Here is a 57,671-nt window from a genome sequence, read left to right as displayed (position 1 = left end):
ATGCTCCAGAAGCCGATGCTGGAAAAAGGACTTTCCATGCTGCTGGGTATCCTCGGCCGGGGCATGAAAAAAGCGAAAATCAACAAGGTTGTACATGTGAACAACTGGCTGCTATCGACCAATCTGTATCCCGCCATGACTGGCGAACAGGCCGTTTGTATTCTTGAAGCCGTCAAGCAGCGATATCCCCGGCATACGGTGATCTTTCGTTCGCTGAGTGCCCGGCTGCATTCGGACATTATAAGAGAGCTTCAGGGCGCAGGCTGCCGTTCCATACCTAGCAGGCAAATTTATCTGTATGAGGCGAGTGACCCCAACTTTGGCAATGCCAAGTCGCGGTGGCTGCTCAAGCGAGATAAAGCGCTGCTGGACAAGCATGGTTATGAGCTGATACCCGGCGCTGAAATGACAGATGCAGACATTCCACGGATTGTGGAGCTGTACCGCATGTTATATCTGGACAAGTATTCCTACGACAATCCTCAGTTCAGCGAACGTTTCATTGCTGCAGCAAAAGCGAGCGGATCGTTAAGGATCTACGGCTTGCGCAAGCAGGGGCGAATCGATGCCGTTATGGGTTATTTTTGCCGGAACGGCATGATGACCACGCCATTGTTCGGATATGATACAGATATTCCACAATCCGTTGGCTTGTACCGCATGCTGTCGGCCTGTCTCATTGAACAAGCTCGTGACAACGGTGTTCTGCTGCATGAAAGTGCGGGTGCAGCCCAGTTCAAGCGCAATCGCGGCGCGGAAGCGGATTTCGAATATTCCGCCGTGTATGACCGCCATCTACCGCTGCACAGACGGTGGTGCTGGGCACTGCTGGATCATCTGCTGAATCGTATAGGTGTGCCGTTGATGCGGCGCATGAAGCTGTAAGCAAGCTGTGTTGCTCCAGTCATGTGAGTACGCTCATATGTATATCTTATTCCAGATGCTCGGCAAGCTGTACCTCGAACCCGTCCGGGTCTGCTATGTAAATAAAACGCAGGCGGGAGTTGGGCTGCACAGGTCCGCGCAGCAGAGGGATATGCATTTTCGCCAGGCGCTCCATTGCGATATCAAGGTCCGCGACTTCATATCCTATAGATATGCCGGCTTCAGGTTGAAGCACCTGCTCACTTCCTTCAATTAGCTCTAGCAGGGTTTCGCCGGTTAGACCCAGGCCAAGCATGGCGATCTGCCGCCCGCGGCTTTCGAATCGGCGCTGCACGAGCATGCCGAGCAGATGGTGATAGAAATGAATCGATGCGTCCAGATTACGTACGCGCAGTGTAACCCAGTTGAGTTTGGTCAACATAATGGATCTCTCCTTTTTGGCATGGTTGGTGTCGGTTCATGTTTATTATACGCGAAGAAACTAGAGTAGGCTAAAATATTGAAAAAATTTACAAAAATATATATGTAAGCGTTATTTCATAGAGTATAATGTAAAAAACGAGAGGAGGCATTTAATGAATACGTTTAAAAAATGGAGTTCAACCGTGCTGGCATCAACGCTGATCATGACTATGCTGCCTGTCCAGCAGCCTGTATTTGCACAAGAACAGCAGACGGAGCAGGCATTCAACCCGGGGGCTGCGACAACGGTCAAACAGAATGCTAGTCCGTTTAACGCCGACTTTGAGGATGGCACACTTCAAGGCTGGGTTCCTCGCATCGGCAGCGAGAAGCTGACGGTCACACAGCAGGCAGCACACCAAGGTACATACAGCATGCTGGTTACGAATCGGGAACGTTCCTATTATGGGCCGAGTTTGCCGATGAAAGGTCTGTTGAAACCCAATACAACGTATAACATATCGGTGTATGTCAGACTTACGGAGAAGCCTGCCGCAGATCAAACGATTCAACTCACAGCCTACAAGAAAAACGGGGCAGAGAGCTGGAATATGCTGGACAAAGTGACCATTCCTAAAGACGAGTGGCAGCAGTGGCATAATATTACCGCAACGTTTCAATACAGTGACAATCCGCAGGAATTGAATCTGTTTATTGAAACGCCATATGTTTCCGAAGACGCGGTTGATACCTTATCCTTTTATGTGGATGATGTGAAGATTGAGGAAGCGGGAGAGCTGGCTATTGAGACTGATATTGCTTCTTTGCAGGACTTGTACCAGAACGAGTTCCCCATCGGGGCCGCTGTGTATCGCTGGCAGCTCGAAGGGGCATACGGTCAATTGTTATCCAAACATTTTAACAGCTTGACGGCAACGTATGAGATGAAGCCTAAATTCGTATCCCCTTCGAAGGGAGTGTATGATTTCCAGGCTTCAGATGAATATGTGCAATTTGCAGAACAGCATAATATGGGCCTGCGTGGACATGCCTTGCTGTGGCATATTGATGCAGCGGAGTGGATGTTCAAGGATGATCAGGGTAATCCCGCAAGCAGAGACCTGCTTCTCAGCCGCATTCAGAACTATGTTGATACGGTCATGAAACGATATAAAGGCAAAATCTATGCCTGGGATGTTGTGAATGAAGCGATTGCGGACAGCAACGGGGATGCCAACGGGTTGCGCAAAAGCCCTTTCTATGAGCTGATCGGCCCGGATTATGTTGAGAAAACGTTTGAATTTGCCCGAGCCGCCGACCCGGATGCGAAATTATATTATAACGAGTATTTTACAGAGGTTCCTGAGAAAAGAGAGCATATGTACCAATTGGTGAAAAGGTTAAAGGATAAAGGATTGATTGACGGTGTAGGTCTGCAATCTCACTATAACCTGGAATCTCCTCCAATTGCCGAAATTGAGAAAACGATTAATCTGTTCGCCGGGCTCGGACTGGATATCCAGATTACCGAGCTGGATGTAGACAGCGGTATTCCTTTTGGAGAGAAGCTGCCTCAGGACGTGGCCGTGAAGCAAGCCTATCGGTATAAGGAATTGTTCGACTTGTATCAAAAGCATAGTGATGTGATATCCTCCGTGACCTTATGGGGACTGCAGGATGAGAAATCATATAACAATCAAGCCTTCCTGTTTGACTCGGCTTTGCAATCCAAACCAGCCTATTGGGGACTGGCGGATGCATCAAGCCTGCCTGTTTTGACGAATCGGGCCGCTACACTGTCCGGAACACCAAATATCAAAGCACCCAAGCAGGATGCGGTCTGGAACAAGGCCGTTGCTACAGCCTTAAAAGGCAATTCGGGTGCAGGAGCTGCGGCGTTCCGAACGCTGTGGGATAACAACAATTTGTATGTTTTAATTGATGTGCAGGACACAACGAAAAATCCGCAGGACAAGGTAGAGCTATTTGTTGATCTCAATAATGGTAAAACTCCTGTGTATGAAGCGGATGATCGTCATATTACGATAACTCGTGCAGGTACAGCGACAGGAGCACAGCCGAATACGTATCATGTGCGAAAGGTTGCGAACGGATATCAGGTGGAGGTATCCATTCCGTGGGCTAATGCACCAGCGGTACCATCCCGTGAAATAGGGCTGGATGTACGGGTGACGGATGCCGGAACAGGTGGAACGAATGCACAGCAGATGCTGTACTGGAATGATCGTACCTTATCTCAGCATTCGGATACGAGCAAATACGGCGTCATTCAGCTGGCCAATATGCCTAAATCTGCTCAAGCTCTGCAAGGAACCGTCACGATTGATGGTGAGAAGGATGCCAAGTGGAATAAAGTTGCTCCATTCCAGGTGATGCCTCTCAATCCAGGCGGGGGAGCCTTTGCGGAAGCTCGTGCAATGTGGTCCGGTCAAGACCTGTATCTGTTCATTGATGTAACCGACCCGAACATTATCACAAACGCCACCGATCCGTGGGATCAGGATTCGGTTGAGATTTTCCTGGATGAGAATCATCAGCGTACTCCTTTTTACCAGTACGATGATGCGCAGTTCCGAATCAGTGCGGATAATGTGGCTACTTTTGCAGGCAGTGCTTCTCCAGGGCGTCTCCAAAGTGCTGTGAAGAAAACGGCGAAGGGATATCAGGTGGAGGCGAAGATAAGGCTGCAATCTCTTACGCCTAAGGCAGGGGAAGTTATAGGCTTCGAGCTTCAGGTTAACGATAATCAAGGGAATAATAACAAAAGTACAGCAAAATGGAATGACTTGACTAATGACAGCTGGAAGAATACTTCTCAGTATGGCATTGTGACATTCTCCAAGTAAATATAAGCGTAACAGGATACAAGATCAGGATACGATCTGAAGCGTAACATAAGTGAATTGAACCTCAAGTATACGCCAAAAAAGCTGCGAGATGATCTCGGCAGCTTTTTTGGGCTTTAACTTAACTAGGCAGCTTGTTCTATTGGATCAGATCCACAGCGCCTTGGGGCACAAAAGCATCGACACCGTTGTACACAATAACACCTTCAAGCGCTGTCTTCTTGCCGTTTACAAGTGCCACGTTTTTGTAGATTTGCAATTCAAGCTTGGTGCTGCCTTTCGTAACAATAATTTTGGGATGTTTAACATCCGTCAAATCGAGCTTGTACGCTGCACCTTTCGCTGTGAATGCCTGCTTGGCTGGTACAAACAGCTGCTTGCTTACACTGTCCAGATCGAGATCAAGTACACGGGCCATGTATTTCGCTACATCTGTGTTATCAATAACCCCAAACGGGCGATCATGGTTAGGTGCATAAGTATACAGCACTACGTCTCCGCCTGTGTGTCCCCCGGTTGTCCAGCCGATGCCTGCACGTTTGCTGATCATCGGGCCGACAACATAGTTGAGGCTGCCCGGTTCAGCGGCTTTGATCGCAGCAATTTCTTCTGAAGTCAGGTCTGAAATGCCGTAGTACTGCTTCATCACCGCTTTGATGTTGGTGCGTTTGGCATCCAGTTTGGTTTCCACGCCCTCACCTGTCAGCTTTGCTTTTTTCAGAGGTCCGATAAACGTAGACAGCGGCTCCTTATCATACGTGCCTGTAGTCGCAGCATTGCCGATTGTAAGGCCGCCGTTCTGATGGTCAGATACGGCAACTACGGCCGTTTGTCCGTCAGCCTTGGCAAAATCCAGGGCAACCTTGACGGCATCATCAAAAGCAAGCACGTCACTGATAATGCCAATCGGGTCATTGGCATGCGCGGCCCAGTCCACTTTGCTGCCTTCAACCATCAGAAAGAAGCCTTTTTCATTTTTGGAGAGCACATCAATGGCTTTGGAGGTCATCTGCGCAAGACTTGGCTGTTTGGCAGGATCACGGTCCATATTGTAGGACAGCCCTGCTGGAGCAAACATGCCCCACAGCTTGTTTGAAGTTGAGGCCTTCATCGCCGCAGGTGTAGTTACATAATCGTAGCCGAGCGCCTTGATAGAGGCGACAAGGTTATCACCGTCTTTGCGTCCTGCTGGCTCCAGATATTTGCTGCCGCCGCCCAATACAACGTCCATGCCATTGAACACCTGCTGCTTGCTGAGTGCATCATAGTTTTTACGATCCGGATAATGCGCGGAGAAGTCCGCTGGGGTAGCGTGCATAATTTCAGATGTAGCTACAATTCCAGTTGATTTGCCTGCGAGTCTGGAAGCCTCCAGCACGGAAGCAACCGGTTTCTTCTTATCACCGGCAGCAATGGCTTTTTGTCCGGGCATAGTCGCTTTATCAGGTAATACACCAACATAACCCGTATGAGATTTGTGACCTGTCGCAAAGGCAGTTCCCGCAGGGGCAGAGTCCGCAATCGGCGCATCTGCGGAATGTGTACGCACCATACCGCTTGCCATGGAATCGATGGTCAGGGATGAGCCCTTATACCAACGAGCCAGGGCGGTAGCGTCATTTGCCATACCGTCAGGAATCAGAATGATCACATTTTTAATTGGTGAACCCGAAGACGTTGACGTATTGTCTTCCACAGCCCAGGCTGCACTACTGCCTCCCAGCGTAGCTGTAACAATGGTGGTCACCGCGAGCATCATTTTGGCTGCACGGGTACTGAAGCGATTTAACATGAACATCCTCCTAAATAGACATGTATAGTGTAGTATCCAGAACCCAGTGTATACAACAATTGCTAAATGAGAGTTAGCATCGGGTTAATTAAATGTAAAAATTACGATTAAATACAAGGATTAACATATAAGACTTGACATATATTCCTTGGCATACAGACAAACTGGACAAAATGATGAGCACTCTTGTATGTTAAGGATTAAATCAGACTTGCGGGAATAAAGTCCAATGATTGTTTTGAGGTGATAAAGGATGAATGAATGGTCAGAAGCCATTCGATGGTGGAACACACATCAGGTGAAGCTTATGGATATTCGCCATATTGTGCTCCCGCCAGGACAAGAGCTACAGCCCTATGTTTTCCCTGCCCGAGCTTTTGTGATTATTCATAAAGGGGAGGTCGACATTCAGTTAGGCACGCAGAGGTTCACCTCGGTGCAGCCCCTTATTTTACATGGTGACAAAGGCATGACGCTCTTTATTCGTTGTTTGCGGCAGCAACCAGTGGAATATGATCTGATCTTATATAAACCTCAACCGGTTCCTATTGTTAGTTCCAATGTGAGTAAAGATGCCAGCGATGATGCGAGTCGGATGGAAACGGACGTCTCTCAACCACCTGCTTCATATTACTTTGCGGTCACTTACCCAATGACGCTTCTTGCTATTTTAGATAAAATGGCAGATTCCTGGAACAGCAGCAGGGAACTGGACCGATTACAGGTCATGGGGCTGTTCTATCAGTTGGTGCATGAGCAATTCAGGCAATGGGAGATGGCGCGCCAGCATCAGGGTGAATCACTTGAACTGGCGGAGCAGATTGAGGCCTACATCCAAGAGCACTATACCCATTCGATCGCGATGGAGAATATGGCTGCTCATTTTCATTACAGCACGCATTATCTGGCACGAGTATTCAAACGAAAGTATGGCTGCAGTCCGATGGATTATATTGTTCAAACACGGATCAAACGAGCTCAAGCCCTGCTGGCCGAGACGGACGCTCAGATTCGTGAGGTAGCCGAGAGCGTAGGTTACAAGGATCTGTATTACTTCAGCCGCATATTTAAACGAACGACGGGAGAGACTCCGGCACAATATAAAATGCACAGTCATCGGCTCAAAGGTTCAAATCGTACGAACAAGAGGTCGGAATCGTTCATTGCTGACGGAAACGTGCGTCGTTATATTGATAATAACGATAATCATTATCAATACGACAGATGGAGTGTGAACGATTTGAATTTTGGTTTTAAGCCTTCAATGGCTGTCAGTTTATTGTTTAGTTTGTCTTTGCTGCTTGCAGCTTGCGGGGCGGGTGCCGATTCCCCGTCTGCATCGGGTACAGAGCCAGCTCAGAAACCGGTTCGCATGTATACAGATGCTTCTAATCGTCAGGTTGAGATTCCGGCGCAGCCTTCCAAACCTGTAGTCATTACATATGGTGGATATCTGTTGCCGCTGGGTATGAAACCGGCTGGAGTCAATACGGAGACGCTGGAGCTGTATCCAGAAGAAATGGCCGGTGTACCGGATATTGGGTCAGGCAATGGCAATGTTGAGATGATATCAAGCCTGGAGCCGGATCTGATCATCGTGCCCGACTACACCAGCAAGGAAATCGTAGGGACCTACGAGAAGATTGCCCCGACGATAACGGTTGCCTGGGGCGGAGACCCGGATGTAGTGAATACGCTCAGAACAATGGGCGATATTATGGATCGCAAGCAAGAAGCAGAACAGTGGATTACAACGTTTGAAGATAAATTGAAGAGCATTCGCAGTGAATTAAACATCAATATTAAGCCGGGAACAACAGCGATGTCATTTGTTATCTATAATAAAGAGGTTTTGCTCGGCGGTGAAGGCGGTACGCTTGGCAAGCTGATTTACGAGGATTTCGGCTTTTCGATGCCTGAGCAGTACAAACAATACTCGGATGGCGGAACGGTGCTCTCTCTGGAAAAGCTGGCTGACAAACCAGCCGATTATTTCTTTACCCAGATGGAAGACGATGAGATGGATCAGATGATGGAGCTGTTTGAGGAGCCTGTATATCAGAGCATACCTGCGATTAAAAATCATCGAATTATCAACGTCTCTCGCAACTATTGGAACTACGGTCCATATCTGGCCGATAAGGGTCTGGACAGCTTGATCGATCAAGTTAAAAAGCTGCAGGAGTAACATTGACGCACCGGAATTTCAGTGCGAAAAGATATTGCTAACGCTTTCATTGTGTGTTAATATCACGATAATGACAGGATTGTAACCGATTTCAGGGCAAGACCTGTTCCAGTTCAAAACCTCATCATGCTCAGGGTTGTTACGAAATTGCAGGCAAAACCTGAATTGAGGGCGGAAGACCATGTTTCAACGCGGTCTGATTGCCTTTGATTCAGGTTTTTTTATATTCTAAATCGCCTGAGATCATGCCCGGAAGTGCAGCGGCTCGTACATTTTTAACCGGAAGGAGGGTCATATTTTCGTAGGCTGTTATAGAGAAATAGAAAACTCCAAACATTGGCATACTGTGCGAAGAGTATAACGGTGCCAATGCAGTTCTTTGAATCATACACGATTAGACAGCGAGGAGAATGAACCAATGAAAAAAATGAAGCGTTCTATTGCAATAGCAGCGATTCTAAGCTTGTGTGTGTCGGGTTTTCCGGCATATGCAGCAGGTAATACAAGTCCAGCGATATCCCCGGCGATGGAGAAGCTGATTCAAGCAAAGCTTATCCAAGGTAACGGCCAGGGGGTAAATGCAGCCTATTTGAATAAAAAAGCGACTCGTATTCAGGCTGCTGTGCTTTACTTGCGTTTGTCGGGATTGGAAAAAGAAGCACTCGCTTATCAGGGCACAGCAACATATGAAGATGCTGCGCAAGCAGGTAAAGTGCTTGAACCGGTCGTTGGTTACCTGAAGCAGCATCCTTACCTGGCTGGACTGGAAGCGGATACAGAACATTTTGATCCTAACGCTCCGCTGACGGCAGAAGAATATGCGGTGCTGCTGCTCAAGGTTCTTGGTTATGAAACAGATGCAGATTACAAATCGGGAGAAGCTTCTGCGTTTGCAGCAAGCCAGGGTATCCAATCTCTTCAAGGTAAAGAAAAATCGCCACTAACCAATCGCCTGATGGCAGAAGCGACTGCACAGGCACTGCAGGCCCAGCTCAAAAACGGAACAGGAACGCTGGAGCAGTTCTGGTCGAAGCATGCACAGAATGCAGCATTCAAACCTCAGACCTTGCAGCAAACCAAATACGGTGCCATTGATGGTAAAACGTATGAGCAATTCGGTACACTTGGCTGGCTGGGCGTTCCATACGCTGCACCTCCTGTAGGCGAGCTGCGCTGGAAGGCACCACAGGAGCCGAAGGCTTGGACGGGTACGAGAGAAGCGAAGGAATTTGCGGCTAACAGCTTGCAAATTTCCGGTAAAAGTACAGCAGGCAGTGAAGATTCTCTATATTTGAATATCTGGCGTCCAAACACAAGCAGCACAAAACTGCCAGTTATGGTTTTCCTGCACGGCGGTGGAAACATGACAGGATCAGGCAAGGATTTTCAGGGGGAACAGCTTGCCCGGAATACCAACAGCATTATCATCTCGGTGAACTATCGTCTAGGAGCCCTTGGCTTCTTCCAGAATGCTGCGCTGAAAACAGGCAATGCGCTTGACGATTCCGGCAACTATGGCCTGCTGGATGCCTTCCGTGCATTAGCGTGGGTTCAGGATAACATTGAAGGTTTTGGTGGAGACAAAGGAAATGTTACCCTTGCCGGACAATCAGCCGGAGCGCGTGATGTGTTGGCCACACTGATCTCTCCGCTGAGTAAAGGGTTGTATCAGAAAGCCATTGCTTTCAGTGGCGGCTTGACCACTGCTTCACCTGAAGAAGGAGAGCAGAAGTCCGAGGATGCCATTGTGAAAATTCTCGTGCAGGATGGCAAAGCATCTAATGCTGACGAAGCCAAAGCATGGATCGCCAAGCAGACACCGGCACAGCTCGAAACATATCTGCGCGCACTTCCTGCGGACAAACTGGTGAATGCATTTGGCGCAACCGCCATCCGCATGCAGCCATTCCCGCATCTGTTCCGGGATGGTACAGTGATTCCAAAAGAAGGCTTTGATGCGATCAACAATGGCAACTATGCTAAAGTTCCTGTGCTGCTGGGCAGCCTGGAAACGGAATTCTCGGGATTTGCTTTCGGTGACCCGAACTTTGCACCATCCATCAATGATGGAACGCTGTTTACGGATCAGACAAAAGCAGCGCAGTATGCAGCAGCACTCAAATATGGCAGCGAAGCATATGCAGGCTTTAATGCGGAGCGTGTAGCGGAGAAACTGACCAGCGCAGCAGGTCAGCCGCCAGTGTATGCATATCGTTTTGCATGGGGCACACAGCAGGGAGTCATCTCGGAACGTCTGCTGACACTGCTTGGTGCTCCGCATGGTGCAGACATGGACTTCTATACTGGGCATGCGGATGGAATCGCAGCCTATTTCCCGCAAGGTTACTTCAGTGATGAGAACAAGCCTGGACGTGAGCAGTTGTCTGCTGCGATGGCAGATTACCTGAAGCAGTTCTTATATACTGGCAATCCGGGTACGGGCGGTAAGGCGACACTTGCGGCATGGACACCGTGGACGAAGGATGCGAAGGCACCGATCATGCGTCTGGATGCCAATAACACCACAGCCGAGATTGGTATGTCCTCTCAATATAATCAGGGCAAGGAAGCTGTGATGGCGAAGATGAAAAAGGAACTGCCTGAAGATACCTATGAACTGTTGACCGAGAAAGTGTTTGCAGGTCGTTTCTTCTGGGAGTAGGTCTAATTGAACAGATAAATATACAAGAACAAGTTGAGCCGTCCAGAGTGCATCATTTCTGGGCGGTTTCTGATATAAAGGGTTGTAAGGATTAGATAAACTAAGCTAAGATTAGATGAGAACTATTCTCAACAATTTTCAAATCTAAATTCTTTTGAGGATTATGACCTATACAGGTGAGGTGAACACCCATGCGCACTGACGATGCATTAGCAGCAGTATATCAGCATTACTTAACAATGGAGCCATACAGTCAACAGGATGAACATACATATCAGCTTTCAGACAAAGTGGGCAGTGGTAATATCAAAAGGGTAACGACCTACAGCGGAATTGAGATTTTATTCTCACAGGTTGAATACCATCAACCGTTTCCTACGTATTTTGCCTCGGAGACTCCGATCGTGGAATTACAATTTGCTTTGACAGGAGAGCGACATGTAGATATATCCGGTAAGGATTATTCATTATCCATAGGACAAGGTGCACTTATTTTCATACATGATTTTGAAGCGTGGTTTCATCCTCCTGCCAAAGAGCTCTACACATCCTTTTCCCTAGGTATCCCAGTCCCTTTATTTAATTATGCTGCGGCGCAGCTCAGCAATAAGAATTCCATTCAATTCAAACAGGTATTAGGAGATCAGGTGTTCAAACCCATCATTTTTCAACTGGACAGCAGAATACAATGCATGATCAACAATCTGATTGCGGCGCTGAACAACAACGATCGATCATGCTTGCTAATGGAAGCTGCGGCCCTGGAAATATTAAACCGGTTTATGATTCAATTGTTTGATCTCGCGCCGATTCCTGCAGGTTTTTCCAGAGAAGACATACGAAAACTGTATCTTGCTCGCGAGATTATGGAGGCTTCTATGGTGGACCCTCCGTCATTACTGTGCTTATCCAAACAGGTCGGTCTTAATGATTTTAAGTTGAAAAAGGGGTTCAAGGCACTTTTCGGAAGCACTGTATTCGAATATTTGCGTCAAGTTAGGCTCAATCATGCCATGAAATTGCTGCTTAATCAGGGGAATAACGTTACCGAGGCAGCTGTCACGGTTGGTTATAACAATATCAGCGCATTTTCACAGCAATTTCATCGTAAATTCGGGGTCAAGCCATCAGATGTCAAAAAAATATATTAATAATCCGTCTTGCGATAAACTGTTCCGTATGGAGGCAGTCTGAGTTCACCCACACCATGTATACTTCAGGTGCAGTGGATACTGTACTGAATATACAGAGGAGTGTACAAGCATGAACAGGATCAAAGGAAGTATTTTTTTTAGTGTATTTGCCGCCATGCTGGGTTTGATGCTTATTGCTCCCATTATGCCGCCGCTTATTCGTGAGCTCGGGATGAGAGAAAGTCATTCTGGACTTATTATTTCGCTGGGCTCGATTGCTATGGCTTTGATGGCTCCAGTGTGGGGCAGAACCAGTGATATGAAAGGCAGGAAGCCCGTTATACTCATTGGTTTTATCGGTATGTCCATAAGCTGTACATTATTTGCAGTGACATTGTATGGTGGATTAAATGAATGGATTACAGGTGGAGTTTTGCTTACCTTGCTGATTGTGATGCGCAGTCTGATCGGTATGTTCATCCCGGCCGTGCTTTCCTCTGCGCAGGCATATATGGGGGATGTTACAGAGGGTAAAGAGCGGAGCAGCGGAATGGCAATCATTAGTGCAGCGAATGGGCTTGGGCTTGTATTTGGTCCTGCGATTGCAGGTGCTTTCACTATGATTGGGCTGCTGTGGCCGCTATATTTTGGCATCGTTATGGCGTTGGCTGCATTTATCATCGCCCTGTGGTTTATGCCAGCAGCTAAACCTGTCATTCAGGAGAAACCAACAAAGGTAAATCCCTTCCAACGGGGATTAGCGTTGTACCTTGCTGCCGGTTTGGTCACGATGGTTGGCATCATGACGTTACAAGTCATTGGGGGATTTTATTTTCAGGATCAACTCGCTTTAACCCCAGCAGCTACGGCCAGAATGGTATCGTTTGGACTTATGTTTTCAGGGGCAGCAATGCTGATTATGCAGCTTATCCAGATGAAGTGGCTGAAATGGCAACCACGCTCCATGATTTTGATGGGGTCGCTGTTTCTGCTTGCAAGCATGCTTTTGTTTCTGTTCTACAACCGACTATTCGTCTATTATTTCTCATTTTTCCTGTTTGGTATAGGTTCTGGCCTGATGATGCCGGGGTTTATGGCAGGTGCTTCATTGGCAGTCAGTAAGGAGCAGCAGGGTGGAGCCGCGGGATTGGTCGCAGCAGTTCAGGGAATATCTGCAGTCATTACCCCTATACTAACCACCATGCTGTATCAGGTGGATAAACATATTCCGTTTATACTTGTAGCCTTACTGGTGGCTATCATGAGCGCCATGCTATGGGGGAGTAGGAATAATCAATCCTGTGAAGCAGAAAAATCTGTTTCGTCATAGTCAGAGAAATTCAGAAATCGGATAGATGCTAACATCCTTCCATGATAGGGAAGAGAATATGAAAGCAGGCAGAAACATCGGTCATCGATGGTCTGCCTGCTCTTCGTTTATACATAATCTAACAACGCTTGACTTTCCCCTGCACGGGAGAGTATATACTCACACTAAGCTTTATGGATTGGAGATGATATCTTGTTCAAAATCAGTATGTTTGCAAAGCTCAGCAAGCTCTCTCTGAAAACGCTGCGCTATTATGACCAGATCGGTATCCTCAAACCGCGTAAGGTTGATCATGACACGGGATACCGATACTATGCAGCAGATCAATTGCTTGAATTGAATCGCATTCTGATTTACAAGGAACTGGGATTTACGCTGCCGCAGATCGCGCAGCTGCTTCAGGAAGACATATCACATGAGCAGATTCAGGGCATGTTGAGGCTGAAAAGAAGTGAGATTCAGCACATGATTGACTTGGAGCAAGCGAGGCTTGCTCGTATTGAGGAGCGCCTCCAGCTTATGGAGCAGGACCGGCAATGGGAGACAGGCCAGGAGATTCGAATCAAGGCCGAGGCCGCTCAGACGTTCTTGTTCTATAATGCAAGCGGTGGAGAAGAGTGCATTCCAGAGCTGCTGTGCCACCTGGAATCATTGCTGACCAAAGACATACGTCAATGGATTCAAGGCCCACAGGTTGTTTTATGGCGAGATGTGCATGGAAAAGAGGACGAGTTCGAGTATGAAATAGGCTACTACTTAACAGGTGAACCTGCTGTTATTCCCGAGCCGTTTCAGCTGAGAAGTCTGCCGCCTGAACCGATGATGGCTTCCATGGCGTTTCATTCGCATTCGAATTTTGATGTGGCGGCTTGTGTACATTTGGCGCGATGGATCGAGAAAAACAATTATCAGATCAAGGAGAACGAATCGGGTAGAGAATTATACTTGCCTTTATCCCCTCAAGAAGATGCACAGTATATTGAAATTCAGATCCCTATTCTATGCACGTAACGAGAGGACATGAACGGAAAACATATAGCAGATGGAGTGAGAACGTTTGAACAATAAAGGCACGATTTATATTCTGGCACTGGCTGTGTTTCTGATCGGCACGATTGAATACATTATTACGGGAATCATTGAGATGATGGCTGCAGAGCTCAGCGTATCCACGGCGGAAGCGGGCATGCTCGTCACGGTATTTGCTCTTGCAGCAGCTATCGCTGCACCGATACTGATTGCTGCAACCATTAATGTCGACCGCAGGAAACTGCTGCTGCTGACTTTTGGGATTTTTATTATGAGCAATGGCATCATGATATTTGATCTCTCCTATGAAGCGATGCTCTGGATACGGATCATTCAGGGAGCAAGCGGAGGCATGACAACCGTTGTGGCCATGGCTGCAGCGACAAGGCTTGTTCAGCAGGAGAAGAGGGGCAATGCGATCGGAATTATTCTGATGGGGCTAAGCAGCTCGCTTGTGCTTGGTGTGCCCATCGGCACATTTTTCAGTGAGATCTTTGGCTGGAGAATGCTGTTTGTTGTGATCGGTATCCTGAGTATTGTTCCGTTGCTTATTATTTATCGGAAGGTTCCATCCATTCGGGAGCAAGAGAAGGTTACGATTGGCATGCAGCTCTCAATGCTGAAAAATAAAGCAGTTTTGATTGCGTTGATGATGACCCTGTTATATGTGGGTGGATACGCAACCTTGTTCACGTATATTACGCCTTTTCTGCAAACGAGTTCTTCCCTTTCCATGACCGAAATTAGCTTGATCTTGTTTCTGGCAGGCATATGCAGCTTTATCGGTTCCAAACTGGGTGGACAATTGGCCGATGCCAAAGGTTCGAAATATACCATTATCCTCGGGCTGGTGCTGCAAGGAGTAACTCTTCTTTTATTTGCGGTGGCGGGCACACATCTGATCTTGCTGATTCTTGTTTTGATGATATTTATGTTGGCGACGTGGAGTATCTCTCCTGCCCAGCAATTATATCTGGTTACGCTGGCACCTCGCAGCCCGGATATTGCACTGAGTGTGAATACGTCATTTATTCAATTTGGCTTTGCGTTGGGTTCGGGTCTAGGCGGACTTGTGATTAGCCGTGCTTCTGTTCTGACATTGAACTGGGCAGGTTTTGCCTCGGTAGGTGTAGCTTTCTTATTAGCCATATTACAGTTTAGGGGAGCAAGCAAAAGGCAAGTAGAGGCATCTGGACAGGAGATTCATGTGCAGTGAGATACGGTAAAGTATCTGGAATTGGTCAGATAAAGTCAGAAGGTCAAATATGGTCAAATTAAATGAAAAAACGATCTATTTTTATCTAATTAACCAAGACGGCGAATCATCGCTTTATATCGCTGTTCATCGACTTTGAACCTTTGCAGTGTCATGAATACAATAATAGATGTAAGCAACAATTAAACCCAACCACATTAAAGGAGATGATGTTCATGTTTGATCTGATTCCATTTCGCAGAAGAAATGATGACCCGTTCGGACAGATGCTGAAATCCTTCCATGACATGGTTGACACCTCATTCTTCTCTTCATTTGGAACGGGTATGCAGCCTTTCCGTACCGACATTCGAGAGGAAGATAGCAGATATCTCGTTGAAGCCGAGCTTCCGGGCATGGCCAAGGAAGACATCGACATTCAGGTACAGGGCAATGAGCTCATCATTCGCGCCAAACGCAACGAAATGGTCGAGCAGAAGGATGACGAGGGCCGAATGATTCGGCAGGAGCGTCGTGCCGGGGAGTTTGTGCGCCGCTTCTATGTCGATCATATTGACGAGGATAATATCAAGGCGCGGCTGGAAAATGGTGTGCTGAAGCTGGACATTCCGAAACGTCCGGGCGATGAGCAGTCACGCAGACGCATTCAGATTGATTGATGAAGATGAAGCTCTACAGCATGCTGTAAAGCGAGGATATGCGGATTCAGAGAGCGGTGCACGATGCGTGAATCAAAAGCTCAGGATTTTCTAAGATAGAGGGTGCAAATCCGAAGATTTAACTGGAAAGCATAGATAAGAGCAAAAATTTGTAAAAGGGCTTGGCATTCTAACAAGAATGTTAAGCCCTTTGTCTTTGTCATGCATTTTTAAACGTCAGGAACCCTTCCTTAACAGGAAATTTAACACCAGTGTCGCGGTATGCGATTACTTTTCTGCTGCTGCCTGCATAAGATCATAGATTTTACGTGTGGTATTGACATTTCTGATGGTCATATAGGAATACATTTTGGACCCCACCAGCTTATTCATGCCACTTCTGGAGGCTTCATCTCGGCTGACCGAATACAGGAGTGCTCCAGGCTTATAAATGAGCGTTCCGATCCCCGGCTTAAGCGGCAGCTTCTCCAAAATATCGACATTGTCAATTTCATCCCACAAAAAGAGCACATCACTTTTGGCCTGATCATCGTTTGTCCAATCGGAAGGCAGCACCTGCATGACAGATGCCATCTCATCCAGGTTTCGTAGCAGTACTTTAATCTGCAATCCGAATTCCGCCGCAATGGCCTGTTCCAGAAGTTCGGATATTTCCATGTGAGCATCGGTTCGTTCCTGATCATCGGCAAAGATGATATTGCCGGAATTAATGTAAGTCACGACCTTCTGCATCCCGGCCTGTTCAAACGTTTCCTTGAGCTGCTTCATCCCGATTTTGTTATTGCCACCTACATTTATGCCTCGCAGCAAAGCGACGTAAATCATGGATATATCCTCCTAACCATACCTATCTGATTAACGTATACTCGTCATAAAGATAGATATTCTATAAGGTGTTTTGTGTTTTCATCTCCGAGCAACGCCTCTAATTTTGGCTGCACCTCAGAAAGGTATTCCGGTTTCGTCTCAAAGGTTTCTTCGTCCTTTACTTCTCCTGCATATGTACGTGCACTTTCGATCAGGACGGCAAGAGCGTTAAAAAAGTCTGCCAGAGAATGAGCGACAATTTTTGCTTCTCCACCCTCAAATGCAGCATATACAGGAGAATCTGGTACCTCTGTGTCAACGATAACGGGATCATCGTTCACATTGGCGATGACAACATGATTGGGCGGCCAGGAAGCCGATTCTTCGTAAGGTTCCTGCAAACCGGTCCAGCGAAACCCCAGCTGTTGACGATGCAGGTGCTCAGGGGCCACGAAAAAGAGCAGAGCCGCATCGCCAATTTCCACAGCTGCACTCTTCATTTTCAGTGTTCCCTCCGCTTTAGCATCTACCATCTCGTAGTGACTATAGAAGTACTGGAGTTCCGGAGAAAGAAAAATCTGCTTGTCCACTTCCGGCTGAACCGGCAGTGCCCGGGGCCGAAGATCGTGATTTTGAAAAAGTCCGTAGGCTTCATTATATAAATCTTGCTGTTCCACAAAACGGGTTAAAGCCGCATTCAGAGATTGCATCATGTTGTCCTCCTGATATCAGTAATCATCTTATTTTATTCTATATTAAAACAGCAGTTCATCCATTGAAATACAGATATTTGTATAAACTGAAATAAAGGTTATTACCTGGGGGCCAGATAGCCATAGGCTTTGGCCGGTGAGTTGTCTCGCAGGCGATAATCTGCCTTCGAGCTGTTCACAAACGCCGGATCTGCATAGCGTGAGTGTGCCTCATTGCCTGATCCTTGTTGGTACGCTGTCCAATCAGGATAGATTTTATTTTTCCATACCCAAAGGGCGTCTTCTGCCTCACCTTCAGCATAATAAATATTGTGGTCAAACACATTGTTCTCGTTGCTCGTATATTCGTTGTAGATCAGCACGCCGGATAAGCCAGCTGCAACGATGTTGTGCGTGAAGAGGTTGTTTCTGGTTTGAGACTGGATCAGAAGCTGGCCGTTGCCTGCATTTAACGTATCATTGTTAGCGATTGTATTGTACATGATTGTGCTGTTCATCGTTGCTCCCCGATTGTTGTCATAACCGCCCATGGCGATACCTGTCAGTCGGTTGGCATAAATCAGGTTGTCACGAACGGTAATGTTACGGGTGGAACGTCCGGCGTGCTCGGAGGCAATCTCGATGCCGATATCGTTACGATATACCTTGTTCTGGTCAATGATATGGTCTTTGCCGCCATCAACATAGATGCCGCCAGCAGCATTGCTGTTATTCGGAAGGGGAAGACCGTAAGATGGATTTCGGCTGGATGTGATGTTATAGATGGTATTGCCGCGCACGATGCCGTTTCTGGCCTGATCATACGTATCATCCTCTGAGATGCCCTCGAATCCGATCAGATCAATACCGATGTTGTCATTATCATGAATTCTGTTGTTCAGAATAGCGAATGTATCCACATTGCCATTGACCGCCAGAGATTCGCTGGAGCCTAACACGAGGTCATACAGCTCATTATCTTTAACAATAATGTTGCGCAAGGCCTGTGGATGCTCCGTGCCATAGATCGCAATGCCGTGGGCATCTCTGCCCTGAAGGTTAGCCCCTTTGGGTGTGGCCCGGCTGGCGATCCCGTGTATTTTGTTGCCGAGAAGCTGTACGTTCTCCCCTGCTCCATGGACGTAAATGCCAACAGGGACCTGTCCTCTAAGGGTGGTGGAGAAGTTGCGAATCTCTATATTTTGAATCGTCACATGGCTTACATGATCCAGTTCAATCATGCCTTCCACACCGCGAACCGGAAGACCTTTGCCATCGAGAACGGCTTTCTCCCCTGGATAGCTGGTGAGCAGGGTAGGCCTGCCCGCGGAAAGACCGCTACGGGTTATTTTGACTTTCTGAGCGTATACTCCCTGACGCAGATAGATGGTGCTGCCCGGGGCTGCATGATCTGCCGCGTACTGAATGGTTTTCCATGGAGAGCGGATTGTGCCGGGATTGTTATCGTCTCCCTGTGGTGAAATATAGTAGATCATCTGGTGATTGGATGCTCTCTCTGCCGTCATTGTATCTGAAGTCATTGGCTGTGTAACGGAGAGGGGATGGCCCTGATCCGAACAGCTGGTAGTCACTATTGTCAGGAGTAGAGCGGAGAAGAGCAGGACTGAACGAAACAAAGGGACACCTCCTTCAATAATGGTCTGGAAGCTAATTATACCAGATGCGAGAGGCTGTAATTTGCTAGCCCCCAGATTTGAATGGCAGAATAAGCCATGTTATGCTTTAGAAAAATTATGGACACGGGAGAGGTGTTTGCAAAAAATGAACAGGTTACCTGCTAACGAATGGATTGACCGCGAGAATCATGCCTGGCAGGAGCTCAAGGAGCTTCTCGATCAGGGAGGAAATACATATACCTACGTCCCTGCACAGCCCGAGCTGGGAGAGGATGCGCTGTGCAGGCTGCAAGTGAGCACACGTTCCTATCTGGGAGCGGTGGCATATGAGACGCAGGGCATTATGGTAGATCATGGCTGGATTACGCTGCTGGGTGCAGGCGATGAACATGGACATGGCAGCTTGACCCGCTGGAATGGCTTGAGTGATGAGCCTGAGATACAACCGCTCACGGGTATGATGGTTGTTGCTTACGATGTGGCTGGTGGCTTCTTTGCGCTGGACACCGGCAAGTATGGCGGCACGGGCCAGATTTATTATTTTGCTCCTGATGCGCTTGAATGGGAAGCGACAGACCTGTCCTATTCGGAGTTTATGACCTGGCTGGCCGAGGGAGATTTGCAGCTGTTTTACGAAACGTTTCGCTGGAAAGGCTGGCAGGAGGATACGGCGCAGGTGGGAGCTGGCCAGGTGTTTGCCTATTATCCCCCGCTGTGGACGAAGGAAGGCGGCGGAGAGAGCAGCAGCAAAGCGCCGATACCTATCGCTGAAGCCTGGAAAACTGTACTGGAAGCCAAGTGACATGAAGACGGAGTCCGTGGAGCAGGAAGATCGTGCGAACACAAGGTAATGATCTATTCTGGTGGCCCGAAGGAGGATTGGATTGACATGAATGATGCAGATGCAACGGTGACTCGCATTCAGCAACATTACGGTATTATTTTTCCACAGGATTATCTGGAATTTATACGTCTTCATGATGGTGCTTCTTTTGATCTGATGCAGGGTACGGAGGTGCAGGATTGGGATATTCGATTTCATGCGCTGGATAGTCAGTTTATTGCCAATAATGCTGAGCTGGTGGATGAAGTTAATCCTGATCCGCAGCGGATTATTCCGATCGCGTGGAGTGTAAGCAGCGGCAACAATTATTTGCTGGATTTTCGTCAGAACGAAGAGAGGCCCGCTGTGCTCTTGATGGAGCATGAGATGGCCATGGTGCGAGAGGACGCCGAAAGTGAAGCGGAGACGAGTGAAGAAGCACAGCAGTTGATGGAGGAAAATGTACAGCTTATTGCTGCGCATTTCGGGGCCTTTGCTGCGCTTCTCCAGCCCAGGTCCTCGCTGGAATAACGCTTGAATTAACATAGACCCAAGGCTCGCAAACAGATGCGAGCCTTTGGCAGTATATTCCATGAGTATTAACGTGCAGATGATGCGGAATGAACCTCTCGCCGGGCATGGGAAGCAGCTTTGCTGTGCCATAAGGTGAGTGCAAGCGAAACGGCACATATGAATAAAAGGCAGCCGTATACCACATGGTAGGCTTGTTCTACCGAGACGCCGGGTATGCCATGCAGTAGTATTCCACACACAGCAACCGATACCGAACCGCCGAAAAATTGAATCAGCTGTAGCAGTCCCATGCCTGACCCGATCTGATGCTTGGGCAGTATACGTGAGGCTTCGTTGTTCAGGGAGGCCATAGATGCTGACAGTGCTGGAGAGAAGAATACATAACCGCCGGTGATGATCAAGGCCGACTGGTCAAGTCCAAGCATGAACAACAGGAGCACTGCAGCGAGCATGCTTTGTCCTATCAGCATAAAACGCATATTGCCATAACGGTCAATCCAGCGACCGACATAACGAGTGCAGAAGGCGGATATGAGCGCGCCTGGAGCGATCAGCAAGCCAATTGAAAGGGCAGAACGATGATACAGATCAGCAAGCACTAACGGCATGAGAAACAGGTTGCCGAGATTAACGACCAGCACACAGAAGCCAATGAGAATAAGGCGGGTGAAGCCTGGTGTTCGAAAGACATGCGGATTCACAAAAGGAAGACTTGCCTTGCGAATATACAGCATATGTGCCCCCAGAGAAACGACGCCTACCACCAGCCATATCCATGAGCGCTGTGTAATCGCCACCAGCAGGGTGGTTGCATTGATTATGGTGAGCATGGCACCAGTCAGGTCGAAAGGATTTTCACGGTTGACGGTTTCTCGTGGCAGAAAATAAAGCAATACTGGCAGGGCAAGCAGCACCAGTATAGTAATGGCAAACAGCCCGTTCCAGCCCCAATACTCGCTAATCAGTCCGCCTACAATGGGGCCAAGTCCAAAAGCCATTGCACTGCCTGATGAGATAAGCGCCAGTGCGGCACCGCGTCGCTCAATCGGGATGTACCTGCTTGCAATGACCAGTCCGAGACCGGCCATCACACCTGCACCCGCTGATTGCAAAATACGTGTCGTGAGCAGCAAGGCAAAGTTGTGTGCGAACAAACCCAGCAAGGATGAGCAGCCGAGGATCAGTAAACCTATCGTCACCAGCCTGCGAATTGGAAAACGGTCGGACAGACGGCTGTAGATCACGGTAGACAGAGCATATCCGATGGAATAACTGGAGATGACCCAGGACCCCAGGTCGGATGTGATCCTCAGATCTCGAATAATAACCGGCAGCGACACATTAAACATAGTGGTGTTCATCACCACGATAAACAAGCAGCAGGTCCAGAGCGGCATTACAATTTTATCTTTCACGTAACCATTCCTGTCTGTATATAGGGTAATCATGATTAAAATGAATTTCAGTTGTGTTCGGGCATATGAACTCGCCACAAAGCAATAGTTTATTTTACACTTCAATTGCTTATATGGCAATAATGTCATATTTTTTTTAACGGAAATATGAAATACACAGGAAATGCACCCATATGGAAAAGTAATGAACGTTAAGCGAAGATTGGTTAACCGATCACGACATCCAATGTATTTTAATGCAGGGGGATAATGTACAATGGACAATAAATTTCGGGTTACTGTGGCTGTTTTTCTGCTTCTGATCACGGTTCTACTGACGGTGAATTACATGGAAATGAGGGAGAGCAACCGATTACAGAGAATGATCATTCAGCACCTGTACAATCATAATTAAATGTTCGAAGTACCCTCTGGAAACTAAATCCATGTACCGAAAATGAAACTGTGTGCGCTATCACACTTGAGCCTGCCTATGTCTGGTACGCTGATTGTATAACGAAGAGCGTTTAAACCAGTATGGAGGGATATTTATGTTTTGTTATCAATGTGAGCAGACGCCGAGCGGTGGATGTAAAGTGATCGGGGTATGTGGTAAAAATGAAACGATTGCCAGCTTGCAGGATACGATGATCTTTGCGCTGAAAGGCATTGCAGCGTATGCCACACATGCACGCCAACTGGGTTATTCCGATCCCGAGGTGGATCGAATCACACATGAGGCCTTGTATATGACGCTCACAAACTCCAATTTTAATCAGCAGGAGCATCTGGAGATGGCGATGAAGGTGGGCAATGCTGCCATTCGAATTATGGATGTACTGGACCGGGCGCATACGGAACGATTTGGTATTCCGCAGCCGATCACTGTCAGTCAGAACCGGATTGAAGGGCAGTGTATCGTGGTGACCGGTCATAATTTGTATGCGCTAGAGGAACTGCTGCGTCAGACTGAAGGCAAAGGCATCAACATCTACACTCACTCGGAAATGCTGCCAGCGCACGGTTACCCCGCGTTGAAGAAATACGCTCATCTCAAAGGAAACATCGGTAAAGCCTGGTACGATCAACGCAGACTGTTTGAGGAATTTCCGGGTGCCATTCTGGCAACAACCAACTGTGTAATGCCGATCAAAGGTACCTATGCGGACCGCTTTTTCTCTTATGAAGTCGCTGGCCTTGAAGGTGTAACCAAGATTCCGGGTGAGGATTTCTCTCCTCTGATTGAGCGGGCATTGGCCTTGCCAGCGGCGAATGTGCAATCCGAGCAGGTGTTAACGACAGGATACCATCACGAGACGGTGATCGGACTTGCGCCAGAGATTATTCAAGCGGTCAAAGACGGACACATTCGCCGTTTCTTTGTCATTGCAGGCTGTGACGCACCGGGCAAGGGGGGCAATTATTATCGGGAGCTCGCGACATCGCTGCCAAACGATACCGTAATCCTCACCACGTCCTGCGGCAAATTCCGTTTTAATGATGTGGATTACGGAACGGTGGGCAATACTGGAATTCCACGGTACATTGATCTGGGGCAATGTAACAACTCGGGTTCCACGGTGAAAATTGCAATGGCCCTGGCTGATGCATTTGGCTGCACCGTGAATGAGCTGCCTGTAAGCATTGTGTTGTCCTGGTTTGAGCAAAAGGCGGTTGCCATCCTGCTTGGCCTGTTCAGTCTTGGCATTCAGGATATCCGAATCGGGCCCAAGCCGCCCGAGTTTATCTCACAAGGTGTTCTGGATGTGCTCGTCGATCTGTTCGGATTGAAGCTGATTACGACAGCAGAAGAAGATATGAACGCTATGCTGGCTTTATCTTGAATTTGAATAGAAGCCAGGAACGAGAGCCTGCACCAGATGCAGGTTCTTTGCCTTTTTCAGAGGTGATTTTTGCGCGAAAATAAAGAAGAATCAGGATAATTAGTGTTTTAATCCTATTGAAGTTTTTTCATGGATATGTCTATATAAACTAGGATGCATCATAAAACACGGTTTTACCGTAACGCAAGGAGAAGGAGCAGATACATATGGAGAATAACAACGAAGAAAAGAAAGAAAAGAAGGAAGACCAGCAAAAGAGAGAACAGAAGCAAGCGCAAGAACAGCAGCAAGTAAAAGATCAGAAAGCAGGAAGGAAGTTTGAAGAAGGGAACGAGAAGAACGAAATGAACCAAGAGAAAGAGGGGCAAGCGGAATTCCAGAACAATACACCTAAAGCGAATAGGGCTTCACGATTGCTGCATTTTGTTGCAGATGTGTTCAGGCCTTTAATGCCTGTTCTTCTGGGGGCTGCGGTGCTCAAATGTATCCTTGGTTTAATTGTAGTTATCGACTCCTTTGGCGAGCAGGAAAGCTCTTTTATGAACAGTCAGACCTGGATGATCTGGAAATCCATCGGTGACAGTGCTTTTTATCTGCTGCCTGTTCTGGTTGCGATAAGCACGGCACATCGTTTGCGCAGTAACCTGTATGTAGCAGGTGCTATCGGCGGACTGATGCTGTACCCGCAGATGGTGCAATTAATGGCGAGCGGTGAAGAGGTGCATTTTATGAAGGTGCCGCTTGTGTCACAGGCTCCTTTCTACTCGGCATCACTATGGGTTATTGCTGCAATTGCGATTGTCTCCTGGGTAGAAAGACATGTTGAACGCCTTAGCCCTGAATGGCTGAAAGGTGTTTTTGCTCCGGCACTGGCTCTCGGTTTGATAGTGCCCGTTGTACTCATCGTGCTTGGTCCGCTTGGGGAGTGGAGTGGTGAACAGTTATCGGAGGGAATCAACTCACTGCTCAGCGACTCATCTGTGCTTTTGTTAACGCTGCTGGGAGCACTAATACCTCTTCTAATGCTCATGGGTATGCACTACTGGTTAATTCCGATTGCAATCAATGAATTGATGATGACGGGTTCCACCACTTTGCTTCCGGTCATGCTTGTTGCCTTCGTTGCTCAGGCGGGAGCTGCACTCGCAGCAGGTTTGCGCAGCGGGCAGACACAGTCCAGAAAAATGTCTTTTTGGGCAAGCGGAGCGGCATTGTTCGGCGTTACGGAGCCCGCAATGTATGCCGTAAATATGAGAAGCTGGGCAACATTTGGTGGAGCTATGCTTGGCGGTGCTTTCGGCGGATTGTATTTCGGCCTGTTGTCTGTCAAATCGTTGGCGATAGGTGGCACGGGCAGTCTGCTGGATCTTCCGTTCTACGTGGAAGAGGGAACGCTGAATATGCTGCATACTTGTATAGGGATATTTATCGCTTATGCAATATCCGCAGTATTTGCTTATATGTTGCTGAGAAGAAAGGTGCAGTAACAGGAAATGAAGCCCTGACTGTTCCGAACACGATATCGAGGCTGTTCCACGAGGTCATACGATGATGACCTCGTAAGGAACAGCCTTTATTTTTGGTCAATTTTGATAATGAAGAATGGACACACAATGGAGAGCAGACGACAGTTCACATGGCATTTTTATCGGTGATCCTGCTTTGCCTGAAATTTATATCCAAGACCGCGTACAGTCACAATATAACGATGAGAGTCAAGCGGATTTTCAATTTTACGTCTCAGATGATGCATATGCACCATGACTGTACGCACATCACTCCAGTTGTCGAGCCCCCATATTTGTTCAAACAGGTAATCCGTGCTGAAAACATGTCCGGGGCGCCCTGCCATCAGAAGCAGAAGCTGCAGCTCTTTGGCAGGCAAGGATAGCTCGTTCCCTCCGACGTAAACCTCATAACGATCAAAGTGGATATCAAGCCATCCATCTCGCCATACCTTTCCGTTCGAATCGCCAGGATGGGAAGGGATTATTCGTGAAGACTTCATTCTCTTTTTGACCCGAGCCACCATAATATCTGGATCAAACGGCTTGGTAATATAGTCATCTGCGATTTCCAAGCCTTGAATAATATCTTCGGCCTCCTGCCGACTACTCAGGAAAATAACAGGCAGGTCTGTTTTTTCCCTGAGAAGATAAATCCATTCTGTTCCCAGCCCATCAGGAAGTACGATATCACACAGCACGAGATCAGGAGCATGCTCTTCGAACCGCTTGGCTGCATCCTTTAACGTATGCGCTACAGAAGTGCTGTAATGCTGATGATGTAAGTAAATCTGTACCAGTTCCGCAATATCTGTATCATCCTCCACGATGAGAATATGACGTATGTCTTCACGGCTTGTCATGGGGTGACAACCTTCCTTTCCACGCAGGTAATTGGCAGCAGAATTCACTGCCCGAGCCGGGCTTGCTGTTTACACCTATATCTCCCTGATGATGGTGCATAATTTCCTTGCAGATGGCGAGCCCTAGCCCTGATCCTTTATGTTCATCCTGAACCGAGGGGGGACTGGCTTGCTCGAAACGTTCGAAGATTCGCTCCTGCCACTCGGGCAGGATGCCTATTCCTGTATCCTTGACACAAACGCATGCGATCCAGCCCGTCTCCGTCGCAGGCGCTTCTGTTAAACGCAGCTGCACTTGAATGATGCCCGCAGGCGAAGTAAAACGAAGTGCATTGGAAATCAGGTTGGATAACACCTGCTCCAGTCGAACCGGGTCCAAATGCACGATCCAGCCCTCGCTCCCGTGGGATAGCATGTCTGATCCTTCAGGCAAATCCATCACGTACTGAATGCCGTGTGCCTGAACATCCGTTTCATATTTAAGGAACAGCTCTTGCATAAAAGGAATGATATAGACGTTCTGCATCCTGAATTGTACCTGATGCGTCTCCAGCTTGGTCAGGTCAATCAGATCATGGATCATCCGTTCAAGCATAACTGAACGGGTGTAGATCCGATTCACATATTTGGGAGCATCGGTTGTAATAATTCCATCTCTGAGTGCCTTGGCAAAGCCCTTGATCGAAGTAATGGGTGTACTCAACTCGTGAGAAATGTTGGACAGCAGCCGGGTACGAAACAGCTCGGAGTCAGACATTTTTTGATTGGCTTCCTGAAGCTCTGCATTTGTTCGTTGCAGTGACCGTGTTCGTTCCGCGACAATCTGCTCCAGATGCAGATTCGATTCCCGAAGCTGTAATGATAGCTGCTCTGATCGATGTAATGCCCGCGAGAAACGAGATGAGAGATTGTACGCCTGGGTTAACAGGAACACTAGCAGTCCTACAGACAACATATCCTCCGTGGGCAGATGGACCGTGTAGAACAGCATATCATTCAGGGCAAAAGCCATAAAAAACAGGAAGCCAATCATGCTGGTCATGGCCCCTTTTCTACGCTTTATCGCAGATCGGATATAGATGTACAGCGTGTACAGCAGAGCCGGGAACAAAACTCCCCATGTAAAAGGCGTTAACAGATATGTATACACATGTGCAGGCGTCACTAGAAAGAGCAGCATGCATCCTGGCAGAATAACTCCAGATAAGACAGAGACTTGGCGCATGGCTTCCGCCGGGTATTCCCGGTTAATAAACAAGATTAGTAATAGAGCCGTCATGGTAACAGATATGTATTCTGCTTTGACCGCCCATTCCCAAGGCAGCCCGGGCAGCAGGTAAAGTGCAGTAGATTCACCAAGCACTACAGTGCGCACACCAACCGCCATACAGAGCAGACTGTACAGCAGGGCAGAGGTTTCTTTTCTGCGATTCCAGAAGACAAATGCGTAATACAGTGCCATAACGCTGAAAATGCCAACAATACTGGATTGTGCAGAGACATGCAGAATACGGGTCCAGGAGATGTTATCGGCTGTACCCAGCTCTATGTGCTGCCATATGCCTGCATTGCGCTGAGAGAAGTTGGATACTTGAATAATCATTTCGTTCCAGTCCGTACGTGGTTGAAAATAAACAACTTCAGGATAACTTTTCGGGGTTTCGGATATGCGATCCGTTCCTACACTGCCATTCCCGCCAACGAGCTGACCATTGATCCAGATGCGGTAAGCGGAGGCAATGCTTTTGAGATACAGCGCGAGAGGGTGAGCCCTCTCGCTCAATTCCTGCGGGAGCAGGATGCGCAGCCGGTATGTTGCATAGCCTTCACTGGGCAGAAACTCACCGCTGCTGTCCGAATAGTTTGTCCATGGTGCAGGCAGCTGTACGAAACTGGAGACAGGTGCATGAGCGGCTTGAAAATCTATGGGCTCCAGGAGCTGACGCCAGTAAAATTCCCATTCTCCATCCAGCGGGATGTTTTCCGCTTGATCTGTGTACAGATTGGACCAATCCAGCATGCCCTGTGTGGCGGCAGGAGGAGGCTTGGGAACCTGGGCTGAAATACCATCATTTTTGCTCCATTGTCTCAGTAGGACTATGGCAGCAAACAGTAGCAGCAGCAGGCCAGCCAGCATAAAGGGATGTTTGTGGATAGGACCATATGCCGATTTGCTTTGTTTCATCAGGGGTGACCTCCGGCCGAGGGGAAATTTGTATATTTATTATAGATGCATTGTCTGGCTTGTCGAAAGAAAAATTTCCTGAATCTCGATGAACTTAAACAAAACTTAAACTTCTCTAAGTACAATAGTCCACATAATACATAGGCATTAAGACCCGGCAACCAGGAAGGGAATTGGTTTATGAAGTATTACTTTTCGGATTGCATAACATTTATGTACCAGCATCGATATATGGATTTTCTGCTGGCTCATTATAGTGAGTTGAATTTACCTTATTCTTTCTCGACAACGCTAAGCTACATCTCCAGTCCGCTATTTATGACCGGTAGTGCAATCTTGTGTTTTGATGAAGAAGATGAGGCAGCAGGTGCATTTGGATTTATTCATGGTACGGGAGAGCAGAATTATGAGGATCAGCATGTGGTACAACTGCAGGTCGCTTTTATTGTGAATAAACATCGCGGCAGCCGAATTTTTATAGAGGGGCTGCGGTTTCTGGTACAGCATCTGGATGATCATGTGCATGAGGTTGTGCCTGTACAGGAGATTCGATTTTGGGCTCCTCATGGAGGGAGCATGCATCGGCTATTCTCCAAATTTGCAGAACAAGTATCCAGTAAAACACTTGGAGCAGGCACGTTAAATGCTTATGCTGTAAAGCTTGCCGAACTTCGGGCGTATCTGGCTTCGTTTGAGCGTGAAGTTTGTGTGTAGAAGGGTAAGGAAAGGATGACGTCATCTTGATTTTGCAGCTAAAGGGCCATCATTCCTTAAAAGATGAGGATTATGCCCGGTTTGCCCGTTTTTATCTGGCGAACAGTGATGAATTCGATGAGCAGTATATGCTTCATGACGCCTTAATTCATTTAATTGATACGATTCAGCAAACTCATCTGCTCTTGTTTGATGATGATCAGGGTCAGCTCAGCGCGTTCATCCAGTATCGTTACATCGAGAACGTGCACACCGCTTTTATTGATTCAGCCGTACTGGTTAAAAAGTATCGAAGCAGCAGAGTGTTTTTTGCAGGCCTTCGAGATGTCGTCTTATGGATCTGTGAGGAGAACAGGCATGTTCAGACCATACAGTTTCACGCAGCCGCAAACAACCGTTATATCAATCGATTATACAGCAAATTTGCTGTGTGGACTGATGTTCAGGTACGTAATGGTAGATCGGAGCATGTATATACGGCTGAATTAGAGCCTTTACTTGTTTATCTAAAGATTCAAACGACGTCCCGATCTGACTGAATGACTAATTAACCTGAAAGGAGGTGAAAACCACTTGATTCCAATACCGAGTTCTTACAACAGACCTGAAAAAGGTGGACGCATTCTCAAGTTTGAAAATGTATTGAAGCTGAATGAACAGCTCCGTGCAAGCACAACCCCTGCAAAATAATCCCCGTTTCGCAATCCTTCCATATTCCTGCTGAGGAACAAGAAAGAACCGAAGAAGCAAGCTGATCACAGATGTGATAGGCAGGCTTCTTTTTCTATGTGATAGGCAGATTTCTTTTTCTATATATGAATAAGAACCAAAAATATGAAAAAATGGTGAACGATGCTGGACAGATCCCTTTTAAAGGTAATTTCTTTATATAATTAGAGGAAAGAAGAAGGGAGTTGCCTGATGAAAAAGCCATTATGGATGATTGCCAGTGCTGTCGTTTTGATTCTGCTTGGTACGTATCTGATTGCAAATACAACAGGCAGAGATAAGGCTGAGCAGGCCGAAGGGACGGATGTTCGAAAGCTGGTGGAGGATATCAGTACAGGCCGGGATAAACCGCAGTCTGCTTCGATTAGTGCTACAACGTTGACCGTGACAGATACAGGGAATAAGGAAACGACTTACACCCTGCCGGAAAATGAATTTTTTCTCTCCATTGCTCCATACGTGCAGCAGACCCATCCCTGTGAAATTCATAGTTTAACGGGCTGTCAGGGCGAGATGGTGAATGAGGAGTTCACGGTGACGATTCATGATTCTGAAGGGAACACATTCATGAAAGATGAAGTGTTAAAGTCTGGAGCGAACGGATTTATGGATTTATGGGTGCCGAGGGACCGAACCTATCTGATCCGTATCGTTCAGGATGGCAAGGTGGCCGAGAAGCAACTGTCTACATACCCAAATGACCAAACCTGCATTACTACAATGCAACTAATGTGAGGTATCTGGTTATTTTAAGCTGGTACTTTCAAATAAGACAGGCTCAATGGATACGGGGAGAGGATGGACTGCAAGCCATGCCTTTCCTTTTTTTGCTGAGGTGAAGCAGTGGAAAGATATCGGCAGAAGCATTGACAAAACAGAACTCATTAGTGATAATGATAATTGTTATCATATAAATACATACAAACAGGGGAGACAAGAGATATGAGAAAAGGGTTACACGCACTATTGATTATGATGGCATTTGTTTTGGTGCTGGCAGGTTGCGGTAAGGCAGCTACCACATCAGAACCGAGTAAAAACGCTGTTTCCGGCGGTGCGCCTGCTGAAGAGACTGCCGGTCCGATTACGGTGCAGCATAATCGTGGAGAGTTTACACTGGACAAGCCCGCTAAGCGTGTTGTCACGCTGGAATGGACGTATACAGAGGATGTTGTTGCCCTGGGAGTTCAGCCTGTCGGTAATGCTGATAATGCAAACTATAAAGTGTATGTAACAAATGAAGCTGCTCTGGATGACAACGTAACAGATATCGGAACACGCAGTGAACCGAATATGGAGGCTATTGCCGCACTCAAGCCGGATCTGATTATTGCTAATGCGGACAACAATACGAATGTATATGATCAGCTGAATGCGATTGCTCCAACGCTGGAATTCGATCCATACAATGGTGAAGGTTATAACTATGATAAGATGACGACTATTTTTAATACCATTGCAGCCGTACTGGGCAAAGAAGATAAAGCGAAGGAAGTTTTGAGCGGTCTGGATCAGCACTATGCGGAGGCCAAAGAAAAGCTGGCTGCAGCTGGTAAAGAAAATTTCCATTATGCTTTGACACAGGCATTCACATATCAAAACGCGGCTTCCTTGCGTATGTTCTCGGATAACTCGGTCGTAGCAGGTACCCTGAACAAGATCGGCATGGTCAATGATTGGCAGCCGGACAAGCTTGAAAATTACGGTTTCTCTACTGTAGGCATCGAATCCTTATCCGCTGTACAGGACAGTAATTTTATCTATATTACACAACCGGATGATGACGTGTTTGGAACGGCAATGAAAAATAATTCGGTATGGAACGGTTTAAACTTTGTGAAGGAAAAACGTACGTACCAGCTGGGCAGTACAACATGGACCTTTGGCGGACCGATTTCGTCCAAAGTGCTGGTTGACGGTGTAGTTGAGGCGATTACCAAATGAGCTCGCTTCAAGGAGCCAAGCCAGCCGTGAACTGGCGTATGTTAAGCATCTATGGGGGCGGCCTGACCGCCCTTATCGTGCTTTTTTTTGTAAGCTTATGTTATGGTGAGGCCGCCATTTCTTTACATGATGTCTGGGGTGCGCTTACGAACAGACAAGGGACGCTTGAGCATAACATGGTTTGGGATTTGCGTATGCCGCGTACCGTTATTGGCATCCTTGCCGGTGGAGCACTTGCTGTGGCGGGAGCATTGCTCCAAACGATTACGCGAAACCCGCTGGCTGCTTCGGACACGCTTGGTATCAATGCCGGTGCTTACTTTGTCGTTGTGCTGGGGGCTATTCTTTTTCCGGGAGTACTCAGCCAGTCGCCATTTCTTTTTGCTGCCATGGGTGGCCTGCTTGCTGCGTTCGCCGCTTATTTTATGGGTGGTGGACGGACATCCACTCCGGTAAGGCTGGCATTGTCCGGTATGATTGTGTCGATGATCCTTGGTTCATTTACGAGCGCATTACATATTTTTTTCTCCATGGAGACACAGGGATTATTTCTGTGGGGTTCAGGGACGCTTGTTCAAAATGACTGGACGGGTGTAAAATATGCCTGGCCGTGGGTTATTGGAGTAACGCTGATCGCGCTGCTGTTGTCCAAGCAATGGGATATGCTGGAGCTGGATGAATCTACTGCTTCTTCCCTGGGCCAGCGAGTTGGACTTGCCCGGGCGGGTGGACTCATCATTGCAGTTATTCTGGCTGCTGTGATTGTCAGTGTCATTGGCCCCATCGGCTTTGTCGGTCTGGTAGCTCCACATTTGGTCCGTCTGAGTGGTGTGCGCTCCAATCGATTGTTGATCCCTGGTGTATTCATCTGGGGGGCAGCGTTGCTGGTTGGAGCGGATGTGCTTGCCAAAATGGTACACAACTCCAGCATGGAGCTGCCAACAGGCGCTGTTATGGCAATCATTGGTGCGCCTTGGCTGATTTGGCTGGTGCTTACCCGCATGAAAGCCGGGAATGGCGGCGGCATGACAACATCTATGAGCACGGGCGGGCGTGTGCGCCGCTTCGCCTTCATGCCTCTGGCTATTCTTTTCACAGCGATTACGATTCTGCTGCTGTTGCTTAGTACCATGTTTGGTGGAATGCGTATTCCTCTGGCTGAGCTGCTGCCAAGCCTGTTCCAGTCAGATGGCATGTTCTCTGCACTTGTGCAGCTTCGCATCCCGCGTACGCTGGTGGCTGCCGGGGCAGGCGCTGCTCTCGCCATCAGCGGTGTACTGATTCAGATGGCAGTGCGTAATCCGCTGGCTGATGCTTCCATTGTGGGGGTATCTTCGGGAGCAGGGCTGGGAGCAATGATGGTGTTCATACTCTGGCCTGGTCTGCCGATGTATATGCTGCCTGCTGCAGCTATCGCGGGTGCAGCCATTGCGGCTGCAGTTGTATTCTCACTCTCATGGAAAAAAGGCTTGAATCCGTCCGCTGTTGTACTGCTGGGGATTGCCATGTCAGCTATAGCCGGCGCGGGCATTCAGATTCTGATTGTACGCGGAGCCGTCTACGGCAGCAGTGGTTACATCTGGCTCACAGGCAGTACGTATGCCCGTACATGGGAACAGGTCAAGGTTATTGGCATATTCCTGCTGGTTCTGATTCCGATCGCCTGGTGGCTTGCCCGCAGATTCGAACTGCTGGTGTTTGATGACAACAGCGCTTCCGGGCTTGGCATGAACGTACGGCGTACTCGCCTGCTCGCAATGGCAACAGGTGTTTTGCTTGCGGCTGGCGCCGTCGCTTGTGTAGGTACGGTCGGATTTATCGGTCTGATTGCACCACATATGGTTCGGCTGTTAACAGGCCACAAGCTGAGACAGTCCATGTTCCTGTCGGCACTGGCCGGGGCAGTTCTGCTGGTGCTCGCCGATACGATTGGCAGAACGGTAATGGCTCCAACCGAAATACCGTCAGGTATTCTGATTGCAATCATTGGCACACCGTACTTCCTGTACCTGATGTACCGTTCGAACTGGCGCAAAGCGATAAAATAAAAAAAGCACCAAACCCTTCGTAAATAGTACCCTATGTAAAGGATATTTCTAAAGAGTACTATACTACTTTAAGAAGATGATCTCTGTACTGTACAGGGGTCATCCTTTTTAGGTTCCGCTGGCATCTATAGTGATTGTAGTAGGTCATATAGGATTTAATTTCTCGTTTAACTGCGTCTAGTATGACACAGCTTTTTAATGAGGTTTCGTCTTCAAAATGACCAAAGAACGACTCCTCCAATATATTTTCCTAACAGTTCCCACGTCTGGACATGGATTGTCCAAGGCCCATGCATATTACTTTTTTCTGAAAACAGGATGGGTGTAGCGGGTTCCTTGATCTGAATGAAGGCGCCTTTCCTCTTCTTGAATCTGCGATTTTCTGAAAGTGAAGTAATGTATTTGTTGTCAGATCCATGGTCATTCGCTCCGACACATAGTAGGCTACAATTTCATATGTATGTCGACCCAGACGGCAGACATAGCATTGTCTACTTCATAATTTTCAAGCTGGGCTTCTCTAAGCTGTCCATGAATGTTACAACAAAGTAATACGATAATTTATGAATCAGATCATATTCAGGTTTGTAATGAGGGCGATACTCTTCAATTTAACCAAACTCCCTTGTAACGTGTATGAAAGAAAGCCTACATGACACCAACAATCCACTTCAGGTACCCTTGTCGCTTCACATATTACTTCTGGCTGGTAATCACTTACTCTGTATTTAACCGGCTACTCTCTTGGGTGTGGAAGTCCATGGAACTGGTGCAAGTCAGGACCTTTGCCATGTCGTAGAAACTCCGTTCTCTTCTTAATCTCATTTCACGACCAGTTTTGCCGCAAAATGGAAGTGAACTATTCCTAACCCGATCTTATCGCTAAGTCATAGTTTCCTGTTGACTAGTTGGCCGTCTAAATTACTTAGGAAACTTTATCTTTTCTTAGCGACTCCTCCTTTCAGACCCATTCAACTCTCTTTGATCATTGGCTCCGACCTCTAAAGACATATAATCTCTCAGGTTAACGTTGTTGGAAAGGTGTGCTAGCCTTAACTAAAACTAAAAGATATGGAGATGCTGTCAGAGGCGGAGAGATATGAAATCATAGAAGAGTTTAATGCAACGAAACAGCCGCTTCATGAGCGGGATACGGTAGTGAGTCGCTTTGAAGATCAGGCCTGGATGTCTGGGGAACAGGTTGCAGTACTTGCTTCAAATGCCGAATCTAATACGGGGCTGCTGACTTATGCGGAGCTACTTACACGGGCTGATCATATGTCCATCTGGCTACGCGCAAATGGCATTCGTAAAGGGGATATTGTCGGACTGATGGTCGAGCGTTCGACGGATATGCTAGTGGGGTTACTGGGGATATTGAAGGCCGGTGCTGTCTATCTTCCAATTGATCCAACATACCCTAAAAAACGAATCGAGTACATGCTACTCGACAGTGGTTGCAGCTACGTTGTCACGAAAGAGAGCTTCAGCATGAGTATTGATCATGCTGCGAACATCCTGCTTCTAGAGCAGTTAGAGAGTTTTACGCCACATGTGGGCGAGTACGATGAACAGGTGCCACTTGGGCCGGATGATGCCTGCTATCTACTGTACACTTCGGGAACAAGCGGTAAGCCGAAGGGAGTACAGATCGGACACGGCTCACTACTCAATAGGCTGCAATGGATGCAACGGGCGTATCCGATTGGTCCGGGTGATGTGTTGCTACAGAAGACACCGTTTACCTTCGACGTCTCGCTCTGGGAACTACTGTGGGGCATAATGTATGGAGCACGTGTAATCATGCTGGAGCCCGGACGTGAACGGGAGCCAAAGGCAATCATTGAGGCAGTTGAGCGTCATGAGGTAACGGTTGTTCATTATGTGCCGTCGATGTTGGGAGCTTTTCTAAGCTATGTTGATGTCCACAATGCTGCGGCTCGCCTGCGCTCACTTCGGTACGTGTTTGCTAGCGGGGAGCCGCTAAAACCGAGTCATGTCGAAAGCTTCTATTCTCTGCTGAATATTCAAGCAACAAAACTAATCAATTTGTACGGCCCGACCGAGGCCACAATTGATGTGACAGCATATGAATGTCCCGAGCATATAACTTCTGTGTCAGTGCCAATTGGTAAACCGATTGATAACACTACCCTATGGGTGCTAAGTGATGGCAAGCTCCAGCCTGTCGGCGTGAAGGGAGAACTGTATATTGGGGGAGTAGCCTTGGCTAAGGGCTATGTTGGTAGCAAGGAACTGACGGAAGAGAGGTTCATCCCCCATCCTTACAACCCGCAAGAACGCTTATACCGTACAGGTGATTTGGGACGCTGGCTGCCTAATGGGGATATAGAGTATCTGGGACGGATCGATGAACAAGTGAAGGTTCGGGGGTATCGCATTGAGCCCGCCGAGATAGAGGCTTGCTTGTGCGAGATTGAATTTGTAAGAGAAGCAGTCGTGCTGGCGAAAGAAGAGCGGCTAATCGGCTTCATCGTATCTGATATGGAGCCAGATGTAATGATGGTGAGGATGTTGCTCTCCTTCTCGTTGCCCGATTACATGATACCGGATCAGATCCTATTTATCGAGTCGATCCCACTCAACGCTAACGGGAAGACTGATAAAAGCAAGCTCATTCAGCTTAGCCTACCGGTAGAAGACAGAGCGAGCTATGAGGCACCTGAGAGCGAGCTGGAGAAAACGCTCGTCCTCATCTGGCAACAGGTTCTGGGTGTATCGCCGATTGGAGTCACAGACAACTTTTTCGAGTTAGGTGGAACTTCTATTCAGGCTGTCCTCTTGGAGGTTGAGATGGAGCAACATGACCTTGACCCAGAGGATTTGATCGTATTTCGCTTTCATACTATTCGTGAGATGGCACATTATTTGAGCCACAGAGAAATCGCTCACGGATAAACACATTGTGGAGGGCGGCCATGGTTTGCTAGTGCCGTCTTCCACCTTTATCTTGCATTGTAGGGGGCAAAGTCGCTTGAAAAAAAGTCACAAACCGGGAGTGTCAGCTACACTAACCAGATTACTACGCTCATCTAGATCCTACTGGCCTTGGTATCTGGGCATCGTACTACTGTCTGTTGTGTTATCACTAATGACGCCTGCCTATGCTGAGTTGATGCGTCGGATTGTGAATACGATTATTGATCAGCAGTTGTCCGCGATGACCGTAGCCTGCTTGCTATTGGGTGTTCTGGCGCTGGCGGAAGCTGGAGGCAACTTTTTAAACGGATATGTTAATACCAAACTGCAAAATCGCTCTACCTTGCATTATCAAGCCAGGCTACTGAATCAAACAATGAAGATCCGGCAGAAGGAGCTTAACAACTATCATAGTGGCGACCTACTCTCCCGTATCCATGATGCTGCGCCTGAGGCACAGGCGGCTATCAATAACAAGACGATGGACCTATTTCGCAACTGTATGCAGCTTGTCTTTTTGCTGGCTTATCTATCTATCGTTCATGTCGGCCTAGCGATGGGTAGTCTGATCATTACTCTCGTTATTCCACTTTTCGCCAATCCGCTGGCCCGAAAAATGCGCGACACGTATACGAAGCGGCAGGAAGCGAGGGCACAGCAGGACAGCTTTCTAATGGACAGTATACAAGGAATTGAAGTGATCAAGAGCTTCTCCGTACAGGAGAAAATGACTGCACTACTACGAAAAAAGTGGGACCACTACCTTATATATCATTTAAAAGCACTGGCACTGGAAGCTGTATTTTACCGGGTGAATATATTTGTATATATACTCGGTTTGATGTACATTCTCGGATACGGTGGCTACTTGATTGTGCAAGGTAGGCTGGATGTTGGAGCACTTGCGGCGTTTTTGGTAGTGTTCGAACGTCTGTCCGGCCCGATCTCCAATCTGTCCTCACTCTGGCCTCAACTACAGGTGGCAATTTCCAGCGCATCAAGAACCTTTGAGGTAATGGATCTGCCCAGCGAAAAGGAGGCGGAGGCTACAGGGATGAATCCAGGATCAAACCTGAAGAGTGATATCCGGTTCGAGAACGTTTCGTTCCGTTATGCAGAAGGAGCTGAGGCTGCACTAAATGACGTCAGTTTCACGATTGCTCGGGGCCAAGTAACCGCGATTGTCGGGGAAAGCGGATCAGGCAAATCCACACTCACCAGTCTTTTACTGGGTGTTCATCTGCCTGATAAAGGACAAATTTGGGTAGGTGATCATAATCTGGATGAGATAGACTTGAGAAACTGGCGCGGATCACTTTCCTATGTCTCCCAAGAACCATATCTTTTCACAGGGACGATTGGGGAAAATATCCGATTAGGGATGCCTGATGCGAGTCATGAGGAAGTCAAGCAAGCGGCAAAGGCGGTCAACCTTCATGATTGGATAAGCAAATTGTCAGGTGGCTACGAGACAGTTATTGGAGAGCGTGGAGCCACCTTGTCTGGAGGCGAGCGGCAGCGCATTTCCATCGCGCGGGCGCTCATCAAGGACCCGTCCCTTTTAATACTGGATGAGCCGACCTCTGCTCTTGACAGTGAAAATGAACGCATGATTCAGGAATCAATCCAGCAGGCTGCCCAAGGGAAGACGGTAGTTATTGTTGCCCACCGCTTGTCTACAATTAAGGGGGCGGATCGTATTCTCTGCATGCATCAAGGTCAAGTCGTAAGTGAAGGGACTCATGATGAACTGATGCAAAGCAGCACCTATTATCGCGAGCTCTACGAAAGAGGCAACCTTGAGCGGAAGGGGAGAGCAGTTTGAGTACAGAAAGGCAAACGGAGCCAAAGGCGGTCTCGTCGTTTTTTACAATTATGAAATATGCCAAGCCGTATAAAATCGCTTTTATCTTTTCCGTGTTGTTGCTCTCGGCAGATATTGTTTACGATGTAGGCTATGCGTGGGTACAACAACTGTTCATTGATGCCGCTGGGCGACGAGATCTGGATAAGTTGTTGTTTCTGACGGGAGCAAGTTTTGCTGCGGGCATTGGAATTATCTTGTTCTTCATGCTTCAATTTTACCTGCGTAACTCTGTTCAATCGTGGATGCAACGGGATTTCTCGACGGATGTATTCCGGCAGATCGTATCACTTCCATATTCATCCTTAATCCGGTTTCATTCGGGCGATTTGGTCTCCCGCACGACCCGAGATGTCCAGCAGTCCAATGGGATGGTCGCTAACATTGTGTACGAGCTTACTTACAATGTTGCGCTGTTTGCGGTTGCTTTTGCTTATCTAGCTACGATGAACTGGAAGCTGGCGCTATTAGTTGTTTTATCCGCCCCGATCGTCTTTGCGATTGGTAGATGGTTTGATCGTAAGCTACGGACATATGGAAACCGACTTCAGCAAAAGGACGCCGAGATTCGGGGGTTTCTTCAAGAAATGTTGCAAGGGCTTCATATTGTGCGTATTTTTCAGATGGAGTCGTCCTTGCTGGCCAAGTATGAAGAGAAGCGGCAAGAACAGAATCGTCTGCATGTTTCTAATATGTTACAACGAACTTCAATGAACCAAACCGTGTACCTTACCAACCAACTTGTGATGATCTTATGTGTTTATTTCACAGCTTATACAGCGATTCAGGGATCGCTGACAGCCGGTCAGGTACTAGCGTTTCTCGTACTAATCAGCCGTGTACAAAATCCGTTGCTTAGTGTCATTAACACTTGGGGAAACCTGCAACAGGGACTCGGCGCTGCGGAGCGTATTTTTTCTCTGTTCAAACCTTCGGAGGAACGCAGGCAAAAGGGACAGGGGCAACCTGAGCAGAAGGACAGCCAAGAGACAGAGGAATCAATCAACATACTGCAGCAGGAAACAGTTAGTTCAGATGAAGTGGAGAAGGAAAGCGGGAAGCCTCTCGTTGTATTGAAGGAAGCCACAGTATCGTTAGAACTAAATGAGGAGGAGAAAAACGTTCTACTCGACGGAGTGAATCTGACAGTGAATAGAGGAGAGTTCATTGCCATTGTAGGTCCGAGCGGAGCCGGTAAGTCAACAATGCTTAGGTTATGTAGCGGCTTGATTTCTCCTACGACTGGTGGGGCGATGATACTTGATACCCAATTGAATGCTCATCCAGATGTAACGGAAAAGCTTCAAAAGCTGAGTTATGTTCCGCAAACGCCCTATCTTTTTACCGGGACATTGAAAGAAAATATTCAGCTGGGACTGGAAGAGGCGAGTGAGGAAGATATCATCTGGGCGGCCAAAGCTGCGGGTGCTCATTCCTTTATCACGAAACTGGATGGAGGTTATGATGCACTGGTAGGGGAGCGGGGAGAAACGCTATCCGGCGGGCAACGACAACGGATTACACTAGCACGTGCACTAATCAGACGTCCAAAGTTACTACTATTAGACGAGGCAACTTCTGCACTCGATACACTCACAGAGGCACAAGTATTGAAATCTATTCTGCAGGCTATGCCTGACATTACGGTGATCGCGGTCACGCATAGAGCATCTGCAGTCCAATACGCGAGCAGAGTCATCGCGATGAAGAAGGGGCAAATTGTAGAAGACGGCACACATGCGGAACTACTGCAACTTGAGGGAATCTATAACGCCTTATTTGCCCATACAGAGGAGGATTACACTGGCAAGCAACTTGCAAGATAACAATATTAATGGAGATCGGGCATCATTCCGAGACAGCCTAACTTAACAAAAGGAACCAACAGGTGAGAGGCATAGCAAGCCGATCCTAAACGTACAGGAAATGTAGCTAATCGAGTAATGACCTTATTCAATTCGTTAGACAATGAAGTTATTCGTGGGATTGTCACATCAATTGAAAAAGTCGCATATTAGTATTATTCCCTTTTAGTAGACAAGAGAAAAAAAGACGTCTGTTAAGATGGACTTAACTTAATCTTGCCTACTGGAGGGGATTTTCTCATGGCTAAAATAGGAATAATTTTAAATAGGATATTCTGGGCAAGGATTTTTTTCAAATATTACCCATTTAAGACTTAGCTTCCAGTTTCGCGTTCTTCTCTGGCCAAAGTTAACTCTCGCTTCAGGGGTTTGCTAAAATGCTGACTTTGTGTATCTTGTAAGCCTGAAACTCCTTGCTTGTTGTAACTTGATTTCCAACGTTTAGCTGCGGCTTTGACCCGGGTCATGGCCAGAGTATGAACTTTGAATCCAAACGTCTCAAAAATTCCCTTCGGCATTTTCCCCTGGTTATTCGATGTACTAAAGAGTTGTTTATACTAATCCGTATACGCGATCCTTTGGTATGTACGGACTACACATATTTCTAGCCAGTTGCTCCACTTCATATGCTGTAAAAGTTTTTTTTACTCATTCATCTTTCTCCGTCCTTGTTTAGTTCATAGTAGATGTATAACAAAAATACCCCATAGAGAGACTTTTTCAAAGTGTCTACTCTATAGGGTACAGCTTATCAGTTGAACTTAATCAGCCATCAGGATACCACTGTCTCTTACAGCGTCAAGGGCTTGCTGCAGCTGCTCGATATCCTGAACGAGAGCCAGTCTGACATAGCCTTCACCTGACGGGCCAAAGGCACTGCCTGGCGTAACAATGACACCTGCTTTGGTAACAAGATCCGTCGCGAATTGCTCCGAAGTATCGTAATGCGCAGGAATGCGGGTCCAGATAAACATGGTGGCTTCCGGTTTGTGAATAAGCCAGCCCAATTTAGCAAAGCCCTCACACAGCATATCACGCCGTTCCTCATAGATGGCTCTTACCCGTCCTACATCCGTTTGGTCACCTGTAATAGCAGCAATAGCCGCCCGCTGAATTGGAATAAACATACCGTAATCCATATTGGATTTCAGCTTTTTCAGCATCGAGACAACGTTAGCGTTGCCTAGACAAAAACCGATTCGTGCGCCAGCCAGTCCATAGGTTTTGGACAAGGAATTGAACTCGATCCCCACATCCATGGCACCCGGGTAAGCCAGGAAGCTGCCACATGTTTTGCCGTCAAATACAAGCTCGCTGTAAGCATTGTCGTGCAGCACGATAATGCTGTATTTCTTGGCAAAGGCAATCAACTCTTCATAAAAGGAGTCTGGGGCCATCGCTGTAGTCGGGTTGTTCGGATACGATACCAGCATGAATTTGGCTCGCTCTGCGACAGCCTCGGGGATTTCATGCAGCTGAATAACGTAGTTGTGTTCTTCTTTTTGTGGCATGTAGTAGAGCTCTGCCCCCGCCAGAAGAGGACCATCTGCGAACACCGGATAACACGGATCAGGAACGAGTACAAGATCACCTTCATCCACGATCGAGAGGGAGATATGTGCAAGCCCCTCCTGGGAGCCGAGCAGTGAGCAAATTTCTGTCTGCGGGTCCAGTTCAACGTAATACCGCTCTTTATACCAGTCACTTGCGGCCTGCAGCAGCTCACTTTGGTCGTTGACTGCGTAAATATAATTAGCCGGATCGGCCGCTGCCTCACAGAGTTCGTTCATAATATGCGGTGCCGGTGGAATGTTGGGTGTCCCGACGCTAAGATCAATGACGGGCTGTCCCTGTTCCAGCCGGCGACGCTTGATGTCCAGCAGCTTGGTGAAGATGCCTTCACTAAAGTGATTCATTCTTTTTGCAAATTTCATGTTGATTCCATCAGCCTCCAATGCTCTTCGTACGCATATTTATTAATAATAAATGCATAACGCACAAAAGAGAAGAGAAGAGCAGAGAGCTAATCAGCTTATTTGACCTTGAAGTGACTTAATTCGTCCTGAAGCTTGGCAGACAGCTGATTCAACTCATTGGACAGATCAGCCACCTGTTGAATGCTATCGAGCTGTTCCTGTGTACTTGCACTGACCTCCTCGGTTGAAGCAGAGTTCTCTTCGGTGGTCGAGGAGATCACCTCCAGAGCCTGGAATATTTCGTCCTTGTGCTGATGCACACTGGCTGTACTGTTTGTAATCTGTTGCATGCGGAGCTGCAGCTCCTTCAGATCCTTGTTGATGGTGTAGAACACCTGCTTGGTATTCTCCACGGACCTTGCGTTCTCTTCAGCAATGTTCAGACCACGCATGGTATGTTCAACAGATAGAGAGGTTTTCTCCTCGATCACATTGACCTTTTTGTTAATTTCCTCTGTAGCCAGTGCAGTCTGTTCAGCCAGCTTGCGAACCTCTTCTGCCACAACAGCGAATCCTCTGCCATGCTCTCCGGCACGTGCAGCCTCAATGGAGGCATTAAGGGCGAGCAGATTGGTTTGTGAGGCAATTTGTTTCACCGTATCGACAAAGCTGGATATTTCGTTCCGGCTCTGATCAATCTCCTGAATAATGGAGGATACAGCCTGAGTTGAGGTATGGTTCTCATCGGACCATCTGGATAATTGCTCTACGACGGCAAGGCCATGACCGCTCTGATCGGCAGAGGTCTGTACCATAGCTCCCATAGCCTGTGCATCTGCAGCAATTTCATCAATCTGGTTCGACAATGAGCCTGTTTTGCGTAAAATATTTTCGGTTTCAATGGATTGATAGTTGGTTGCATTGGCAATCTCGTTAATCGCGGTGGATGTATCATTCATCGTCACTGCAGTTCTTGAAGATATGGATTGCAGGTCATTGGAGGATTGATTGAGAACTTGTGCTGAATTGCCCACGATCTGCAGCATACTCTGAATTTTATGCACCATGGAGTTCAGTCCCTCGGCGATCTGTCCAATCTCGTTTTTGGACTTGATATCCAATTTGACCGTGAGATCTCCTTGCTCGATCTGTTTGATCTTGCCCAGCAGCTGCGGAATCGTGCGCAACTGACCGCGAAGGGTAATATTACTAATAATTACAAGCAACAAGGTGGCTACAATGAATCCCGCCAGAGTCAAGGTGGTGAACTTGCTGAGTTCCTCCAAAACCTCTTTCTCGGAGATGGTCAAGCCTACAGACCATCCGGTGTCTTTGCTGGTTGCATAACCGATGTAGCGGTTTTCCCCATTGTCATTTATCAAGGTTATGCCGGATTCTCCAGCAATCATTTTCTTACCTACTTCAGCCATATCGCCTTGACTCTTCAGGATATTTTCTTTTAGCACCTTGCTCTCATCCGGATGGTACAGAATTTCTCCGCTCTTGGAGAGCAAAATGGAATAACCTGTGCTGCCCAAAGAATAACTTTTCATAATGTTCGGAATATCTTTAAATGCAATATCGGCTGCTGCAAAACCGATCATATTGTTGTTCTCATCCTTGATTGGATAGAAAATGCCCATAAGCACACTGCCCGCGGCAACATCTATATACGGGTCAGAATAGTAGAGTCCATCGGCTTCTTTCAGCGGCTGAAAGTATGGACGTGCCTGAATATCAAAGTCAGGTGCAGATACAACGCCGTCATTTTGAATCCAGAAGCCTTTTCCATTGAGCCCGGCAACCCATGCATCGGCAAACGAAGGCTCAGCCTCCACGATAGCGGCAAGTGTTTCCTTTGTTTCCTCAGCATAAGTGGACGTGGATGCTTCAGCCGCTGAATTGGTTGTTTCTATGTATTGCCTGAATAATTTGTTCGTTGACATTTGTTTGACGAGTGCGCCTTTTTCTTTAAACAGTGCATCAAATTCACTGACAATGGCTTGTGTTTTGGTCTGGAGCATGGATTCTTGCTGCTGAACCATGATGTGTTTTGTACTCGTGAACACAAATGTTCCAAGTACAGCGAATACAACGACAATGATCACCAACAATACAATGGACAACGTATTGGCCATACTGGCTTTGCGTGCCCCGGCTTTTCCCCGTTTTTTTAAAATGTTTAACATGTTCCATCTCCCCAGATGTTTAATTAAGAAGCTCTAAACTCCTGAGTTATATGTCGGCATATAATATAGATTTGTGTATATTTTTGTCGAATGAAAAATATTTTAATTCAATTTTGATGTGATTTGGAGGATCGTTCCTTTAATGGAATTCGTTTATAATGGAATGAAGTGATGGAGTATGATTTCGATATCGGTGGAGACAGGAGGAAGAAAGATGAAGATGACCCAGATTTGGCATGCTTCAATGCAAGGAATGCCCTGGAATGAAGAGAAGATGAATCAGGCCGTTCAGCATTTGCGGCGCAGGGCGACGGTTCATTTTCGCGTCGGTGTGGATACGGTTGAGGATCTGGTCCAATTGGATGCGAAGGTTTTCTCAGCCAGACCCGATCTCATTCTTCACATCTCTAATGCAGATGTCAAAGCAAAGTACGAATCAAGTTTCCTCGGACGCTTGGCGCAGCTGAAACATGTGTCTGCTCTACAGCTGCATGTTTCCCAGAAGCAGGATTTTACTATTTTAGGTGCAATGAGTCAGATGCTTTTTCTAATCATAAACTCCCCTGCCAAGGCCACAGATTTGAGTTTTATTGAACATTTTACACAGTTAACGTATCTTGAGCTGCATGGAAAATTTGTAAGCCAGACCTCCATTGAGAAATGTAAGTCTCTGGAGACGCTCATCCTGAACTGCCCGGTCGATTGTCTTGACACATTAGCAGTGCTGCCGACGCTTCAATATTTGTCTCTTGATAACTGTGAGTTGAGAAGCGAACTGGATATACTGGCACCGTCATCCATCCGTATACTCAAGCTCAGCTCCGTGCGGAAGCTGACAAGTATCCATGGGCTGAAACGTATGCATGGACTGGAATTCCTGCATTTATCATTGTCCAAGCTGGAGCAATTATGTGATTTCTCGCAAATGCCCCGGCTCAGCCAGCTCGAGCTGAATTATATGAAATCGCTTCGGGATCTGGAGTATTTGTGGACGGCCACAGCTCTTGAAGTGCTGGAACTGAAGGAGATCAATACTGCACTCAAAGCAGAATCATTCGCCCGGCTGTCAGAGCTAGAGCGGCTGCGCCAGATCGATTTTCGCTTCATCGATTTTAATAAAGGGCGCATTGCTGCTATGCGTGAACAGCTCATACAGCAAGGAAAGTCGCATATTCTGTATGAGCATATTCCGGAACAAGATCGAGTACAGTCCATGGCGATCGAGCATATATCCCGATACTTGACATAGAGAATAATGTGAAGGGAATAGCCATCAGATTTAGATTGAAGGCGCAGCATTGATTCCGCTTTCTGCCCTATGTGTTCAGATCGGTAAGCGCAGGCACGTTAATCTCCTTGACACAGGCTGCGTTGGACAGGCTGACAACACACTGTACGATGGACACGATGTCTTGAAGAGGGATGCGTGTCCCGCCGTACTCGGACAATGCACGTTCTGCACCTGCTTCGTACGGAATCTCTGCCGCCAGCTCGCCCGGGTTAATGCATGTTACCGCAATGCGGTCCTTCCTGGTATGTTCGCGTAAAGCTTCTGTGATACCCCGTAATGCAAACTTGGAGGCGACAAAAGAAACCTGCGTGCTGCCCGCATTGCTTAGACCGGCGGTTGAGCCAATAACAATGATTTTGCCTGCCGCTGACAGCCGCAGTTGAGGCAGCAGTGCCTGAATACATACAATGGTGGACGTTACGTTGACATGAATCAGCTGTTGAATATCGGCAGGTTCATCCTCATCGAAGGTATAATGCTCCTCGAAACCTTCCTTTTCCCAGATGCCCACGTTATAAATAAGAACATCCAGCGTTTCGCCGCGCAGCTGCTCTGCAATGTGCTGGGCGGCCTGGAGCTCGGAGAGATCCGCCTGAATCCATATCCGCTGTACACCATCGTCCAGCTTCAGGCTTTCCGGCCTGCTGCGAGATACAACCCATACTTTATCACCAGCCTGTGGCAATCCTCTGACAAATGCATCACCCAGTCCTTTACTGGCCCCAAACACAATATAATTTTTCATTTTTGAAATCCCCCTTATGTTACCATTTGTATCAACACCATATTATTAATATGGTATCACCATAAATTTTACTATAAAGGCGTAGTATGGAACATGAAGGTTGAATGAGGTATGTTTCATGTTTCAGATAACAGTACAATCTCTTCTCCCCGCTGCTGTCTGAACGCGATATTTTCTCTTCCCCAGGCACACATCACATCGACAATTGTATTGGCTGTCACCCCGTATTCAGTAAGACTATATTCTACTTTCGGAGGCATCTGCTGGTAGACATGCCTTTCGACAAGGCCATCACGTTCCAGTTCACGCAATTGCTGAATGAGCACTTTTTGCGATATTCCAGGGATGCTGCGTTCCAGTTCACCTGTTCTTTTGACACCTGACATCAGGATACAGATGATCAGGGCCTTCCATTTGCCGCCGATGATTTCAAGTGTTGCTTCAATTCCCAAATGATACTGCTTCATGGATACCACCTCGTACAATTTCGTTTATAACTATATATTGTCTCACGGATGCAAAACAGAAGTCCATACACACTTTGAGGTAAGCATCTTACTTCATTGTGTGTATTTTCTTTTGGTCTGACACAGCGGATAATGGTTCGTATTCAAGCATGCTATTATTTTTCTGGAGAAAGGAATGGATCAAACGTATGAAAACTTTAGTTATTCTGGCACACCCGAATATAGCTGCTTCCAGGGTGAATCAACGCTGGAAAGAGGAGCTGGAGCAGCATGCAGAGGAGGTGCACATTCACGAGTTATATCGGACCTATCCTGACTGGAGCATCGATGTTGTTCGCGAGCAAAAACTGCTGGAAGCACACGAGCATATCATTTTACAATTTCCGTTCTATTGGTACAGCTACCCGCCGCTGCTTAAAAAATGGCTGGATGATGTTTTCACGCATGGCTGGGCATACGGATCGAAGGGAGACTGTTTGCACGGAAAGCGGATGGGGCTTGCAATATCTATTGGGGACAAAGAGGGGAATTATGCAAAAACAATGCCGGTTGGCTTCAGTGTGGAGGAACTGGTTGCACCATTCAAGGCGAGCATGAATCATGTCGGCGTTATGGCCTTGCCGAATTATGCTGTCTTTGGTGCCTCATTTCAGGCAACCGATGAAGAAATTGACCAAAGTGCGAAAGAATATATTCGTTATATCAGGCAGTTCAGAAAATGAAAACCAAAACCAAAATGACCTGGCTCCACGGAAAGTGAAGTCCAGGTCATCAGATGTGATTACGTACTGCGTAATTTCAACTTAAAGGCTACTCTATACGGAAAAAGTCGAAGTCCGCATACCCTCCAGTAGATTTGGTCGCATAGTTAAACAAAGCGAACCGATAGCCCATAAAGTGTGGCAGCGTGTACGACATTTGCAGTGTGTTGCCAATGGTGGTCCAGTTGGTTCCATTCAGACTGTAGGCAAAATAGGCTTTATCTGTTTGATTCGTAAAATCACATATGACTCGCAAATAGACCTTGTTTTGATTCAAAGGTACACTTGCGACTTCAGTCATCGTGCCCGAGCTGGCATTAACCATGACGATGGATTTGTTGTTGCCGTTCATCTTAACACCGACAAAACCGTATTTGGCCTGGAACGCAGCGAGTCCCGCATAATCTCCATCCTTCATGCCCGCTGTTTCCAGCGCGGTAATGCCCGTGCTTTTGGGTCCAATGGTACGTTGTGTCAGCGTATTGCGTGCTTCCAAAATGTTTTTGCTGAGCTTGCCTGTGGTTATACGCAGGAAGCCTGGTCGCTGGCTCAAGGACCATTTGCTGGCATCAGGGTTGTGATTCCACTGCCAAAATTTTGAGAGACCCGATGAGCCAGAAGCGGCATTGAATTCATCCGAGCCGTAAATTTTGGTCGTTGGCTGGCCATCCACTGGCAAGTTCATGGTCATCGGGACTTTGCCATTAACTCCGAATACAGGCCAGTTGTCCGACCAGGTGACTGGAACCAGATAAGGAATGCGTCCGATGGCTCCGCTATCACGGAACAGCATACCGTACCAAGCTCCTGATGCAGTATCTACGATGCCGCCTTGAGCAATGCCGGAATCTCTCAACACAACTTTTCCAGTGTAAGGGCCTGTCAACGTATTTGCACGATAAGCAAGCTGGATGCGTCCATCACCTGCAGGCCAGGCAATCAGAAATACATAATACATGCCATTAATCTTCTGAATATGTGCCCCTTCTGCTTTTACAATCATATTGGAGCCGGCGATATTGCTAGCATTCGGAATCAGTACCTGATTCAGACCTCCAGATTTAACGGCTTTGGCATCCTGTGTTAGTTCCACAATGCTAATGTTGTCACTGCCGTGCACGAGAAAGGTCCGGTTTCCATCGAAAAGCAGGGACGGATCATGATAATAGCTGTTTAAGGTATATGGCGTCCACGGTCCGGTCTCAATATTATTGGTCTGGTAGATATAGGTCCTTCCCGTGGAAAGGGAGCCGAAGGCTACGTAGTAGGTGCCGTTGTTGTAGCGAAGGCTGCTCGCCCAGGAGCCGCGTCCATATTCATTTTGACCATTATTCAAATTCTGCACATCGCCGTTGCCAAGCGTGTCATACACGTAGTTTACAATGCTCCAGTTGACCAGATCGTACGATTTCATGACAGGTACGCCTGGATTCATATGCATGGTGGTGCTGGTCATATAAAAGGCGTTGCCTACACGAATGACATCGCTGTCAGGCACGTCTGCATATAGCACCGGATTGTTAAAGGTCGCCGCAGAGGCGGGCTGATGAGTTAGAGGCAATGCTGTCAACAGCAAGGGAATGGTGAGCAGAAGCGCTCCGATTTTTTTCCACATAACGATGCCTCCCTGAATGTCATGATCTCAAATTATAGAGAGTATTCCAGATAATCAATGTAAGCATCCCAGGTTCCATTATCTGTGGTTACAACGAGCTTTACTTCCTGATTCCCCGTAGCATGTGTGATGTTGGAAAGGGTCTGCACCGTTGGTTGTGTTCCAGTAAAATAAAATGAACCTGCCGTTACACCGCCGATCACCAGATCGACACGGGCTGTACTGTTATTGTTGGAAGCGCCTCTGAGAGAGAATTGATGTGTCGGATATGCAAAATATTGATTGTAGGCTGCATAGTCATCGTTTGCATACAGCGCAACTCCGTTAAAAGGAGAACTGATTACACCTGCGTATGGACCGCCTACAGTCATATTTTCCGCTTCAATCCGTGTCACAGAAGGGTTTGGGTTAGGATTTGGATTTCCCCCTGAACCGGAGGTGAACTGCCAGTAGTCCAGATTGAACAGATTTCCACTACCTGAACCGGTGAACACAAGATACAGATTGTGAATGCCGGTCGTATTGTTAACGTTGGTTTCCAACTCACGCCAGGTCTGTGCCCCGCCCGTAGATGTTACGTTAAGTGTACCAATCAGGGTGCCTGTCGGACTGCCAAGTCGGAGCTCAATGTTACCATTGCCGGTAGAAGCCACGTTCGCTTTGAATTTGGAAGCTCCTGTTGAGCCAAAATCCACTTTGCTTACAGCAACCCAATCGCCATTATGGATGTTGGTTACGTTCTGATTGGATGTTGGTCCGCCGCTTGCCTGACTTGGCTGTGTATTAATGCCTGCTTGCCAGGCGATGGTTTCAGCTTCCACGCGCACATATGGGTTGAGGTTAGCCGTCTGCGGCACACCAGTCATATTGCCTTGTACCTCCTGAATTGTACCATCTGCATTATGCGTCAGCCTGTTGATATGTGTGGAACGGTAGCCTTTGCCATCTCCGAGGAAAGCCTTGCTGACCGTTTGTGCATGATATGCGACATACCATTGATTGTTAAACTGGAACACAGCATGATGGTTGTTGCCGCCAACACCGAAGAAGGTGCCTGGATTTTTGAGGAAATGACCTTTATACGTAAAAGGGCCCATTGGGCTGTCACTTACCATATATCCGATTTCACCTTTAGGGTAGGCTGCCGGGTGATTTCCTGCAAAATTGATGCAGTACGAATAGTAGTATTTGCCGTTGTATTTATGAATGCCGGAATCTTCAAACATATATGGTGCATCAATCGTTGTTGCACTGCCCACTACACTGGTCATGTCGGCACCGAGACGAATGACCCGAGATGTTTTGGGATTGGCGATGGAAGCCGCGTTACTCTCGTTCGGAATGCCGCCCCCTGCATACAAATATGCCGAGCCATCATCATCCACCAGTACAGCCGGATCGAAGAGCCAGGTTACGCCTGACATCCCGGGTGTTCCATGAGTTACGAGTGCCCGTCCGATTGGATCAGACCAAGGACCGATTGGGGAGTCTGCCGAGAGTACACCAATGCCTGCACCCGAGTTAGCAAAATACAGGAAAAACTTTTCTCTGCCGTTAACGGTTTTTTTGGCAATCGCCGGAGCCCAGGATTGACTTGCCCAACGGGCGATGCCTTGTCCGTTATTGGCATTATTGGCGCCGGCTACTGGAATGTAACCGTGGTCTGTCCAGTTCACCATGTCAGCTGAAGAGATCACACTGATTCTTCCGATGGTGCCGTAGTTATTTTCTCTGACAGAGCCATCGTTGTTGTACAAGTAGGTATCTCCCGTCATATAAACATAGACCCGATTGTTGTGCACCAGCACATAAGGGTCGGCTCCCAGCTTATGATCAACCAGGGGGTTAGCATTCACAGGTGTTTTGGCAACAGCATTATTGGCTGCATAGCTTGATTCCATAGGCATCATGACAAACACCAGTATGAGGGACATCAGCAAAGCTAATCGTTTACGAATCATACGTTCGCCTCCATTGGATTAGGATGATGGTACCTTAAAAAGTTGAATTGAAGCGCTTACAACGATGGAGAGGGTTTTCTTAACAAAGCCTCCTTTCTGAATAAGCGTTTGGATTCGTGCTCAAGATGTGATCTATGGCTCAAGCTGAAGACCTGCACAAGGTGAGAACATCAATAAGATGCAGATGCACAGCTTTAACCCGAAGGTATGAAAGCAAAATGCAGGAGTGTTGGTACTTTTAACTATAATCCGTCAGGTTGTTGTTTGTAATCGCTTTCAATAAAATGATTTAGAAACGAGTGTCGGAAGAGTGGAAGAGGTTTTAATGTAATTATTTTTCATATTTTCTTTAAAATGTTTATTGTTTTGACGATATCATATCACATTTTGAAAAGAATACAATCACTTTATAACAAAAAATGTAAAACAAAGTAGAACAAACGGTAAGAGAACGTTCATGCGGGTTTTCTGAGGTTTATCGCTACATTCTCATATGTTATGATCTGAATTAGTTGGAGCTTTTAAGCTGATTTACAATAATGATACATAAGAGCAGGTGGTTTACATGAATACACATGTCTTGATTTACGATGGATATGTGAGCTTTGAAGTTATGCTTGCGATGTACCTGATGAAAACCAAGGGAGAGATCATCACTGTTGGTATTTCTTCTGATCCTGTGAAGTCTTATGAAGGCTTGATGGTTACTCCAGAGCAGTCGCTTGATGAGGTTAATGATGGTGATATTGAAGCTTTCATTATTCCAGGTGGGGATATCAGCGAAATTCGGCAAAATGAAAAACTGGTTTTACTCTTGCAAAAGCTGAACACAGATCATAAATATATTGGTGCAATATGTTCTGGCGTAGATTTGATTAAACAGGCAGGCCTTTTGGAAGGGAAGAAGTATACGAGTAATGATGCAAGTCGCACTGCTACGTATGAGGTGCATGACAACCTGATCACAGCGAAGGCAAACGGATACGTGGATTTTGCTATAGCTCTGGGACAAATGAGAGGTATCTATTCGGATGAAGCGGATTACGAAGAAACGATCCGTTTTTTCAAATATTTTGAGCATGTTTAACTTGATTCAGATAGATGTACTAATTTTGATTTGATAGGTTTTAAATGTCAGAAAGGATTAAAGGATGTCTAACAATACGGAATGGATTGCTCAATGGAAATCAATAAGGGCATTAAGCAGTGCATGGGTGTCCAATGGTGAGCGACACCATCTGGTCAATCACAGCTTTTTGTTAATCATCGACGGAAAAGCAAGCTGGACTATTAATGGTCAACCTATTCAGGTTTCATATGGAGAACTTATCGCACTTGAAAAAAACTCTTTAGTGGAGGTTTTGGAGGTCGGAAATCTCGATCTGGCCGGATTCCATATTCAGTTCGATATTTTTTCTGTGCCGCAAGAACATATACAAGCAGAGCCATTCAGATGGCATCTCCCGTCAGGGAATACGTATTCATATCAGAAGGTGCAACTGACGGACGGGAAACTGGCCGGCCTTATTCAGTATTTGAACGGGATTGGTTTGCAGGAAGGGGAATCGGCTTGGGTAACCAAGCAACATTTGCTGTATGAGCTTTTATATATCCTCTATGGACAATTACCAGAAGATGAGGTTACGCCAGAAGTTGGCCTCCAGCGAACCGTTACATATATGCAGGAGCATTACGATCAGATGTTGACGCGCAAGCAGCTGGCGGAAGTTGCCGGAATCAGTCCGTGGCATTATTCGCGAAAGTTTAATGAACGCTACGGAAAGCCACCGTTGGATTTTCTGGCGCATTACCGTATTTATCGTGCGCAGGAGGAGTTGGTGCTGACCACTGCAGCCGTTCAGGATGTTGCTGCAAAATCCGGCTTCGAGGATGTGCACTATTTCAGCCGTCGTTTCAAACAACTGACTGGTATCTCACCAAAGAGCTACCGGCAAACGTTATATCAACGCCGAATTATATCCCTTTCTCCGCTTTATGCGGAAGCGCTGATTCATCTGGGAATTATTCCTTATGCCGTTGTCGTAACACCGTTATTACTGTCTTCGCATCAGCGTGATTTTTTTGCTGACCATGGAGTTAAGCTGCTGGAGGTTGCTCAGTATGAAGCGGACATGGAGCTTGTGTTAGAAGCGCAACCCGAACTTATAATTGGCAACCTGTGGGCGGAAGAGGTCAAATATAAACTTCGCAATGATGGGCCTGTCCTGACCGGACTTGCACAGGATGTAGAACCTGTACTTCATCAATTGGCTGTCTGGTTTCAACGTGAGGAGATGGCACAACAGTTGTGTTTGCACATGAAGCAGGAAATAGAGAAAGCACGGCAACAGCTGCAGCCCGTAATTCAAAATTCCTGCACGGTCATGGTCTTGAGGGTAGAGGCATTCGGTTATCGTTATTTGGGAGGACGCTCACATGGTATATCCAAGCTGCTGTATGAACAACTCGGGCTTGCCCTGCCTCAACCATTGCAACAAGGAAATGCCTGGTTTAATGCTTGTTCACTGGAGCTGCTAAGGGAAGCAGACCCTGATTATCTGTTTGTCGAAATACGTAAAATGCAGCATTTGAATGCGGATGAAGGTATGCGTAAATTAAGTGAAACTCTGCAATGGAACGAACTGAGAGCAGTGAAAAACAATGCTGTGTATTACGTGGATACATGTTTGTGGGTGAATGGTCATGGTGTTACAGGACATCGAATCGTTCTCGATGAAATCACCAAGCATCTGACGAGTACCACTCTTGTGGAAGCACAATAATCCAAATTGATACGCACGATTCGCTATGGAAGAGGCTCTTTTGATTTGATAGTATAATTGATAATAATTATCATTATCAATTTGAGAGGGAGAAGCAAATCATGAAAGTCAGAATTAAAGGGTTAGGTATTTTGTTGCTGATTGCAGGCTTACTGCTTGCTGCATGCAGTGGTGGGGCGACTGAAGAAACAGATGTAGCAAGCACAGCAGGAGCTGGGACCGAAGTGACAACGGGGGCAGAGAAAGCAGTTAACGTAGCAGATGAGACAAAAGTGGTGCATGATCAGTTTGGGGAGGTAACGATCCCTGCACATCCCAAAAATCTTGTTGTATTAAACTCTATTTATGCCGAGTATTTGATTGAGATGGGGATCACACCACAGATCGTTTTATATACTCCGGAAGTAGAGGCTGAATATCGTCCAGCATATTTTAAGGAACATGGCGTTCAAATTATTGAAATTGAGCAATATCAAATGAATTATGAACAGCTGTTGGCCCTGTCGCCAGATATGCTTCTTACAGCAGGTGAAGGTATGGAACAAAGCGTGTATGATGAGTTGTCCAAAATTGCTCCTACTGTGGCACTAGATTCCAATAGTGAAATGACGCGTGCCATGCCTAAGCTGGCTGCCATATTTGATAAGTCTGAAAAAGCGGCAAGTATATTAACTGAATTTGATGAAAAAGCAAAACAAGCCAGAGAAAAAATAGCTGCTGCTCTCGGGAATAAAACGGTACTGGTACTCAGAGTTGAGCATGATCGATATCGTTTTATGGGGCCAAAGGGAGGAAATAGCAGCATATTTTTCTATAACACGTTAGGTTTGAACAGTCCGGAAGCGATCAAGGACTCTACTGTATGGTTCAATCCATTTTCGTTGGAGTTCCTGCCGGAGATGAACCCGGATTATATATTTCTGGAGGATCGAACGCTTAAAGGTTATGATACGAAGCAATCCATGGAAAATCTAAAGCAAAGTAAGCTGTGGAAAAATCTCGAAGCTGTGAAGAATGATCATGTCTTTCCGTTAAAAACAAGTGAATTTACATCAGGTGTCGGTCCAATCGGCTCTGTGAAGTTAATGGATTATGTGGTAGAAAAGCTGGTGCCTTAGATGACGAAGCTACCGGATATATATGATATCACCATTGTTGGTGGGGGCCCGGCGGGCATGTACGCAGCTTTTTATAGTGGTATGAGAGCCATGCGAACCAAAATCATTGAGGCCAAGCAGGAACTGGGTGGATTTATGCGAACCTACCCAGAGAAGTTGATCTGGGATGTTGGCGGAATTGAGCCAGTTCGCTGTGAGAAGCTGATTCATTCACTGGAGGTTCAGGCACGAACCTTTGAACCAACCATCGTTTACGGGCAACAAGTAGATCAGATGCAACGGCGTGAAGATGGGATTTTTGTGCTCACTACTCAAACAGGGGAGCTGCATTATACAAGAACAATCATATTATGTGCGGGAAGAGGCATAACTCAGGTACAGAAGCTTGATATTGAAGGCGCTAATCGATATGAACTGACCAATTTGCATTACACGATCACTGATCTGTCAAGATTCGCTGGAAAGCGTGTTCTAATCTCAGGTGGAGGAAACTCGGCCGTCGATTGGGCGAATGAGATCACTCCAATCGCTTCCGAAGTGACCGTGATTCACAGACAACATCAGTTCAGTGCACATGAGTTACCTGTTGCCCAGATGAAAGCGATGGTTCGGGTAATGACACCCTATTCTCTCTCTCGTTTATACGGGGCGGGAGAGCATATAGAGCGGGTAGAGGTTACTCAGGTAGAGAATGGAGAGATTACGCAACTAGACATCGACGAGATTTTTGTATGCCATGGGTATGATCGTGATTTCGGTCAACTTGCGCAATGGGGATTAGAGCAGGATGATTATGGAGTAAGGGTTGATGCACGTATGCGGACAAGTATTCCCGGGATATTTGGTGCAGGTGACTTTATTACTTATGGAAGCAAATTCAGACTGATCGCAGGCGCTTTTTCTGACGCAGTCCTTGCAGTTAACAGTGCAAAAACATATTTGGACCCCTCTGCCCCGAATATGGCAGGTGTTTCCTCTCACAATGCCCGTTTTTTTGATAAAAACAAAGCGTTTAACAAGTCGCAATAAGTACAGGCGATGATTTAATTCATTTATGGAAGCTGACGTCGGTGATATGCTGACGCCAGCTTTTTAATTTTTCTGAATTTTCGTTCTAATCAAGGAAGTTTTCGGCATGCGTGCCGGGCACGTCAAGGGAAAGTGAAGCAGCAGGGGGCGAAAAGGCGGTAAAAGAGCACTTAGTAGGTTTCAAGACACGCTCTAATTCGGGATGGAGGCGTTTAGGTGGAAATTGCAAATAAAAGTTGTAATTAAGGCGAATTATCCCTGTTTTTACCCAAACCTTTGTTTCTGTACTGGAATATGATTATTAAGTCTTGAGTAGAGCATTGCTGCTGTAGTAAGAGGTTCACAGAAGAAGGGGGATGGGGAATTGACAATTTTGTCAACTGGACCGATTGAGAATACTGCCGTTTCCGGAGTTAGACCGACAAAGCAGGTAACCATTAGATTTGTGAGTCGGGCAGCAGCTGTAGATGCGGTAATCGTATCGGTGCAGGGGTATATGCTAGATACAACAAGAACGTTGTATGTGAGTGAACTGATTAGTGTTGCTCCTAATGAAGCATTGACTCGTAATTATTTTGCGGATTTAGATGCCTTTGAGTTTCTTTTTGAAATAAGCGAGGCAAATGTGGGAGATGTCGGAATTTCAGTATGGGGAAAACAGGCGTCAGGAGAATTGGTAGATGCACATCGGGTAGTGGAGCACGAAAAAACAATATCCAATTCTTAAAAGGTAATTTTTTTCAAAGAAGGGAGTAAGGCGATGAGTTTTTTATCGACAGGGCCAATTGAAAATAATGCTGTTAGTGGTGTAAGGCCGACGCAAACTGTAACGGTTAGAATTGATAATCGAAGCGATGCTACAGCCTCGACTGTACTAATTCAAGGATATTATATGAATGGCGGAACAAGGATTCAATATGTCAGTCAAACTTTTAATATTGCACCAAATCAAGTAATAACAAACAATTACTTTGCCGATTTAGATGCCTTTGAATTCACCTTCACTACAACAGCTCAGTTTAATGATCCTGTTCAAATATCTGTGTGGGGGAAGAGCAGCACTGGCTCTCTGGTGACAGCTCATCGTTTAGTTTCTTCGGAATTGCTGGGTGAAATTCTTGGTACAACAGGAGCAACTGGAGCTACGGGAGCCACAGGTGCGGCTGGTGCGACAGGCGTTGCCGGTGCAACAGGCCCGACGGGAGCGACAGGCGTTGCCGGTGCAACAGGCCCGACGGGAGCGAC

At 47.0% G+C, this 57,671-nt stretch carries 44 protein-coding genes and 2 pseudogenes (1 of these 46 running past the window's edge); 30 read left to right on the top strand and 16 right to left on the bottom strand.

From position 1 onward, the window contains the following. Positions 1-885, top strand: partial view of a GNAT family N-acetyltransferase gene (locus ACQSGY_RS20125; protein WP_367398457.1) — the 3' portion only. Its footprint begins 273 nt before the window's first position; only the last 885 of its 1,158 coding nucleotides appear in the window; its start codon lies beyond the left edge, outside the window; its stop codon occupies positions 883-885. 46 nt (positions 886-931) lie between these two features. On the opposite strand, the gene ACQSGY_RS20120 is transcribed toward ACQSGY_RS20125, so the two are convergent. Further along, complete coding sequence (locus ACQSGY_RS20120) at positions 932-1,306, bottom strand: VOC family protein (protein WP_427180210.1); 375 nt, start codon at positions 1,304-1,306, stop codon at positions 932-934. A 154-nt stretch (positions 1,307-1,460) separates the two neighbouring features. Here ACQSGY_RS20120 and ACQSGY_RS20115 point away from each other — a divergent pair, with 154 nt between their 5' ends. After that, on the top strand, positions 1,461-4,154 hold the full coding sequence (locus tag ACQSGY_RS20115; protein ID WP_427180209.1) for an endo-1,4-beta-xylanase: 2,694 nt from the start codon (positions 1,461-1,463) through the stop codon (positions 4,152-4,154). A gap of 139 nt (positions 4,155-4,293) precedes the next feature. Here the strand turns inward: ACQSGY_RS20115 and ACQSGY_RS20110 are convergent, their stop codons facing one another. Next, complete coding sequence (locus tag ACQSGY_RS20110) at positions 4,294-5,913, bottom strand: alkaline phosphatase (protein ID WP_427180446.1); 1,620 nt, start codon at positions 5,911-5,913, stop codon at positions 4,294-4,296. Between the two features lie 286 nt (positions 5,914-6,199). Between ACQSGY_RS20110 and ACQSGY_RS20105 the strand changes: the two genes are divergently transcribed. The 7 genes from ACQSGY_RS20105 to ACQSGY_RS20075 all read left to right on the top strand — a co-directional run bounded on the left by ACQSGY_RS20105 (position 6,200) and on the right by ACQSGY_RS20075 (position 16,163). Next, positions 6,200-8,134 carry an AraC family transcriptional regulator gene (locus ACQSGY_RS20105; protein ID WP_427180207.1) on the top strand — a complete coding sequence of 645 codons (1,935 nt, stop codon included), beginning with the start codon at positions 6,200-6,202 and terminating at the stop codon, positions 8,132-8,134. Between the two features lie 418 nt (positions 8,135-8,552). After that, positions 8,553-10,796 (top strand): carboxylesterase/lipase family protein, encoded by a 2,244-nt coding sequence (locus tag ACQSGY_RS20100; RefSeq protein ID WP_427180205.1) that lies wholly within the window; start codon positions 8,553-8,555, stop codon positions 10,794-10,796. 191 nt (positions 10,797-10,987) lie between these two features. Beyond that, a complete protein-coding gene (locus tag ACQSGY_RS20095; RefSeq protein ID WP_427180203.1) occupies positions 10,988-11,947 on the top strand; it encodes a helix-turn-helix transcriptional regulator in 960 nt (319 codons plus the stop codon). A gap of 112 nt (positions 11,948-12,059) precedes the next feature. Next, positions 12,060-13,259, top strand: coding sequence for an MFS transporter (locus ACQSGY_RS20090; protein ID WP_111272025.1), 1,200 nt, complete (start codon positions 12,060-12,062; stop codon positions 13,257-13,259). A gap of 192 nt (positions 13,260-13,451) precedes the next feature. Beyond that, positions 13,452-14,270 carry a MerR family transcriptional regulator gene (locus tag ACQSGY_RS20085; protein WP_111272024.1) on the top strand — a complete coding sequence of 273 codons (819 nt, stop codon included), beginning with the start codon at positions 13,452-13,454 and terminating at the stop codon, positions 14,268-14,270. Positions 14,271-14,316: 46 nt separating this feature from the next. Further along, positions 14,317-15,504: an MFS transporter gene (locus ACQSGY_RS20080; protein WP_427180200.1), complete on the top strand. Its 1,188-nt coding sequence runs from the start codon at positions 14,317-14,319 to the stop codon at positions 15,502-15,504. Positions 15,505-15,719: 215 nt separating this feature from the next. Continuing rightward, positions 15,720-16,163, top strand: a complete 444-nt coding sequence (locus ACQSGY_RS20075; RefSeq protein ID WP_188591454.1) for an Hsp20/alpha crystallin family protein — start codon at positions 15,720-15,722, stop codon at positions 16,161-16,163. Between the two features lie 267 nt (positions 16,164-16,430). On the opposite strand, the gene ACQSGY_RS20070 is transcribed toward ACQSGY_RS20075, so the two are convergent. From ACQSGY_RS20070 to ACQSGY_RS20060, 3 genes are all read right to left on the bottom strand, one after another. Further along, a complete protein-coding gene (locus ACQSGY_RS20070; RefSeq protein ID WP_427180198.1) occupies positions 16,431-16,988 on the bottom strand; it encodes a DUF1697 domain-containing protein in 558 nt (185 codons plus the stop codon). A gap of 44 nt (positions 16,989-17,032) precedes the next feature. Then, on the bottom strand, positions 17,033-17,683 hold the full coding sequence (locus ACQSGY_RS20065) for a hypothetical protein (protein ID WP_427180197.1): 651 nt from the start codon (positions 17,681-17,683) through the stop codon (positions 17,033-17,035). Between the two features lie 101 nt (positions 17,684-17,784). Further along, entirely contained in the window at positions 17,785-19,299 is a 1,515-nt protein-coding gene (locus tag ACQSGY_RS20060) for a DUF5123 domain-containing protein (RefSeq protein WP_427180195.1), read from the bottom strand. A gap of 145 nt (positions 19,300-19,444) precedes the next feature. On the opposite strand from ACQSGY_RS20060, the gene ACQSGY_RS20055 reads away from it, so the two are divergent. Then, the gene (locus ACQSGY_RS20055) at positions 19,445-20,101 is read left to right on the top strand and encodes a DUF2625 family protein (RefSeq protein WP_427180193.1); all 657 of its coding nucleotides are present in this window, start codon (positions 19,445-19,447) and stop codon (positions 20,099-20,101) included. An 87-nt stretch (positions 20,102-20,188) separates the two neighbouring features. After that, positions 20,189-20,653: an SMI1/KNR4 family protein gene (locus ACQSGY_RS20050; protein WP_427180191.1), complete on the top strand. Its 465-nt coding sequence runs from the start codon at positions 20,189-20,191 to the stop codon at positions 20,651-20,653. 68 nt (positions 20,654-20,721) lie between these two features. Here the strand turns inward: ACQSGY_RS20050 and ACQSGY_RS20045 are convergent, their stop codons facing one another. Continuing rightward, positions 20,722-22,071: an MFS transporter gene (locus ACQSGY_RS20045; RefSeq protein WP_427180189.1), complete on the bottom strand. Its 1,350-nt coding sequence runs from the start codon at positions 22,069-22,071 to the stop codon at positions 20,722-20,724. A gap of 256 nt (positions 22,072-22,327) precedes the next feature. Here ACQSGY_RS20045 and ACQSGY_RS20040 point away from each other — a divergent pair, with 256 nt between their 5' ends. From ACQSGY_RS20040 to ACQSGY_RS20030, 3 genes are all read left to right on the top strand, one after another. Further along, positions 22,328-22,465: a hypothetical protein gene (locus tag ACQSGY_RS20040; protein ID WP_289370550.1), complete on the top strand. Its 138-nt coding sequence runs from the start codon at positions 22,328-22,330 to the stop codon at positions 22,463-22,465. Between the two features lie 136 nt (positions 22,466-22,601). Continuing rightward, entirely contained in the window at positions 22,602-23,894 is a 1,293-nt protein-coding gene (gene hcp / locus ACQSGY_RS20035) for a hydroxylamine reductase (protein ID WP_427180187.1), read from the top strand. 206 nt (positions 23,895-24,100) lie between these two features. Next, complete coding sequence (locus ACQSGY_RS20030) at positions 24,101-25,381, top strand: PTS transporter subunit EIIC (RefSeq protein ID WP_427180186.1); 1,281 nt, start codon at positions 24,101-24,103, stop codon at positions 25,379-25,381. A 158-nt stretch (positions 25,382-25,539) separates the two neighbouring features. On the opposite strand, the gene ACQSGY_RS20025 is transcribed toward ACQSGY_RS20030, so the two are convergent. Then, complete coding sequence (locus tag ACQSGY_RS20025; protein WP_427180184.1) at positions 25,540-26,262, bottom strand: response regulator transcription factor; 723 nt, start codon at positions 26,260-26,262, stop codon at positions 25,540-25,542. Continuing rightward, complete coding sequence (locus ACQSGY_RS20020) at positions 26,249-28,447, bottom strand: ATP-binding protein (protein WP_427180182.1); 2,199 nt, start codon at positions 28,445-28,447, stop codon at positions 26,249-26,251. Before ACQSGY_RS20020 ends, ACQSGY_RS20025 begins: the two co-directional genes overlap by 14 nt. 180 nt (positions 28,448-28,627) lie before the next feature. Between ACQSGY_RS20020 and ACQSGY_RS20015 the strand changes: the two genes are divergently transcribed. The 5 genes from ACQSGY_RS20015 (at position 28,628) to ACQSGY_RS19995 (ending at position 33,882) form a co-directional block, all read left to right on the top strand. Then, entirely contained in the window at positions 28,628-29,161 is a 534-nt protein-coding gene (locus ACQSGY_RS20015) for a hypothetical protein (protein ID WP_216516951.1), read from the top strand. 26 nt (positions 29,162-29,187) lie between these two features. Continuing rightward, positions 29,188-29,700, top strand: a complete 513-nt coding sequence (locus ACQSGY_RS20010; protein ID WP_145406258.1) for a hypothetical protein — start codon at positions 29,188-29,190, stop codon at positions 29,698-29,700. Between the two features lie 382 nt (positions 29,701-30,082). Continuing rightward, complete coding sequence (locus tag ACQSGY_RS20005; RefSeq protein ID WP_427180180.1) at positions 30,083-30,625, top strand: CueP family metal-binding protein; 543 nt, start codon at positions 30,083-30,085, stop codon at positions 30,623-30,625. 207 nt (positions 30,626-30,832) lie between these two features. Further along, positions 30,833-31,834, top strand: a complete 1,002-nt coding sequence (locus ACQSGY_RS20000) for an ABC transporter substrate-binding protein (RefSeq protein ID WP_427180178.1) — start codon at positions 30,833-30,835, stop codon at positions 31,832-31,834. Next, positions 31,831-33,882 (top strand): iron ABC transporter permease, encoded by a 2,052-nt coding sequence (locus ACQSGY_RS19995; RefSeq protein WP_427180176.1) that lies wholly within the window; start codon positions 31,831-31,833, stop codon positions 33,880-33,882. The genes ACQSGY_RS20000 and ACQSGY_RS19995 overlap by 4 nt, the downstream gene beginning before the upstream one ends. A 58-nt stretch (positions 33,883-33,940) precedes the next feature. On the opposite strand, the pseudogene ACQSGY_RS19990 reads toward ACQSGY_RS19995, so the two are convergent. Next, positions 33,941-34,336: pseudogene (locus ACQSGY_RS19990) on the bottom strand (IS3 family transposase); the annotation flags it as partial. Positions 34,337-34,953: 617 nt separating this feature from the next. On the opposite strand from ACQSGY_RS19990, the gene ACQSGY_RS19985 reads away from it, so the two are divergent. The 3 genes from ACQSGY_RS19985 (at position 34,954) to ACQSGY_RS19975 (ending at position 40,512) form a co-directional block, all read left to right on the top strand. Then, positions 34,954-36,801 (top strand): non-ribosomal peptide synthetase, encoded by a 1,848-nt coding sequence (locus ACQSGY_RS19985; RefSeq protein WP_427180174.1) that lies wholly within the window; start codon positions 34,954-34,956, stop codon positions 36,799-36,801. A 76-nt stretch (positions 36,802-36,877) separates the two neighbouring features. Continuing rightward, positions 36,878-38,647: an ABC transporter ATP-binding protein gene (locus ACQSGY_RS19980; protein WP_427180172.1), complete on the top strand. Its 1,770-nt coding sequence runs from the start codon at positions 36,878-36,880 to the stop codon at positions 38,645-38,647. Further along, positions 38,644-40,512: an ABC transporter ATP-binding protein gene (locus tag ACQSGY_RS19975; protein ID WP_427180170.1), complete on the top strand. Its 1,869-nt coding sequence runs from the start codon at positions 38,644-38,646 to the stop codon at positions 40,510-40,512. The genes ACQSGY_RS19980 and ACQSGY_RS19975 overlap by 4 nt, the downstream gene beginning before the upstream one ends. 353 nt (positions 40,513-40,865) lie before the next feature. On the opposite strand, the gene ACQSGY_RS19970 is transcribed toward ACQSGY_RS19975, so the two are convergent. The 3 genes from ACQSGY_RS19970 to ACQSGY_RS19960 form a co-directional block, all read right to left on the bottom strand. Then, entirely contained in the window at positions 40,866-41,069 is a 204-nt protein-coding gene (locus tag ACQSGY_RS19970) for a hypothetical protein (protein WP_427180168.1), read from the bottom strand. Positions 41,070-41,312: 243 nt separating this feature from the next. After that, positions 41,313-42,485: an aminotransferase class I/II-fold pyridoxal phosphate-dependent enzyme gene (locus ACQSGY_RS19965; protein ID WP_427180166.1), complete on the bottom strand. Its 1,173-nt coding sequence runs from the start codon at positions 42,483-42,485 to the stop codon at positions 41,313-41,315. Between the two features lie 98 nt (positions 42,486-42,583). After that, positions 42,584-44,656: a methyl-accepting chemotaxis protein gene (locus tag ACQSGY_RS19960; protein ID WP_427180164.1), complete on the bottom strand. Its 2,073-nt coding sequence runs from the start codon at positions 44,654-44,656 to the stop codon at positions 42,584-42,586. Between the two features lie 214 nt (positions 44,657-44,870). Between ACQSGY_RS19960 and ACQSGY_RS19955 the strand changes: the two genes are divergently transcribed. Then, positions 44,871-45,905, top strand: coding sequence for a hypothetical protein (locus ACQSGY_RS19955; protein ID WP_427180162.1), 1,035 nt, complete (start codon positions 44,871-44,873; stop codon positions 45,903-45,905). Between the two features lie 67 nt (positions 45,906-45,972). Here ACQSGY_RS19955 and ACQSGY_RS19950 read toward each other — a convergent pair whose 3' ends face one another. Both ACQSGY_RS19950 and ACQSGY_RS19945 read right to left on the bottom strand, forming a co-directional pair. Next, entirely contained in the window at positions 45,973-46,692 is a 720-nt protein-coding gene (locus ACQSGY_RS19950; RefSeq protein ID WP_427180160.1) for an SDR family NAD(P)-dependent oxidoreductase, read from the bottom strand. Between the two features lie 116 nt (positions 46,693-46,808). After that, on the bottom strand, positions 46,809-47,159 hold the full coding sequence (locus ACQSGY_RS19945) for a winged helix-turn-helix transcriptional regulator (protein ID WP_427180159.1): 351 nt from the start codon (positions 47,157-47,159) through the stop codon (positions 46,809-46,811). A gap of 188 nt (positions 47,160-47,347) precedes the next feature. Here ACQSGY_RS19945 and ACQSGY_RS19940 point away from each other — a divergent pair, with 188 nt between their 5' ends. Continuing rightward, a complete protein-coding gene (locus ACQSGY_RS19940; RefSeq protein ID WP_427180157.1) occupies positions 47,348-47,881 on the top strand; it encodes an NAD(P)H-dependent oxidoreductase in 534 nt (177 codons plus the stop codon). Positions 47,882-47,969: 88 nt separating this feature from the next. Here ACQSGY_RS19940 and ACQSGY_RS19935 read toward each other — a convergent pair whose 3' ends face one another. Together ACQSGY_RS19935 and ACQSGY_RS19930 are read right to left on the bottom strand one after the other, a co-directional pair. Continuing rightward, on the bottom strand, positions 47,970-49,535 hold the full coding sequence (locus tag ACQSGY_RS19935) for a glycoside hydrolase family 43 protein (RefSeq protein WP_427180155.1): 1,566 nt from the start codon (positions 49,533-49,535) through the stop codon (positions 47,970-47,972). A 32-nt stretch (positions 49,536-49,567) separates the two neighbouring features. Then, positions 49,568-51,496 carry a carbohydrate-binding protein gene (locus ACQSGY_RS19930; protein WP_427180153.1) on the bottom strand — a complete coding sequence of 643 codons (1,929 nt, stop codon included), beginning with the start codon at positions 51,494-51,496 and terminating at the stop codon, positions 49,568-49,570. Between the two features lie 565 nt (positions 51,497-52,061). On the opposite strand from ACQSGY_RS19930, the gene ACQSGY_RS19925 reads away from it, so the two are divergent. The 6 genes and pseudogenes from ACQSGY_RS19925 to ACQSGY_RS19900 form a co-directional block, all read left to right on the top strand. Next, positions 52,062-52,583, top strand: a complete 522-nt coding sequence (locus tag ACQSGY_RS19925; RefSeq protein ID WP_427180151.1) for a DJ-1/PfpI family protein — start codon at positions 52,062-52,064, stop codon at positions 52,581-52,583. 64 nt (positions 52,584-52,647) lie between these two features. After that, entirely contained in the window at positions 52,648-54,279 is a 1,632-nt protein-coding gene (locus ACQSGY_RS19920; RefSeq protein ID WP_427180150.1) for a helix-turn-helix domain-containing protein, read from the top strand. Between the two features lie 101 nt (positions 54,280-54,380). Further along, positions 54,381-55,397 carry an ABC transporter substrate-binding protein gene (locus ACQSGY_RS19915; RefSeq protein ID WP_427180148.1) on the top strand — a complete coding sequence of 339 codons (1,017 nt, stop codon included), beginning with the start codon at positions 54,381-54,383 and terminating at the stop codon, positions 55,395-55,397. Beyond that, on the top strand, positions 55,398-56,426 hold the full coding sequence (locus ACQSGY_RS19910; RefSeq protein WP_427180146.1) for an NAD(P)/FAD-dependent oxidoreductase: 1,029 nt from the start codon (positions 55,398-55,400) through the stop codon (positions 56,424-56,426). 364 nt (positions 56,427-56,790) lie between these two features. Beyond that, positions 56,791-57,153: a hypothetical protein gene (locus ACQSGY_RS19905; RefSeq protein ID WP_216516980.1), complete on the top strand. Its 363-nt coding sequence runs from the start codon at positions 56,791-56,793 to the stop codon at positions 57,151-57,153. Between the two features lie 33 nt (positions 57,154-57,186). Then, positions 57,187-57,671 (top strand): annotated as a pseudogene (locus ACQSGY_RS19900) (hypothetical protein); the annotation flags it as partial.

The sequence above is a fragment of the Paenibacillus sp. TC-CSREp1 genome (assembly GCF_050171015.1).
GTDB lineage: Bacteria > Bacillota > Bacilli > Paenibacillales > Paenibacillaceae > Paenibacillus > Paenibacillus silvae.
The sequence above is the reverse complement of the archived record's forward strand: the minus strand, read 5'-3'. Positions and strand labels throughout refer to the sequence as shown.

What these genes read in the sequence shown, in the direction of transcription:
- ACQSGY_RS20120 (WP_427180210.1), bottom strand. Translation starts at nt 1,306, where the DNA reads ATGTTGACCAAACTCAACTGGGTTACACTGCGCGTACGTAATCTGGAC.
- ACQSGY_RS20115 (WP_427180209.1), top strand. Translation starts at nt 1,461, where the DNA reads ATGAATACGTTTAAAAAATGGAGTTCAACCGTGCTGGCATCAACGCTG.
- ACQSGY_RS20110 (WP_427180446.1), bottom strand. Translation starts at nt 5,913, where the DNA reads ATGATGCTCGCGGTGACCACCATTGTTACAGCTACGCTGGGAGGCAGT.
- ACQSGY_RS20105 (WP_427180207.1), top strand. Translation starts at nt 6,200, where the DNA reads ATGAATGAATGGTCAGAAGCCATTCGATGGTGGAACACACATCAGGTG.
- ACQSGY_RS20100 (WP_427180205.1), top strand. Translation starts at nt 8,553, where the DNA reads ATGAAAAAAATGAAGCGTTCTATTGCAATAGCAGCGATTCTAAGCTTG.
- ACQSGY_RS20095 (WP_427180203.1), top strand. Translation starts at nt 10,988, where the DNA reads ATGCGCACTGACGATGCATTAGCAGCAGTATATCAGCATTACTTAACA.
- ACQSGY_RS20090 (WP_111272025.1), top strand. Translation starts at nt 12,060, where the DNA reads ATGAACAGGATCAAAGGAAGTATTTTTTTTAGTGTATTTGCCGCCATG.
- ACQSGY_RS20075 (WP_188591454.1), top strand. Translation starts at nt 15,720, where the DNA reads ATGTTTGATCTGATTCCATTTCGCAGAAGAAATGATGACCCGTTCGGA.
- ACQSGY_RS20070 (WP_427180198.1), bottom strand. Translation starts at nt 16,988, where the DNA reads ATGATTTACGTCGCTTTGCTGCGAGGCATAAATGTAGGTGGCAATAAC.
- ACQSGY_RS20065 (WP_427180197.1), bottom strand. Translation starts at nt 17,683, where the DNA reads ATGATGCAATCTCTGAATGCGGCTTTAACCCGTTTTGTGGAACAGCAA.
- ACQSGY_RS20055 (WP_427180193.1), top strand. Translation starts at nt 19,445, where the DNA reads ATGAACAGGTTACCTGCTAACGAATGGATTGACCGCGAGAATCATGCC.
- ACQSGY_RS20050 (WP_427180191.1), top strand. Translation starts at nt 20,189, where the DNA reads ATGAATGATGCAGATGCAACGGTGACTCGCATTCAGCAACATTACGGT.
- ACQSGY_RS20040 (WP_289370550.1), top strand. Translation starts at nt 22,328, where the DNA reads ATGGACAATAAATTTCGGGTTACTGTGGCTGTTTTTCTGCTTCTGATC.
- hcp (WP_427180187.1), top strand. Translation starts at nt 22,602, where the DNA reads ATGTTTTGTTATCAATGTGAGCAGACGCCGAGCGGTGGATGTAAAGTG.
- ACQSGY_RS20030 (WP_427180186.1), top strand. Translation starts at nt 24,101, where the DNA reads ATGGAGAATAACAACGAAGAAAAGAAAGAAAAGAAGGAAGACCAGCAA.
- ACQSGY_RS20025 (WP_427180184.1), bottom strand. Translation starts at nt 26,262, where the DNA reads ATGACAAGCCGTGAAGACATACGTCATATTCTCATCGTGGAGGATGAT.
- ACQSGY_RS20020 (WP_427180182.1), bottom strand. Translation starts at nt 28,447, where the DNA reads ATGAAACAAAGCAAATCGGCATATGGTCCTATCCACAAACATCCCTTT.
- ACQSGY_RS20015 (WP_216516951.1), top strand. Translation starts at nt 28,628, where the DNA reads ATGAAGTATTACTTTTCGGATTGCATAACATTTATGTACCAGCATCGA.
- ACQSGY_RS20005 (WP_427180180.1), top strand. Translation starts at nt 30,083, where the DNA reads ATGAAAAAGCCATTATGGATGATTGCCAGTGCTGTCGTTTTGATTCTG.
- ACQSGY_RS20000 (WP_427180178.1), top strand. Translation starts at nt 30,833, where the DNA reads ATGAGAAAAGGGTTACACGCACTATTGATTATGATGGCATTTGTTTTG.
- ACQSGY_RS19995 (WP_427180176.1), top strand. Translation starts at nt 31,831, where the DNA reads ATGAGCTCGCTTCAAGGAGCCAAGCCAGCCGTGAACTGGCGTATGTTA.
- ACQSGY_RS19985 (WP_427180174.1), top strand. Translation starts at nt 34,954, where the DNA reads ATGGAGATGCTGTCAGAGGCGGAGAGATATGAAATCATAGAAGAGTTT.
- ACQSGY_RS19970 (WP_427180168.1), bottom strand. Translation starts at nt 41,069, where the DNA reads ATGCCGAAGGGAATTTTTGAGACGTTTGGATTCAAAGTTCATACTCTG.
- ACQSGY_RS19965 (WP_427180166.1), bottom strand. Translation starts at nt 42,485, where the DNA reads ATGAAATTTGCAAAAAGAATGAATCACTTTAGTGAAGGCATCTTCACC.
- ACQSGY_RS19960 (WP_427180164.1), bottom strand. Translation starts at nt 44,656, where the DNA reads ATGTTAAACATTTTAAAAAAACGGGGAAAAGCCGGGGCACGCAAAGCC.
- ACQSGY_RS19955 (WP_427180162.1), top strand. Translation starts at nt 44,871, where the DNA reads ATGAAGATGACCCAGATTTGGCATGCTTCAATGCAAGGAATGCCCTGG.
- ACQSGY_RS19950 (WP_427180160.1), bottom strand. Translation starts at nt 46,692, where the DNA reads ATGAAAAATTATATTGTGTTTGGGGCCAGTAAAGGACTGGGTGATGCA.
- ACQSGY_RS19945 (WP_427180159.1), bottom strand. Translation starts at nt 47,159, where the DNA reads ATGAAGCAGTATCATTTGGGAATTGAAGCAACACTTGAAATCATCGGC.
- ACQSGY_RS19940 (WP_427180157.1), top strand. Translation starts at nt 47,348, where the DNA reads ATGAAAACTTTAGTTATTCTGGCACACCCGAATATAGCTGCTTCCAGG.
- ACQSGY_RS19935 (WP_427180155.1), bottom strand. Translation starts at nt 49,535, where the DNA reads ATGTGGAAAAAAATCGGAGCGCTTCTGCTCACCATTCCCTTGCTGTTG.
- ACQSGY_RS19930 (WP_427180153.1), bottom strand. Translation starts at nt 51,496, where the DNA reads ATGATTCGTAAACGATTAGCTTTGCTGATGTCCCTCATACTGGTGTTT.
- ACQSGY_RS19925 (WP_427180151.1), top strand. Translation starts at nt 52,062, where the DNA reads ATGAATACACATGTCTTGATTTACGATGGATATGTGAGCTTTGAAGTT.
- ACQSGY_RS19920 (WP_427180150.1), top strand. Translation starts at nt 52,648, where the DNA reads ATGTCTAACAATACGGAATGGATTGCTCAATGGAAATCAATAAGGGCA.
- ACQSGY_RS19915 (WP_427180148.1), top strand. Translation starts at nt 54,381, where the DNA reads ATGAAAGTCAGAATTAAAGGGTTAGGTATTTTGTTGCTGATTGCAGGC.
- ACQSGY_RS19910 (WP_427180146.1), top strand. Translation starts at nt 55,398, where the DNA reads ATGACGAAGCTACCGGATATATATGATATCACCATTGTTGGTGGGGGC.